This window comes from Clostridioides sp. ZZV14-6009, assembly GCF_020658095.1.
In the GTDB taxonomy this organism is placed as follows: Bacteria; Bacillota; Clostridia; order Peptostreptococcales; family Peptostreptococcaceae; genus Clostridioides.
On sequence record NZ_JAGWDG010000023.1, the window covers coordinates 1 to 41,237 of the forward strand.

Sequence of the window (41,237 nt, forward strand, 5' to 3'; positions counted from 1 at the left end):
GTTTCCCTATATGCTGACTATTTTAGCTACTAACTCATGACTAAAGTCACGAGTGTGCGTAGCTATTTTTTAATCAAAATCCAAAATAATATACTGTATAAAATAATAGAAATAACATTTTTAGTTGTGAATTTACTATGGTTTATTTTTTTAATCATATTATTCACCTTGTAGCACACCTAAATATGCCCTATCCCCTACATTTAATTTATTGCTATTATTCAGTCTATTAAGTTCAGTTACTTGATATTTTTTTCCATTATTTGATACTGTATATTCTAAAATTGGCCCTAAGAAATTCTTAGATTCTACTTTTATTTTTACAAAACCTCTTTGGTTGGTATTTTGCAATAATACCATTTCTTCAGGTCTTTTATAAATATAAGGCTTTGTCTCTTTTTCAATATTAAAATTAACATAATCTTCTTTTTCAATACAATTTGAAGTACCTACAAAGTTTGCTACAAAATCATTCAATGGGCTTTTGTAAACTTCCATTGGTACACCAATTTGAAGAACTTTACCCTTATCCATTACAGCTATTCTATCAGAAATAGCTAAGGCTTCTTGTTGATCATGAGTAATAAATAAAGTAGTAATACCTATCTTTTGCTGTATCTCTCTTATTTCTTCTCTCATCTTGATTCTTAAAGCTATATCTAGATTAGACATTGGCTCATCTAATAAAAGCATAGTAGGCTCAGTCGCTAATGCTCTTGCTACTGCTACCCTTTGTTGCTGTCCACCAGATAGTTCATCAATCTTTCTCTTTCTAAAATCTTTCATTCCTGCCAATTCTAAATAATTATCACATTTTTCCACTATAATTTTTTTAGATAACTTTTTTATTTTCAATCCATAAGATACATTTTCTTCTACTGTCATATTTGGAAACAGTGCATAGTTTTGAAAAACAGTTCCCATATTTCTATTTTCTGGTTCTAGGTTAGTAATATTTTTATCACCAACATAAATACTTCCAGAAGAAGGTTTTATAAATCCACCAATTATTCTTAAAATAGTCGTTTTTCCACATCCAGAAGAACCTAATAAAGTAAAAAACTCTCCTTCCTTAATGGATATATTAACATCATGTAATACTTTTTCTTTTCCATAATAATGATTAATTTCTTTTAATTCTATATTCTTCATATCGTCTCCACAAATTATCTAATATTTATAAATCTCCAAATATACACATGATGAATCATCATAGATTTTAAATCTAGGAAACTCTATTGCTATTTCATCATCCTTTTCTAGTTCCCTAACTTTTCTATATATATAATCTATACCTTTAATCTCTGCTATTTCCATCATTTTATCTTTATCAAAAATCTTATATCTAACTAATTTTCAGTCCCATTTTCATCTCCTTGTCCACATAAATTATACTTTTACTATAATTAAAAGTTTTGCATAGTAAAAAATTCACTTCACTTGAGTAACTACGTCTACGAATCACTTCATATCGTTAACTACTTCGTCAGTTGCTTAAAAGCTATTTTATTTAATATTGGTGTGTTAGTATCATTTAGTTGTGTGAGTTATACAAAAACCATGAGATATCATAGTTCCCTTATACGTAAAATAGCGAGGAAAATCCTCACTATTTTTGTATATAATATTAAATTATTTAATTAGACTATTTTATAGTTTTGTTGTTATCTATTATATCTGTTTCCCACTTTTCAATCCAGTTAGATTGATTTTTTCCAATTACAGACCAATCTACATCCATAGCTTTATATTCTTTTGACATCCACTTTGGTGAATCTTTAAGTGCAGAATCTAATGTTGGAATACGATTAAAATCATTTGCAACCATAGCTTGAACCTTAGCACTTCCAACAAAATCTATAAACTTAGCTGCTGCATTTGGATGTGGTGCATTTTTTAGAGCCGCTACACAGTCTGTGATTACGACAGAACCACTCTCTGCATCCACAACTTCTAATGGCATATTATTTTTTTCTTTATTATCTATTATATCACTTAATACTGCAATAGATATAGCAGCTTCTCCTTTACCTATTGCGGAATACATAACACTTCCGCTATTGTAGTAGTTCTTTATATTTTTATTTAAACCCTCAAGGTACTTCCAAGCTTCATCTTCACTCTTAGTAGTTGAGTAGTAATTGATTAAGTTACTAACAGTAGAACGCATAGATGATGATAATGAATCTCTAGAAACTATTAAGTCTTTATATTCTTCTTTTGTTAAATCGCTCCAATCTTTTGGTGCTTTATCAGCTGATAATAGTTTTGTGTTATAAAACATCATTACTGGTGTTTTTATAGTTCCATACCAATATCCGTCTGAATCTTTGTAAGACTTGTCTAATTCATTATTCCAGCTTGGTTCAGTCTTTTCATATAATCCTTCTTCTTTTAATTGCATGTATGTAGATGTATCTCCACCAAACATTATATCTGCTTGTGGATTCTCTTTTTCACTTCTAACACGATCTGCTAGTTCACCTTTTAAGTTTATGAATTCAACATTAACGCCTGTTTCCTTTGTAAATTCTTCAGAAATTGCTCCTAGCATATCCTCTCCATGTGTAGTATATACTACTAATGTATCCTCTAATTCATCACTTTTTGATGTGCTATCATTGCTACAAGCTACAAGTGATAATGACGTTGCTACAGTTAATAAGACAGCTGCTATTTTTCTCTTCATATTGATTCCTCCCCAATATTCTCCATGTTCATTTTAAATGTTATTATTCTTATAGTCAACGATTCAACAATAATCTATATAATTGTATTTTTCTATAACTACTGATTTTATTATTGTTTTTTTCTATGGCTATACTTATTTTTATACATATAATTTTTATATTCACATTAATCCATTTTTCAATCTAGGTATTTTATTTCTTTAAAACATATTTTAAATATTAATATTATCATTATTTTTATGCATAAAAAATGACCTATAAATAGGTCACCTAAACTAATACTTATATGGTATATGAGATACTTTCTTAAATCACTTATTATTTTTTTATCTAGACTAGCTTCAGTAAATAATGCATGTATGTGTGGTTTCCATTTTAAGTCTTAATTAAAAGTATGAACTACTGTAAAACTATACCTCATCCTCACATCTAAACTTTAAATTTTTATCTATTATTTATTAATTAACTGTATATTCATTAATTTTTATCATTTACAATACTCTTATTATCTTAAAATAATTATAATCTAACTTTAATCATACATTATATTATATATAAATATTTTTAACAAATTTAATAATTAAATAACTATATTTCATTAACCCTCTTATAAATATTTATAGACTATTCACTAGTCTTCTTCAATAAATTCAAACAAATTTTCTACTGTGGTATCGAATACTTTAGCAATATCCATCGCTAACTTTAAAGAAGGATTATATTTTCCATTTTCTAAGTGTACAATAGTCTCACGTCTTACCCCAACTGATTTAGCAAGTTCATTTTGCGTCATAAGGAGTTTTTCTCTATATTCTTTAATTTTTGTTTTCATCAATATTGCCACTTAGTTACATATCCCCCTTTTATCAAAGTATATATACAACACTAATTTAGATAAGGACTGTATAAATAAAACTGCAATGAGGATTATACCAGTATCCAAGTTTGATATATTTATATTCCTTGTATAAGGCGTTGCAAAGAAAATAGCTATTATAACTATAGAATATATCATTATTGTTATTGCAATCTGATTAACCTTTGATAGTATAAATTTAGATGATTCATCAACTAAATCATTATATTTTTTATTATAAATTAAATAACATCCAAAGACTATTAACCAACTCAGTCCTGGAAGAGATGCAGTACTTGGACCTTTAAAAATATACTTAGTCGCTAATACAGCTATAAAAAAATAAGTCATTACAAGTAATTCTAAGATTAGCTTTGATCTTACACCAGTTTCTGATTTATACATATAAAATCACTCCTTAAAAATTATATCTTAATTTTTGTTTCATTGATATTGCCACTTAGTTACATATCCCCCTTTTATCAAAATATATATACAAAATTAATTTAGATAAAGATTGTATAAATAAAACTGCTAAGAGAATTATACCTATATCCAAATTTGATATATCCAAACCTCTTGTATGATTGGCTGAAAAGAAAACAGCTATTACAAATATAGAGTATAACATTATTTTTGATGCAATTTGATTAACCTTTAATAACATAAGTTTTGATGCCTCATCAACTAAATCATTATATTTTTTATTATACATGAAGTCACATGCCCAAAAAGCGAATAAAATTATAAAAGTAATCCAAATATCTTCCCCTTTAAAAATAAACTTTTTTAATAATAAGTCTATAAAAAAATAGGATATCATAAGTAACTCTGAAACAAGATTTGCTTTAACACCAATCTCTGATCTAGACATATAAAATCACTCCTTAAAAGTTATATATTTATAACACTTCATGTTATAAATATATAACTTTTCCAAATAAATTGCAATAGAATATTGTAAATATTTAGTAATATATTTATAAATATAGTTTATAAAAGATTTCATAATAACCATCAAATAGTTACAAATAATATTATAAAACTACTTTTTTATTCGCTTTTGTAGAACTTTCTCTCTCTAAAAATTCTTATAATATATAAAATATATTTTTTAATAAATATTACAATACAATACTAAATTATTTTATTATATCTATTCTCTCAATCATATCATTTACTAACTATTATCCTAATGAACATGTAATATTGAAATGTATAATTATACAACCTAAATGCACCCCAATATACCCTCAAAAAAACCTCTTTTTCTGTCGTTGGAGTATGGTTGGTGGATTTCATCACCAAAATAAAAAATACTAGTCAATATTGACTAGTATTTCTAAGTATTTCATTATTCATTTTTATAAATTGGTGGAGACGAATCGCAGGAATAATACCCATGATTAATTCATTTCATATACAACTCTAAGTTTTTATTAAAAATATACATCACTTTACTATTCTATGATATAACACAACAAAAGAAACTACAATCTATGAGTGCTGGTTTCATATAGTCTTAGTTCTTACAGTAAGTAAGTAGGAAGGGGGGGTACTCTCTATGGAACTAATTATAAATTTTATTATAGGAACTATCGTTTCTATTTGTATTGGTATAAGTACCAATTACATATATGATAAAATAAAAAACCACTTATCTATTGGTGGTAGAGTGGTTTAGAATTTGAATTTAAAATTAAATTCAAATTCACTAAAAAGCAATCTATACTAGAAACCACTACTCTACCCACTAGATTGCAGTTTCTTTTTATTTTATCTAAAACTACATTATACTACATTACATTTAAAAATAAACCTTAAATTTCTTTATTACAATTCATTAGTTCGAAAAAATATTTAGAGTCATGAGTTTTATAAAGGTTTAACCAAGAACTTAATGCTTCTTCTTTAAAAACATCTAAAACTTTTAAAACTTGTATCGTAAATTCCAATGGTGCGATTCCCGAAGCAGTAATTAAATTTTCATCATTAACTGCAGATTCCATTTTATAATATTTTTCTCCAGTATAACTTGGTATCACCATTTTTAGAAATTCTAAATCATTACTTGTATGATCTCTAGACTCTAGTAAACCTGTTTTAGCTAGCCCTAAAGTAGCACCACAAATAGCTGCAACTATAGCCCCTTGTCCCAAAGCCTCTTTAGCTTTTTCTAATATTATCTCATGAGCTATAGATATCCAAGTATCTCCCCCTGGCAAAATTAATAAATCATTACTTTCCATATTAAACTCATCAACTGTAATCTCAGGTAAAACTTTTAACCCACCCATTGTTATAATAGGATTTTTATCAACTCCTACTGTAATTACTTTTAGTGGTTTTAATCCTTTTTTAAAATATCTTCCTGTATTTAATTCCGCAGTTAAATATCCAACTTCCCAATCTGACATAGTATCAAATACATACATATATACTTTTCTATTTTTCATCTTTTGCTCCTTATATGGTTAATTAATATACCTAATTGTAAAATAACTTAACTGACATACTCTGTCAGTTAAGTTATTAAATTTGATAATGATTAATTAATTTGAGTAAATTTTCAACTATTTTATCCCTAAGACTTAATGGTTCAATTATTTGTATCGATTTTCTATAAGGTATAAGTATATTTGGTATATATGTATATATTACCTCTTCTTGAAGTTTAAATATTGCTTTATTTGAAGTTCTTTCTTTCAAATAATATCCTAGAAGCCAATGCTGACATAAGTTATCTAATGCATTTATACTTCCTTCTATAACTAATGGTATAAGATTATCCTCATCTTTTGTTTCATCCATAATCCCTCTTATAAAAAATTCACTTGCTGAAAATTCCTTTGGTCTATTAAAAGTATTTGATGTTTCTATAACATTACTAATTCTATCTATCCTAAAACTACGAATCTCATTTCTCATTTGACAAAATGCTACTATGTACCAATTATTATTCCAACGAACAATTCCATATGGATTTATAATCCTACATTTTGATTTTTCTTCACGAGCTGTACGGTAGTTAATTTCTACAGATAATTCATTTGCTATACTATTTTTTAACTTTTTAAGTACAGATTCTATGGATATTTTTCCAGTGGGTTTTATTACTTCAAAACCTATTAAATGTTTTGTTAAAATTTCTTCTTGTTTTTGATTTGAATACATTTTTAACTTTGATGTTGCCTTATCTAATGTGTCATCTAAGAAACATCCCTCTTCTTTAGCAAATATAGCTGCATGAAGTAGAGCAGTTTGCTCCTCTGTATCGAAAAAAAGAGGTGCTTTAATGAAATTATTCAAAAGTGTATATCCACCATTATGACCTGTATCTGAAATTATAGGTACTCCACTAGCAGATAATGCATCAATGTATCTGTAGACAGTTCTTATATTTATTTCTAGTTTTTCAGATATTTGTTTTGCAGTAACTTTTTTATCTGAGTTTAACATCCATAATATAGACATCATATTGTCAATTTTAGCCATATAGTTTTACTCCTTCATATATGTTTTATAAATTAATTATATAGGTTATTAGATTAATTTTCACAAAAAAAATATTAGCAAATTGCTAATATTTTTCGTGAATTTTAATGGTGGAGACGAGGGGAGTCTATAAGTGGTTATTTGATTGTTTTGTTGGTTTTTGTAAATATAGGTATATGGCTATTTAGTTATGATGTTAGACTGATTTTTTTGGTTATTTTTTATTGTTTATTTTTGTAGTTGGGGTATTATTGGGGTATAATTTTCTATTTAGTATTTAAATATTAGTATAAAAATAGGTTTTATAACTAATTGTTATAAAACCTATTTTTATGATACCTTCAGCTTTAACTCTTATTATTGTATAGTATTTTAGAATATTTAAAATTTCTTTATAATTTGTCAAATAAATTTTGAGCTTTTATTATTTTATCAGCCATATTTTTACTCCTTTTATAATATCATTGCAATTTCTTCATCTAATATTTTTTTTCTTTCTTCCCAGTCAGGCATAAATATATAAAGAAAGTCATAAAATTCTTTATTATGTTCATTGTGAATCATATGAATTAACTCATGTAAGATAACATATTTTATGCAGTACTTTGGGGCTTTGATTAAATCTCGGTTTAATATTATTGTATTTTTACTAGCAATACATGATCCCCATCTTGTTTTCATTTTTCTTATATTAACTTTTATATGAGGAACATCATATTTACTTAACTGTGGGTAAATTTCATTATACAAATCATTAAATATAGTTTTACATTTATAATCGTACCAATTATTTAATAACTCTTCTTTTCTCTTGTAATTACCCTTATCTTTCACATTTAAATAAATATATCCTCTAAAATATTTTACAACTTCTTCTTCACTTTCTACTACTTTAAGTCTGTACTGTTTTCCTAAATATTTTAAAGTCTCTCCACTAACTAATTCTTTCTTATGTTCTTTTTCTGGTTCATGATTTTTGTAATATTTTAAATTTTTTTCAATCCAGTCAGCTTTCTTAGAAACAAACTCTTTTATATATTCTAGTGGAACTTCTTGATTAGCAGATACAACTACATCCCCACTAATTTTAATATTTAAGTTAATATTTTTAATATGTTTTCTCTCAAGCTTAAATTTAATTATACTTTCACCATGGATTATCTCATATGTGTTCATTTTGTCTCCTAATATCTCTTTAACGCTATATTTTTTACTTTTTCTATTATTTTATCTATATCATCAAAAGTAAGTTCTATTCCTGTTTTGTCCGTATAATCAAATATAATATCATCTATTTCTTGAGCTATCTGATTGTGTACATCAGTATTATTATGCCAATCAACTTTACACTTTTCCCTAATTACATTATCAATTTGTAAAGCTAACTTTGCCAAATCGTCCATTTCACAATATTCACTATCGCTATCACAGACCACTTCACTTACTACACCATAGAAAGCCTGTGCATTCTCATTATACTTAATAGGGTCTGGATACTCTGTTTCATCTTTCTTTTCTCTATATTTATTCTTTAGATCTTCCATTTTATTTAGATAATCAACTTCAGATATTCTTTTATTTTTATAATCTTCTAATACTTTTTCTATTCTCTCTGAGAACTTTTTATAGTAAGTAGGATTTTCATCCCATTTTTCACTTATACTTTTTCCTAGTCTTGTTCTAATTGTATCTGCTTTTGATCTAGGATTTTTGGTATTCTTTACTTCTTCTTCAAAAGCTTTTTCATCAAGTATATCTACTGGATTAGTTATATACATCATACCTTCAGCTGCAATGTAATTATCTATTAATTTTTGCATTCTAGCTTCATATTCTTTATTGTCTATACTATCTGAATATCTTCTTTTTACAGACTGTCTTAATTTCTGACAGAACTTGAAATATGATTTATGTTTTTCTATCTCTTCTTTTCCTAATTCATTATAAATTTTCTCAGATTCTAGAGTTATTGATAAATTCCTTCCATAGTTGCTTACTAACTCATAAAAATCTGTTCTTAATTTATTATCAGCTAGGTAAACTTCATATTCTTCTTCATCATCTTTATTTTTTACACTATCAAAGAAACTAATAAGTTCACTGTAATATTGCCTTAAAGAACCTATTATTACACTTACATTACAAATAGCACCTTTTAGATCTTTCCCTTCAAAGTTCTCAAGCCCAGATCCACTATATTGGCTCATAGCTTCATCCAGCTTTTTTATTAACCCTCTATAATCCACAATATAACCATAGTCTTTACCTTCATATAGACGATTAACTCTTGCAATAGCTTGAAGTAATGTATGTTCCTTCATTTCTTTATCTATATATAAAACAGTTGCTCTTGGTGCATCAAATCCTGTAAGAAGTTTTTCTACTACTATTAATAAATCTATTTCACCATGAATGAAGTTATCTTTTATCGTATCTTCATATGATGTAGAATTACTGTATTTCTTCATCATTTCATTCCAAAATTCAATAATCATATCCTTAGATACTTTATCTACTTCTTCATTGCCTTCCCTCATATCAGGAGGTGAAATTACAACTGCCACATTCATATCATTCAGCTCTTCAAAAGCTCTTAAATATTTTATAGCTTCTGATTTACTACTAGTTGCTAATATAGCTGTAAATGGTGAGTTACTACTTTTATAGTTATTCACAAAATGTTCATTTATATCAAAAGATATTAGCCTTATTCTTTGTTCACTAGATGCTACTCTCTCAAAACGACTCCATTTTTTCATTACTTCTTCTTTTTGAGCTTTATTAAGATTTCTCGTAATTATATCAAGTTGTAAATCAATAGCTCTCCTATTAACGCTTTGTTCTACCATTCTTCCCTCATATAAAAGCGGTAGTATTGCTTTGTCTTCTACTCCATTAGCTATAGTATATTTGTGTATTAGTTTACTCCCAAACTTTTTAACCGTACTTTTTTGCTTTTTCATTAGAGGGGTACCTGTAAATCCTATATAACATGCATTAGGAAATACATTTTTCATCTTTGTATTTAATTCTTTATACTGACTTCTATGAGACTCGTCTACTAACACAAATATATCTCTATTCTCCAACTTTGTTTCTTTATTTGCTGCTGTATCAAATTTATGAACTAAAGTAGTTATGATATCAGCCTCATCATCATTAATTAGCTTTATTAAATGATTACCAGTTGATGCCTTTGTTGCTTTTAATCTTGTATGGTTGAATGTCCTATTGATCTGTGTATCTAAATCAACTCTATCAGTAACCACTATAACTTTAGGGTTTAAAGTTGCAAGTTTAGATAAAATATATTTTGCCACCATTACCATTGTTAAAGATTTTCCAGAACCTTGAGTATGCCATACAACCCCAGATTGTCTATTTCCATTCTCATCATTTTCTTCTATAGTCTTCATTATTTCTTTTATTGCAAAGTATTGTTGGTATCTGCATATTTTCTTTACATCTTTATCAAATAATATAAAGTATTTGATAAATTCAATAACTCTTGATGGATGAAACAACGAGATTATGTTTTTGTCTTGATTAGTAGGTATTCTGTCATTTACTACTTTATCTAATTCATCCTCTAACCATTTATTATTTTCTTCTTTCCATACACTCCAAAACTTCTTAGGAGTACTGCATGTAGCATACTTAGTTTCATTCTTATTAGTCGCCATTGCAATCTGTATAAATTTAAATAACTGAGGAATATAGTCTTTTGATTGATTTCTAATCATTTGACTTATACCTTGTTCTATAGATAATGAGCTTTTTTTACATTCTATAACACCAAAAGGAATCCCATTTATAAATAATACTAAGTCAGGTCTAGCTGTATTTTTTCCATCTTCACTTTCAACTGAAAATTCTTCTACAATATAAAAGTCATTGTTACTAATATCTTCCCAATCTATAAACTTAATTGTAAAACTTCTTTTAGTCCCATCTTCTAAAATTTCAGTATAACTTCTTCCTAGGATTAAAGTGTTAAATATTTTTTCATTTGTTTTAACTAGCCCATCAGTTAATAATTCATCTAAATCATTCATTGCTGCTCTTATATTTTTTTCATTAAATTCACATTCTTTGCCCTTATATATGTAAGAATTCAATTCTTCTAATTTAGATTTTACTATTGATTTTAGTAATACATTATATAGATTTCCTCTCATACTTTCAGCTTCTTGTGTCCCTATATATGTGTATCCTAAGTTTTCCAATACTTCTATAGCAGGTTTTTGGCTTATATTTATTTCATCTAATTTTTTATTATCCATATAATCTCCCCCTATATTCTGTATTAAGAAACAGTTAACTTATAATATTAACTGTTTCTTTTTAGTCTTTAATTTATTTTATAGTTACTTATACTCTTACTATACCTGTTAAAAGTAACTGCATAATACCTTTCTTTTGATATTTTAGTAATTCTACTTCTTTTTCTAATAGATCTATTTCTCTAGAACTTATACCTAATATCTCACCTATTTTTTTCTGTTCATCTATATTCGGCAGTCTAACGTTTGTAGATAGTAAACCTTTTAAATCAAGATTTCTCCTTACAATACTAGCTCCTTGTTCAGAATTTAGACTGTATAAATTCATCATATATGAACTTTTTATAAAATATTTCATAAAGCTAATATCTACTAATTCTTCATTTAAATAAAATACCTTACATGCTGGTGATACTATCCCTATATCATATTTATTAAGTATGTCTATACTTCCCATCCATAGATTCATTGTACTAAAAACTAAATTATTTTTTCTTACAACTTTATATCCTATATTATCCTTACTTGCAATTTGTCTATTAAAATACTCACTTTGAAGATATATTCCTTCTTTTGTAACTGATAATATATTATGTTGGTTATTTTCTATACTTTTTTCTTTAGATTCTTCAATTAATTTATCTAATTTAATTCTATTCCACTTATCATTGAATCCTTTTAATCTAACTTTTCCAGTTAAAAGTCTTTCCATTAAACCTTTTTTATTCTTTTGTTTTTCTTTTATAAGCATTTCTTTTAATTCTATTAACTTGTCCCACGTATCTAAAATTTCTGATATTTTTTCTTGCTCATTTATAGTTGGTATAGTAAAAACATACGTAGATAAATCTTCCCTATTAATCTTAGGCATTCCTGTTCTCATTGATGACCTAACTGTAAACTTATAGAATTTATTATCCAATAGTATGTATTTTAAATATTTAGCTTTAAGATTATGTAATGTTTTAAGTGGATAAATATCTGCACTACATATACCTTCGAAATTAGCATATAATACTTTCCCTAATTCCGGCCTTATTTTTCCATAAAGTACTGTATCTTTATCAAAATAATATTTACTACTAGTTAAATCCTCTTCATTAGCTAAATTAGTATATAATAACCTCCCTGTTAATTTTTCAATATTGGCTAGTCCTATATGTATCATTTTACAATACGGATTAATATTAGGATTCACTTGTCCTTTTGTAATTTCAATACATTCATCAAACTTTTTTATTTGCCATTCTCTAGGTATTATTTTACTTTTTTCAGTTTTTTTATACCCTTCTGGAATTTTTCCTTTATTTATGAGATTAATCTTATTAACTATTTCACTCTTCATTACATTCACCTCCTATTTTAACTTCTTTTGTTCTTCCTTCTCGATTGTCCTTACGCTTCTCTCGGGTGTTGGCAAATTCTCAGGCATTGTTCCACCAAGCTCTTTTATAGTATTTCTGACTTTAGTACCAACCTCATAGTGAGTTCTATTAGCATTATCTTTTCTTTTGATATTATCTCTTCTTAGTTTTTCTTCTTTGTGTCGACCTGAATAGATTTGCAGCTAGTTCTGTCTTGCCCATGTGATCTAATATATTTCGGCTCTTCTTTAAGCCTTTTTTAGAGTGTATATCCTTAGCTTTCAATTCACTATAAAGACCCATATATCCATGATTTTAAAAAATAATATATTCAATATTAATTTTTACGTCTGCATCTTTTGCTGAATTCACTAATTTTTTATTAAGATCTTTAAGCTCATTTTTAATAGCTAACCTTTTTATATCTTCCGTTAATTGTCCAAAGTTTTCATCCAATTCTTGCTCTCTAGTTTTCTGTGCAAAATAAGTTTACCTAAAGCAACTATTTTTTTCTAGCATCAGCATTTTGTACAATAATATAACAAACATATCTTGAAAGCATAATATCATCTATGCTTTTTTCTGATCCAGACTTAACTATTTTGCAAACATCAACAAAATAATCTGATACATCATAATCACTGTTTTCACAAGCTACTTTGGACTTCTCTACTATCCTTTTAAAATTTCCCCACTTTAAGTATTCAAGAGTTTTTGCTAATTCTCTTCCATATAAAAATTCTTGATCATATGCATTTATACGCTTAATTTTTTCATTATATTGTTAAATTTCACTCATAGCATTCCTCCTTAGTTTAAACCTAATTCTTCTAAGTATTTAGCCATTTGAATTTCAACTTCTGATATCTCAGCTTTTAATTTAGATATATTTTCTGCTACAACTTCCATATCAACCATTTCTTCTTCTTCAAAAGTATCCACATATCTAGGTATATTTAAGTTATAATCATTTTCTTTTATTTCTTCCAAACTCGCCAAATAGCTATACTTATCTACAGTTTCATAACTTTCATATACTCCAACAATCTCTTGTAAATCTTCTTCCCTTAATTTATTTTGATTTTTACCCTTTTCATAATGATTGTCTCCTGAAGCATCTATAAACAACACATTATCTCTTTCTCTATTTTTCTTAAATATTAATACTACTGCAGGTATTCCTGTTCCGAAGAATAAATTTTCAGGTAATCCTATTACTGCATCTAAAAGATTTAACTCAAGTATTTGTTTTCTTATTTTTCCTTCACTCGCTCCTCTAAATAGTACTCCATGAGGTAATACAACTCCCATTCTTCCTTCTTCTGCTAGAGAATATAACATATGCTGAATAAATGCAAAGTCTCCCTTACTTGATGGTGGTACTCCCCAATCAAATCTTCTATGTATATCTAAACTAGCTTCCATCTTAAATTTTTTATCATCTACCTCAGCTCCTGAGAATCCCATCGCCCACTTATCTAAAGAGAAAGGTGGATTAGCTACAACAACTTGAAACTTCATTAATTTTCCATCTTCTAAATGAAGTGGATTTGATAGAGTATCTCCATTCTCAATCTTTGCATCATCAATACCATGTAAGAACATATTCATCTTACAAAGTGCTTGAGTTTGTCCATTTCTTTCTTGACCATAAATCTGAGCTTTTCCATTAGGTGCTTTTTTAAACGCTCTTATAAGAAGAGATCCTGAACCACAAGTTGGATCATATATTCTATCATTTGCTTCAGGTTTTACTAGTCTAGCAAGTAACTCTGAAACCATTGATGGAGTAAAAAACTCTCCTCCTTTTTTTCCTGCATCTGATGCAAATTGAGCTATCATATATTCATAAGAATCTCCAATTACATCATTTCCTGCTATATTACTTGGCTTTAAATCTAATGGTTTGAAATCATTTAATAAAGTTCTTAATATGGCATTTCTATCATTAGTTTTTCCTAATATAACTTCTGAATTAAAATCTATATTTCTAAACACACCTCTTAATTTTAATTTATTTGATTCCTCTATATGCTCCAATGCTTTATTTATAATATCCCCTATACTACTATCGTTTCTCTTCTCATATAAATAATCAAAAGTAGATTTTTCATCTAATATAAATCTTTCTCTGCTTAAAGCTCTTTTTATTCTAGCTTCATCATTATTATATTTTGCTGCATACTCTTCATAATGCTCTACATAAACATCACTTAAATATTTTATAAATAACATTACTAATATGTAGTCTTTATATAAAGATGAATCTATTTTACCTCTAAAAGTATCTGCTGCCCTCCATAGAGTTGAGTTAATTTCTTCTTGTGTAGTTTTTTTTATTTCCATATTTTTACCTCCATTTTATTTGAATATTTTACTCATTATTGTTTTATGGTATTTATTTTTTTCATCTATAAATTGTTCTAGTATTTTTTTCTCTTTAATTACTAACTTGTTCAATTCTATAATCGTATTTTGCTTTTCTAATGTATACTCTGGTATCTTTATATCTTTGAAGCTACTAGTTTTAACAATTGAAACTGCACTACCTATAGTATCTGCTGCTAATTTTCTTTTGCATTTTTCTGAGTTTAAATATACTTGAATAAACTGAGAATTCATAGTTTTTGACCTATTTCTTATTATAGCAAATAAAGATGGAATAACTATATTCTCCTGATCTTTAGTTATATATATCGCAGTATTTGGCGAACTTAATCTTACTATAATATCTCCTTCTTGTGTTAAATACTGACTTTTTATTTTTTCTTCACTTATAAAATCGTCTAGGTAATCATCTTCAATGTATCCATTTTCATTAAAACTTTTTAGGGTAAGGAGTTCATATGCAAACCCATTATTAGTTGATGATTTTTTTCTAGCTAATACTAATCCTGTGCTAATTTTTGCTATTTCATCTAGTTTCAAATTATCACCTCTTTACTTCATATAGTCTACTGCATATACTGTAGATTTTACATTTTTGGGTGTTACTAAAACTGGCCACCAAAATGGTGCTCCACTCCATCCATTTTCTAATTTACCTGTATTTTTTATTAATATTAATGAAGGATTATCAATAGCTATCTGCTTTGCTGGACGTCCATCCAAAATACCATTATCTGGTGAGTTCATCAATCTACCTGCTCCTGGAGTATATTTTTTAGTTTCCCTTCCTTCTCTAACTAATAAATACACTTCTCCACTAGATAAATAATTAATTAGAGACAACATAGTTTCTCTATCTACAGAATAATTATCATCTAAGTCAATAGTATCATATATAAAATCAATTATTTCACACGCTTTTTCTTTACTTATTGCAAATGGATTTTTTGATTCATTATAAGGGTTCTCATTTGAAATAATTTTATCTATTTTATTCACTATAGGTGTTATTTTACTTTTACACTTTGGTGTGAACCCAAGTGGTAACATTCTCCTATGCTCTTTTAATATATGAGTTTTACTTACCATTATTTTATTAGGTGAGCAAGGAATTATTTTGCCTAGTGAATCTCTTCTTATAAAAATAACTCCATCTTTATTCTTTTTTTCTTCAAAATCTTTTCTTAGTGCAGAGTCAAATTCATTTATTTTTACCATTTGATTATAAAGATGTTTAGTAGTATATAGTCTAGTAACTGCTAAGTCTTCTGGATTTCTATAACCAAACATTCTTGCATGTTGTAATACTGTATCTTGTTGCATCTTCTGAGGTCTTCTTCCATAAACAAAACCTATTAGATTTGAAATAGTTATTCCCCTATCTAATATTTGCCCACCTACAAATATATTTAATGGTGTTCTAAGTTCTAATTGTCCTCTTTCATCTAACATATCTTTTACTTCATTCTCTGAGTTGACAACAGATATAGTTATTCTTTCACTGATTGCTGTATATACTTCTGATTTCAATATTTCTTTATCTATAATCTCAAATCCATATGCTTCTATACTTCCACTTAAATCCGCTAATGATTCTAATATTAATTCATCTAGAGTCTCTTTAGCATTATTTATTAACTCTTTAAGTTTTTCAACTAGTGTAATAATAATATTCTCTTGTCTTGTATGAGAATTTTTTGCTATTTCAGTATGAATAATAAGACTATATCTATTATTTTCATCAAATTCATCTCCACCATTTTGAAGCAGTCTAATAGTTCCTGCCACTATAAAGTTCATAATAGCTTTTCTTATTCCACTTATTTTTTATGTGTAAGAACTTCTTCTTCTTTAAATACTCTTCTATCACTATTTTTTAGAATCTCAAACTCTTTTTGATCTATCTCTTCAAATAAGTATTGTGCTAACGGATTTTCTTCATGGTTAAAATAATAATCTCCACCTATATATCCTTTTCCTGATGGTACCAATACTGTGTGAGCAGGTTTTATTGGATAAATATCTACCCCTAGCTGAAAAGTTTCTGGCTGAAGGTATAGTGAGTACGGAGTTGCTGTCACTTGAATAAATCTACATTCATCTAATGTTCCCCTAATTTCATTTATATCTGCTGCAATCCTTCTAATATCAAAAGCTTCATTTTTCTTTTCAAATCCAACACTAGCAAAATCTGCTTCATCATCAATAATCATGCACTTTTTATTAGATTTTAGAGGATATGTTTCTATAAAATCTTTAAATCTTGTAAGATTGTTTTTTTCTTTTTTGATTATTATTATCATCTTTTGTTTTAATTCAAATAGCGATAGATTATTTGGCATTGACATTATATCAAATATTCTTACATGTTCCCCTTTAAACTCATATTTCATTCTTGACAGTGTTTGTTGAGATAATGCGTTAGTTCCTTTAGTCAATACTACTGCTAAATCATATCCATTATCAAATCCTAATGCAATTGTACCTATAAATGTTTTTGTTTTTCCACTTTGAATCTTACCAAGCATCATTAAAGGTTCATTTTTTAAACCTTCTAGTACTTGAATACTTTCTTCTATGCATTCCTTTTGCTCTAATGTGTATTCATTTGAATCTATTCTCTTTTTATAAAACTTCCCATTTAAATTCATAAGTCCCCCTATTTTTTGTACTATATTAAAAATAACTTATACTTGTATAGTAACCAAATTTTGTATTATTGTCAATCTTTTTTTGTACTATATCAAAAATGACATATTTATTTTTAATAAAATAATCTTTTTATAAAAACATTGATTATTTAATTAACAAATTTCTTTTGAATTTCAATAGTGAAGAATATAGAAATAGAATTGGGGTTTTGCTTATTTTATTGATTTATGTAAAGTTATCTATTTAGTCATTTTAATAATTTTGACAGTCTGATTTTCACAAGAATTTTTATTTTTATAGTTGAAAGTATAACATTCTGTTTATCTAAAAATAGACTAACACTATTTTATTACTTTTGTAATTTTTATTTATACTCAAACAATATAATATACCTGTTGATTAATACCTTTTACTTTGTTTTGATGATAAATATAGTGTCTCTTTCTATTACTCATATTTTTCTTAAATAAATACTTGCAAACTACTTTATTTATTTGCTCTGATATATATTTATTAAACACCCTTTTTTTCTCATTAGGTTCTAGATTAAGTATTGTCATATTATCTTCCTCGAGTTATTATTTTAAACTTTAATAAAATTATTGTATCATATGTTTATTATCAAAATATGTTATTCACCTAAACACACAAAACCTAAAATATAATTGATTGAATAAAAAATTATAGAGGACATATTTATGCCCTCCTTTACAAAATATATTTATTTTAAACAACATAATTAAAATCTATTTAATTTAAAATATCACAGTACGATTATTAATAAACTCAATTTGTGATTTAATTATTCTACTGGAATATACAAATTAATTACTTCAACAACTCAATTGTAAATTTTGCTCCTGCTTGAAATCCAAATTTATAACTAAGCTCTCTTTCAAATTCTATCAATGAATTAAATAAATCATTTAATTTTATTAATGCATGTATTCTATTTTCTTCTAATAATCCATTCTCTATTAATTCATTAATATCTCTAATTTCTTTCCAATTTTCAATATAATACTTATCTTTTTCTAAAATATCTTTGTATATATGTTCATTTATCCAATAATTAAAATATATTTCTATAATTTCATCATACATTTTAGTACCTCCTTGACTTTCATCTGGTACTTAATATATACTTAACTTGTGTAGGTTAGTGTACATTAAGTACCTAATTTATAAAGGTAGTTGTTATATTTATATGGCAACTACCTTTTTCTAATAAATTTTTCAATCTAAATACTATATATTTTAAATATTTATTGCATACAATTAAGGATTATATACTTTTCTTCTAACACTCCTTAAACAATAGTTTATATATCACTTAATAAATTATATTTTTTCATACCTTCTTACATTCCTTAAAAGAAAACAAACCTCCTATATACCAATAAGGTCTAAAACCTGATTCTCCATCTCTATTTTTAGCAACTATAATCTCACTTAAACTAGCTCCAAAACCTTTTTCTCTACGTCTTAATTCTTTTATATCCTCTATTCCCATTGTCTTACAATAATCAAGAGCCTCTTTCTCTGTAGGTCTATGAATATATATGACTGAATTAGAGTCCATATATATTTGTTTTGAACTTCTCATTACTCTATCACCTTTTGGTCTTTCATCCTTCAACTCATCATTCAATTGAGCCAACTGTATAATTGGAATATTAAAATCTAAAGTAATCTTTTTTATTTGCCTTGATAAATCAGCAAACTTAGCTTCTCCAACTTCTTTACCTTCGTAATCCAAAATCTGAAGATAATCAATTATAACAACATCTGGTTTAATACTTTTTATTTCCCTCTTAATTCCTGATATTGTATTCACTGAATCATTAATATAGAGATTATTCTCCTGATTTAAAGTACTTAAAGCATTTATGTATTTAATTATTTCTTCTTCATTTAGATTTCTATTCTTCATTTTTACAACTGATATTCCAGTTAAAGAAGCTATGTTTCTAAACAAAATTTGTATATCACTCATTTCACCACTTATAAAAAGTACTTTTTTACCTTGAAATACCACATTTCTCATTATCTGTAAGGCTAGTGCTGTTTTTCCTCTTCCACTTTTGGCCGCTATTGTAATTAATTCACCACTATATAGACCTCCAATAGTTTCATCTAAAAATTTTATTCCTATATTAATACCTTCTTCAATTTCATCATTTATGTATTCAAAGGCTCTTTCTGATATAGCTGTTATACTAGAATCCTTCTTAACCAATTTCTGATTGACTTCATTAATGTATTTTTCTAATTGATATATAAGTGTATTATCATCTATTTCACCTAATTTGAATTTATTAAATTTATCAATTATATTTCTATTTTTATATTTTTCAATAACTATATCAATATAATGAGATACATTACCTATAGTTGGAACTATTGTTGATAGTTTTGTCAAATAACTTATACCTCCAACATAATCTATAAGCCCCTTTTTATTCAAATCTTCTGTAAGAGTTATTATATCTATAGGCTCATCCCTTTTATGTATATCTTTCACTGAATTGAATATATGTTTGTGTTCTTGATGATAAAACATATCTTCACTTATTAATATTTCAATCTCTTCTATTTTCCTCGAATCTAGTAAAATACTACCTAATATAGATTGTTCTGCTTCTGTGTTCTTAACTAAATTACTCATATTATCCATAATATATACTCCCTACCACTTTAATTGTGAATCATCTGGACTATATGCCTCTGCATCTACTTTGACATTAATTGATTTATCTTGATAATTGCCTTCTAATATCTTAATAAAATTATTTGGGCTCATTATCCAATCAAAACTTGCCTTCCAACCTTTTTCATTGCTTCCATTTAAAAAGCTAGTTTTACTAACTATATGAATAATTTCTAATACAGTCTCTTTATCATATTCTTTTATCCTAGCATTAATTACTTTTTTTCTAGCTTCTGTAAGTTTCTTTACTTTTGATAGTTCTGTACAAGTAATATTGAATTTTTCTATAATTTCACTGTATATTTTACTTTTTTCATTATTTACATTCTTGTTAGTTGTTAGTTGCTTGTTAATTGCATGTTGATTAGTCTGTTGATTTTCTTCATTAGATTGATATAGCTCCCAGTTTTCAATAGTTATAAGCCTATTTTTGTTTGTTGATTCATTTGTTAGAAATCCATATCTTTCAAATTTCTTTAAAGCAGTTCTTACATTCTGAATACTTACATCTTTTGAACACATATTTGCTATACTTTCCAAAGATGTTATTAACTGTCCAGATTTAACTTCATATTCTTTACCTCCATAAACCCATTTATTAGGCTTATGATTAACTGACAGTAATAGGTTTATGAGTATATCTCTTTGTTTGGAATTACAATCTTTATATAGTGGGCTTTCTTTTATCTTTCTATGAAGCTTTATCCAACCTAGATTACTCAAGTACTATCACCCACTTAAACCTATAATTTTATGCCATTTGCATTTTCAATAAACCAATCATCTAGTTTATTTTTTATTATATACACTCTATTATCTATCCATATACAAGGAAATCCTTTATTTTTAGAATGACATAACTGTCTAAATTTTGATTCCCCTATGGGATAAATTTTAGAAGCTTCTTTACATGTGATAAGTTGAGCTTTATCTCTTCTATATGTCTGTATCTCTTTGTACCCTTTTGACCTTTCTTGTGCTTCTTGTTCTTGTTTGACAAGTATATTCAATGTAGCTTGTAGTGTTTTAAGAACTTCTAAATTATTTGTATCTGCCATACATCATTCCTCCTTATCAAAAAATAAATCTTCTACACTTGTATCTAGTTCTTGAGCCAATTTTAACATCAACATATTACTTGGATTCTTTGATTTACCTCTTTCTAAAGAGGATAAATAATATCTTGAGATGCCAACTTTTTCAGCCAATTCATATTGCTTTATACCTTTTTCAATTCTTTTTAATTTGAGTTTCATTGATTTCCTCCTTTCTTTCATACCCATTTTGTGTATTCTCATTTCTACAAAATATTCTAGCACCCATTTGGTGTATTGTCAATATATTTAAGTGTATCAATAAAACCATTTAGTGCTATAATGTATTTGAGGTGAAATTATGATAAATAATACAATTGGAAAAAAGATTAAACAATATAGAAAATCTATAAATATGTCAAGGGATGAGTTAGCTAATAAGCTTGGTTGCTCAGTTTATGCTGTAGCTAAATATGAGCAAGGCCAAAGAAAGCCTAGTTTAGATATGATAAAAAAAATATCTACTGCATTATCAATTCCTATAAATAGGCTTATTATTGATGAAAGTGATTTAGATACTTCAACAAATAATTATACTAATTTAAAAGAATTGGATTTAGTTGTAAAAACATTTGATAATTACTCAGCAAAACTCATCGGAAATAATATAAGCAAATTTAGAAATATAAATAATATATCTCTCAAAGAACTCTCAGAAAAAATAAATTGTTCTGAAAATGAAATTATAAATTATGAGAATGGAACAAAAATGCCTAGAATTGAAATATTAAAAAAAATAGCACTTGCTACTTATACTAAGATTGAAGACTTATTTGGATTTCCATTAGAAGAGATAAAAATAGATAACCAAACAATCCTCTATAGAAATCCCCAGACTGGATATATTATAGATAACTTTCTTATTGATTTTATAAATAAAGATATTAACATAGATAATACTCCAGTTTCTTATTATATAGATAAGTCAGAATTTGATTTAGTAATTCATATATTAAAAAATTATGGTTATGATGTAAAAACAGATTATAAGACAAAGTTTGAAATTGCAGATAATGCAGATACAATAAAACCAATTAGCTTAAACTTCTCTGACTTCAAAGACTTCTCCAAAAATCTAAATTGGGTGATAAATGGTCTTGTTGAAAATTTTATACAAGAAAACTCTAATGGCCTTATTGAAGATGAGGATGAAGAATATTAGTATTGCACATTTTTAAAATATGAATTTACCTATTAACTTTTATACATTCATAGTTAATAAATAAAAATTAGATATGAAAGGAGCTAAAATCATGAATAAATCATATATACCAAAATACACACATAAATTCCCTACTAATCTACCTCATGGAGATAAAAAATATACTTTAACATACATTAAAAGAATGATAAGTGAATTTGTATATGATATGGGTAACCTAGAAAATAACCCCTTCACATTCCCAGAAGTACAAACATTACTTGATGGTATAACAGTAGGTGGACATAAATTAAGCGACCAAAATCAAATATTAAATATAAAATCATCATGGGATTATGTAATAAAATTAAGTAACAAAGAAAACTTATCTTTAAATAAAGATACAATTTGCTCTATACATAAAATAGTTGCAAAAGATGAAGCTCTAATCGTTGGAGATTTTAGAAATGGTAATATAGGAATAGCTGGTACTACCCAATATGAGTGCATAGAAGCCACTCTATTAAATGATTTATTTGTAAGTGACATAAGTATCATAGATAAAATAACTAACCCCTTAGAAAAGGCTATAATAATAAATTTATGGTTGTCCTATTGTCAATTCTTCTATGATGGCAACAAAAGAACTGCTAGACTTACCTCAAACCTAATACTTATAAGTAATGATATAGGAGTTCTGTCAATACCAGCTAAACATAAACAAGAATACAACACATTAATGCTAAACTTCTATGAAACACTAGAAGCTGATGAAGTTATAAAATTCTTATTAGAGAAATGTATTACATTCTTTGATGGATATAACTATAAATCATATAAGGAGCTGTTTAAAAATGGCAACTAAAAGAGCTAATGGAGAAGGCTCTATCGGAAAATATAAAGATGGTTGGCGTTCTCGTATAATGATTGGCTATAATGAAGATGGAAAACCGATAAGAAAAGAATTTTATGGTAAGACTCAAAAGGAAGTTAAAGATAAACTTGATGCTTATAAAAAACAATATTATTTAAGCTCTGATATTTCAGATGATAAAATAACTTTAGAGCATTGGTTTTACAATTGGTTGTTTGAATATAGAATAAAAGATTTAAAACCCAAGTCATTTGAAAGATATGAAAGCATCTATCGTAATTATATTAAAGATACTGATTTAGGTAATGTTAAGTTAAAGGACTTAAGAGTATCTCACATACAAAAATATTACAATAGATTGCTTGATTCCAATAAAAGTATACCTACTATAAGACAAATAAACACTAAACTAAAAACCTGCTTATCAGAAGCTGAAAAACAAGGTCTTATACAACGTAACTATTGTACTATGGTAAATATACCAGTTGAGAAAAAGGAAAATAAGCTTGAAATATTGACTCTTGAACAACAAAAGAATTTTATAAAAGCTATAGATGGACATAAATTAGAAGTATTGTTTTTGGTTGCTCTTGGTACTGGACTTAGATTAGGAGAATTATTAGGACTTAAATGGTTTGATATTGATTTTAAAAAGTCTAATTTAAAAGTTAAAAGAACTCTTCAAAGAACATATTTTATAGATAAAACTGGAAATAGAGAGCTTAAAATATTAGAGCAAGAGCCAAAGACATCAAATTCTTACAGAACTGTACCTATTCCAAAAGATGTTTTAAATAAATTGAAAGAGCATAAAGTAAATCAAAATACAGATATATTAAAAGCTGGAGAATTATATAGAAATGATAATTATGTATTTTGCAATGAATTAGGTATTCCTATAGATGATAAAAGACCTTTAAGGAATTTAAAATCTATATTAAACAGCTTAGATATAGAACCTATAAAGTTTCATGGTCTTAGGAAAACTTATGCAACTAGACTTTTTGAAAATGATGTCCCTCCTAAAACTGTACAAGTTTTAATGGGTCATTATGATATATCAATAACTTTAAATATATATACTCAAGTTATGGAAGATAAAAAGATTGAAGCTGTAGAAAAGTTGGATAAAATATTTTCATTGTAAAAATCAAATACATATAAATATTATAATTTCATATAGTTAATTACAAAATCAAAATAAGGATACAAATTAATTTTATATTATCTTGTATCCTTAATTCGTATCTAGTTTTTTAACTATTTATCTTGGGTAGCCTTTATGGTACATTAATCCATTTTCTAACATTAATTCTTGAGCCAAGTATATATGACCCTTACAGTGCATATCTGATACACCCTCACTTATAAGTTTATATGTTTCAGAAGTATATAAATAATCCATACTTTCTTCCAAGCTCTTACCTGTTTGTTTGGAAAATTCTAATATGATTTTTTTATATAGTATTTGTAATAATGTTTTATTTGCTTCCATAATCACTATACCTCCTCTTCATACCTAAACTTTAAATATTTATCTATTACATTTTGATTGGTTATACATATTTGTTCATTTGGTTTATAGTATTTTAATCTTTTTAAAGCTTCATCTTTTTCAATAAGATTATCCTGGTACAGTTCTATTGTATTGTAAATCTTATCATCAGCAATACCACCTATTATAATGTCATATTTCATATATATATCACTCATATTTCTACATTCTATTATAAAATCAAGCCATTCTAAATTATAACTATTGAAAATTTTTACCTTGCAGTTTTCTTTTAATTTATCAATATCTAAAGAATAACTATTTAAATATGCTTTTTTACCTCTTTTTTTAAAACGCTCTGTCCAGTTAATTGCTTGTGTCTTTATACTGGTTACATAGAATCCTTTTCCAAAATCTAAAGAATCTCTTGAAAAGGTAATATTAGGCACTTTTACCACACAATATGAACCATGATATACAATCATTATATCACACCCTTTTCTTTAAGTACTTGCATTAAATCTTCCACTATGTAACCTTTACTTTGAGAATGTAGTACTTCATAGCAAGGTATTATATAGTCATCTAAAATATCAGTATCATGTTTAAGAAGTTTATAAACTCCTTCTGAATCTATATTCAATTTTTCTGCTAAAGCTTCAATGCAAAAAATAGAAAATTCTAGTTTTCTTTCATCCATTACAAATCTCAACTCCTATCAAACTTATATAATATATATTTTTACTAATTAACAACTTAAACTGTCTTACATTTATAAAAATATTATATCATAAAGTAGATATCAAAATTCTATGTTACCTATTATCATAATAAACAAATAAAGACTTTTTATACAACCTAAATGCACCCCAATATACCCTCAAAAAAACCTCTTTTTCTGTGGTTGGGGTACGGTTGGTGGATTTTATCTCCAAAATAAAAAATACCAGTCAATAAAGACTAGTATTTCCAAGTATTTCATCATTCTTTTTTCAAAATTGGTGGAGACGAGGGGAGTCGAACCCCTGTCCGCAAATCTTTTCCTCGCTGCATCTACATGTGTAGCCAACTTTACTAGTATCTCGCCTCACATAACGCCAAGTGGCAGGCTCTATGCTTAGCCAGTCCCAATTAATCTACCCTAAGTCGAGACACCCTCAAAGTAGTTCCCTGCATAATGACGTCCAGTCTTAGCCGGCAGGAGGGCTAAGAGGGACGAGCAGCAACTAGGCTGCTATCGCGAAATTATCGTCTGCGTTTATTTTAAAGTTCCCCAGTTTTTACGTGACCCAGAGTAACACGACACGCAGCCTCAAGTTCCAAACCCACGTCGAAACCTTTACGCCCCCTTGAGTAGTTTATAGTCCATTAGACTCTTCGCAAACTTTATCACCATTTTTATTAAATTTTTAATGTATATATAATATAATACTTTTAAGAATAAAAATCAATGTTATGTTCTAGATAATAAAGAATTTTATTCTAAAAAATACAATTTTAACTAGTTTAATATTTCCCTGTCATTTCTCTTTCTATACGTCTTTGGGCATCTTTCTTAGCCATATCTTGACGCTTATCATATAACTTCTTACCTTTCGCTAAAGCAATCTCTACTTTAACTTTACCATTTTTTAAATATAAACTAAGTGGTATAAGTGAATACCCCTTTATAGTAGTTGCTCCAATAAGCTTTCTTATCTCATGCTTGTGAAGCAATAATTTTCTCACTCTTAGAGGGTCAACATTAAATATATTTCCTTGCTCATATGGACTTATATGAACTTGTTTTAAAAATACTTCACTGTTATCTACAGATGCAAATCCATCACTTAGGTTAACTTTACCTTGTCTTATTGATTTTACTTCTGTTCCTTTTAATTCAATTCCACATTCATATGTTTCCTCTATAAAATATTCATGTCTTGCTCTTTTGTTTGTTGCTAATATTTTTTTACCAGCCATATAAATCTCACCTTCTTTGCTAGAAATTTCTTTAATACACACTAAGAATTTGCTAAATATTTCATATATATAAATCTTTTGACTACCCTGTATGATAACATATTAAAGACCTTTAGTCAATATGACAACACATACATTAAACTAATTGAACAAGATATGATAAATAATGTAACAATATATTGTAGGAAATTGCATCAACTATATTTAGTGCAAAATCAAAATCAATTACTAAAAATAATCTATCAAACTCAAAACAAAAATTTTAATACTCCAATACCTATTTTTCGCTTTTAGCTTTTAACACTCTCATAAAATATAATACCCACAAATTATAAATACTACTCAAAATACATACTCAAATAGTATACTTCAATTATAAATATTCTTAAAATTTCTTAATATCTATGTAAAACTTTGATGATAAAGTAGCCAATTTTCCAAAAAAAATGTAATATATAGTTATATCTTATAATATTTTAGAGATAAATTTTAATATAGTAGGGAGAAATTTGTATGGATTTAAGCAAAAAAGTAAAAATTTTAGAAAATACATCAGATGGTCGAAGTGAATTTGAAATATTAGAATTTGAAAAACTTGAAGGAGCTTCTAGCCCAATGATGGCAATGGGATTATATTTTGCTAGAGAGGCTGGCTTGAAAGCTAGACAAATTAAGATAAAATTAAATAACTCATCAATAAAAACAGAAGCTGGTGCATTGTACTATTATAAAGGAAAGATATCTTCTGAAACTAAAATTGGTGGTGTTGGAGGTCTTTTCAAGAAAGGAATATCAGGGGCACTTACTAATGAGTCAATGATGAAACCTACATATAAAGGTACTGGCGAAGTTTATTTAGAGCCTTCTTTTAGACATTATTTATTTATGAACCTTGATAATGATTCTATAATCGTCGATAAAGGTCTGTTCTATTGTTGCTCTGACACTATAGAAGTAAAGGCATTTACACAAAAAAACTTCTCTTCTGCTTTACTTGGTGGTGAAGGTTTCTTCCAAATAGAGTTAAGTGGTACTGGTGTAGTTGTTCTAGAATGTGTTGTACCTCAAAGTGAAATTATAGAGTATGAATTGAGTAATGGAGAAGAATTAAAAGTAGATGGTAACTTTGCAATAGCAAGAACATCTGGAGTTAATTTTTCTGTTACAAAGTCAGATAAATCTTTAATTGGTTCTGCTTTAAATGGTGAAGGTTTCTTAAATACATTTACTGGAAATGGTACAGTTTGGTTAGCTCCTACTCAAGTAATGTACGAAAAACTAAGCTTTGGAGCCATGCCTACTAATGATAATATGAATAATAAGGTTTCTAAGCAAAAATAGAAATTTTATGAAAATTTTATAAACCCATTCATATAAAGTTAATATAAAATATACTTTTGACATCTTTAGATAAAATTTAGTAAATAGATATATTTTATAATATAAAGATATCAGTGTAAATATAAAAAGGCTGTAGGTAAATTTGTTTCTACACAAATCTACTTACAGCCTCAAATCTACTAATAGCCTCTTTTATAAATATAAATTCATATTTAAAGATATATTTATTTTACCTAATGCACTAATTCAAATCTTATCTGCATTCAATTATCAATAAATCCATATTACATAAAATTATTGATAGCATATATTATAAATCTAATAACTTTTATTATAGTTCTAATTATTAACCTAAAAATGCCTATTATTAATCTATTTAGTTTTACTACAATAAACAATTTTTATATTAGTATACTTAGTTTACCTGCAATAAACAACTTTTATATTACTCTATTTAATTTGCCTACAGTAAACAATTTTAATCTAACTAACCAATCTTTCTTTTTATTGGCTTTATCAAAAGAGACACAATTATCAACACAATACTTCCACATATCAACCAATACTTTTCATCAAAGCTACCTCGACTCATAGACATTATAAAGAAATTTCCGACGTACTTATCTCTAGTCATCATATTTAAAATTAAATATCCTATAGATACCATATATCCTATAATAGTATTATTAAATAAGTTTGAAAATAACATACCTAAACTTCCGATAAACATAGCTGATGCAAAACTCCCCACAATATATTTAAATATAGGGAAATTGCCTCCAAGATGTTTTAAAACCAGAACAAATCCAGTAATTAACACAAGCATACTTATAATTGACATTATTATTCTTATTAATTGTATAACTACTTGAGATACTGATTTTGATGATACTATCTCATCAATTTCCTTTGATTGCTCTAAGTAAAATGTAGGAACTAGCATTATTATTCCCACTATTACAACATAGTTTTCAAGACATATAGCTGCTGAAACACTATCTAAATTTGCTACCCCTTGTATAAATGGAATCAAACATAACATCCCAATTGAACATATTAGATTAATTAGAGTGCTTAATTTGAAGTTTTCTTTTATTAAAACTAAATAATTTTGAAAACTTTGAACCAACATTAAGATTCCCCCTTCTTTTTTGTTCATATAAGAATGTAGTTAAAAAGACAATTATTAAAGCTCCTAATCCCATTAAAAGTCTATTACTCATAATAGAATTAAAGTTTTCTGCTATAATAGTTCCATTTAGTACATTATTATGTCTTATCATTAGTCCCATTGATGGATAATCTCCTTCAAGACCTATAGAGTTTATACTGTAAAACCACCAAATTAATTGAACAATAATTGCTACTGGTGTGTCTGTTAATACAGTCAGACTCACTCCTACAGCTGTAACTATCATAAGGGTTGGTAACAACCACCACAGTGTATATTTTACAAATGCTAAATTATCAATAGAAATACCTTCATCTTTAGCAAATGAAATTAAAGGAAGCAATTCTTTTATTCCTAAAATTAAAACTGGCAACATCATCATAAATACAAGAGCAAAATATCTTGATAAAATTATTTTAGATGTTGATGCTTGTTTTGAGTAGACAATTTCGATCATTCTTGAACGTCTATCTTTCATTGACATAAAGACTGCTACGAATACTGGAAATATACTTAAAATTATACCTATATAGTCACAAAAAATTCTTGCATAGCCGTTAGTTACTTTATCTTTTTGTATTGTATAGTTATAATCTTGCATAGCTTCTTCATAAGTAACTGGAATCATACCAAATCTTTGTAATTTATCAATAGAATACGCAGACCCACCACCTAAAATTTCATCTACACTTTGCATTACTTCTTGAAATCTTTCAAATGATAATTTAGAAGTATTTACTTCTATATTTTCCTCACTTTTCCAAATTGAGTTTACTTTGTCAATACTGTTACCAGTTATCTCCTCAATATACTTCTCTATAGTTTGGGTCTTACTTTCATTTAATTTTATATGCTTAATAATTCCCATTGGATATGTTGTATATGAATTTGCTTGATATTCTCTAATCAAACTTATAGTTGCACTTGGAATCACTTTATCAGACTTCAAAGATTCTTTTTGACCATATGGATACTGGTTGTTCTTTAGGTAGTATTCATCAATATTTTCTACCCTTTGAGGTGCAACCAATGGATTTCCATCATTAGGAATATTTTTGCTTGCGTCTTCTGAAACTGAACTTCCAAGTTGCGAAATATAGAAAACTACCAATACTACAATAAAAACATAATAAACTGTGCTTTTTAATATGTTTTTACACTCTTTTATAAATAGATTCATATCTTATCTCCTCCCATCATAAGCATATAGCCATCTTCAATAGTCGGATTACATTCTACTGCTGTTTCAAAAGGTTTGTCTTTTGATATGATTCTAAGTGTAGCTTTTCCACCTTGAGTCAACATACCTATAACTACAAATCTATTTTTTATATTTTCAATGTCTTTTTTATCTACTTCAACACTATATACTTTTCCATCAGCAAGTTTTGATAATGCCTCAGTTGTACCATTATATATGACTTTTCCATTATCTAATATAGCTATATTTTCACACGTTGCCTCTATATCCCCTACAATATGTGTTGATAATATAACTATTCTATCATTGGCAATCTCACATAATAAATTTCTAAATCGTATACGTTCTTCTGGGTCAAGTCCTGCTGTTGGTTCATCTACGATTAAAATTTTAGGATTGTGAATCAGCGCTTGTGCAATTCCAAGTCTTCTATTCATACCTCCAGATAAAGATTTTACTTTTACTCTTTGATAATTAGTTAGATTTACTTTGCTTAATAACTTATTGATAATTTTTCTTCTTTTTCCTGATGGTATATTTGATAAAACAGCTAGATAATCCATTGCTCCATACACTGTCATATTAGGATACATTGAAAAATCTTGAGGAAGGTAACCAACCATATTTCTAATTTCTTTCGTTTTTTCTATAGGAATCCCACACATATCTATTGAACCATCTGTCTTTGATAACAAAGTAGCTAGAATTCGCATAAATGTTGTTTTTCCTGCTCCATTTCTTCCCAAAAGTCCAAACATTCCACTATCAATTTCAATGCTTACATTTTCAAGAGCCATTTTTGAACCAAACCTCTTGCTGAGATTAGACACTGATATTTTCATTTCCATATATAAGTACACCCCCACAAATCATTTTATAGTATTTTATTTTTATGAATTTTTTATTATATTTCATTATATTTCCATAATAGATTCTAAAACTTAAGATATTATTTAGAAATTTCTAAATTTTTTCTAAAGATTTTAATTTCTCTTAATAAATAAAATAAATGTGCTTATATACTAATGACTTCTGTACTATAGTGATTTAAAAATAATTGAAGTGTCTAAAGATATTATCATCATCTCCCCCAAAATGACAACCAGTCAGAGTAAACTGAATTGCATGCCCATAATTACTTACCTCCTAAGTAGTATTTTTATAATTTCAACTCATAGCAAAGAGTATTGAAAAGAAAAGCTACTTATAAAAATATCATTACTTCTTAAAAATTAAAGTGTGTGTAAGGTAATATTTCTGATGTGTAACCAAAGAATTTTATTACGCACACATACACAAAGATTACATCAATTAGTTCTATCTTTTGTGTAAAATACATGTGTTGTAGTGTCAAAATTATATAAATTATATAAAATAAAAAATAAGTGTATCTCAAGTTCTGAATGATACACTTATTTCCTATTAAAAAATCTATTTTTTTAATATATACTTTTCGCTAAATATTGTAAACATCTACTTTTTATCAAAGATTCTACATTTAGTCATACTATAAACACTACAAATTCTCATGTCTACTTTTAAATATTTCTGTATTTTCTTATTTTAGGATATTAATTTTCCCTGTGTACTCTTACTGTCAAATATTAAACCTTATTCTTTATATTTTATTTATTCTTCAATCTTTTCAACTATCTCAAAGTCAATTTCTTTAAAATCTACATTTACACCTTCAACCTTTATCTTAACAAGGTCACCTATTTTATATGACTTCTTAGTTCTCTCACCTAACACACTATAAGAACTTTCATCATAGATATAATAGTCGTCATTCATATTTGCAAGTCTTATCAATCCTTCTATAGTATTACCTAGCTCAACAAATATTCCAAATGAAGTCACACTAGATACAACACCTTCAAACTCTTGACCAACTTTATCCTTCATGTAAAGAGCCTTATAGAAGTCATGTACATCTCTTTCAGCCAATTCTGCTTTTCTTTCTTTTTCAGATGATTGAACAGATGCATAATCCACTATAGTAGTAAGTTGCTCTTGTCTCTTTCCATTTATCTTATTATTTAAAGACTCTTTTATTATTCTATGAATTTGAAGGTCAGGATATCTTCTTATTGGTGACGTAAAATGACAATAGAATTTAGCTGCTAACCCAAAGTGACCACTACATTCTGGTGAATACTTAGCCTGTTTTAAAGAACGAAGCATTATGGTACTGATTGCTCCCTCTTCTGTTTTGCCTTTTATCTTCTCTATTATTCCTTGTAATGCCTTTGGATGTACTTCTTCCTTATCACCTTTTATTGTATATCCAAATGTAGATATAAACTTACTCAATTCTTCCATTTTTTCTAAAGATGGTGTTTCATGTATTCTATACACAAATGGTATACCCATCCAGTAAAAATGTTCAGCAATTGTTTCATTACTTATAAGCATAAACTCTTCTATTATTTTATTAGAAATTCTTCTTTCATATGGTTTTATATCTGCAACTTCTCCATTTCCATTTAGAATTATCTTTGCTTCTGGGAAGTTAAAGTCTATAGCCCCTCTTTTTTCTCTTCTTGACATAAGAATTCTAGCCAAAGTTTCAGAGTTCTTAAAATCATCTACAACATGTTCAAAAGTCTTTTTAAGCTTTTCATCATCTTTTTCTAATATATCAGATACTTCTGTATAAGTCATTCTAGCTTTTGAATTTATTATAGATTCACATATTTCATGCTTAACTACATTTCCCTTATGGTCTATTTCCATAAATATAGAAAGAGTTAATTTGTCTTCAAATGGATTTAAACTACACACTCCATTAGAAAGAGTCTTTGGCAACATTGGAATTACTTTATCTACTAAGTACACAGATGTAGCCCTTTTTAAAGCTTCTTTATCTAATTTATTTTTTTCTCTTACATAATGTGTAACATCAGCTATATGAACTCCTAATTTAAAGTTTCCATTAGATAATACCTCTATTGATATAGCATCATCTAAATCTTTTGCGTCATCTCCATCTATAGTAAATATGTTTAAATCTCTTAAATCTCTTCTTCTTTTTACCTCTTCTTCTGGAATTTCAACAGCTACAGCTTCTGCTTCTTGCAATACCTTCTTAGGAAATTCTTCTGGAAGACCATGTTCTCTTATTATAGAGTCTATTTCTACTCCTCTTTCGCCTTTTTGACCCAGTATTTCTATAATCTTTCCTTCTGGTTTTCTATCTTCTTGTGGCCATACTGTAATTTCACAAACTACCTTATCATTATCTACTGCTCCACTAAAATATCTTTTAGGTATATATATATCCTTAGTAAATTTTTTATTGTCTGGTGTTACAAACCCAAAAGTTTTACTTGATTGAAAAGTACCTACTATTTTAGTTATTTCCCTCTTTATAATTTTTATTATTCTTCCTTCTGCTCTTTTTTCTTCAGTTGCAGGTACAACTATCTCTGCCATAACTCTATCATTATGCATAGCTCCATTTATATTGTCACTTGAGATAAATAAATCTTGTGTGTATTCAACATCAGATTCTACAAATCCAAAGCCTTTTTTATGTGCTGTAAATTTACCAACAAAATATCCCATTTGATTTGGTGATATCATTTTACCTTTCTTAGTAAAACATATATAGCCATCTTCCTCTAATTCTTCTAAAAAATTATAGAACATCGGCATTTCTGATGAATGTATATCAAAAATTTCTGCTAATTCTTCCTTTTTTAGAGGATTATATGCACTTTCGTTTATTAATCCTAACAAACTCTCTTTAAGTCCTGGTATCATTTTTTCCTCCTATTTTACTCTCTTGTTATATTATTTTTTTAGTTTTCTATTATATTACCCTTTGTATATCTTCTATATTACCTTTCATATATCTTCACACACCGTCTTTTATATTCTTTTATTATTGTTTCAAGTTAAATCAATTATTATATATTTTTATATTAATTGAAATTATCTTAATAAAGCTTTAAAAAAGTTATGATAATTCTATAATAATAGTTTAAGTCATCATAAGCACAATTGTAATTTACTCAAAATATCCTTATTACATCTGCTTTATCACCTAATTATACACCATCATATAGAATTGGTAAAATATTCATTCCATCTAAGTATTACTATATAATAATTTATTATATTAGTATACGCAAATTAAGTTAAATTTATATAACTCAATTAATTTTTTAAATATAGCTTCTTATAATATAAAACTCATAATAAAAGTAAATTTATATGTTAAATTAGGTTGATTTTTTATTGTTTTTTATTTATTCTAATATTAAGGGCTTGCAAACGTTTTTTGACAAGTCTTTATTTTATCTAAATTAAATAAATTTTTTTATTATGAATAATGTATTAAATTTAAACTAATCTACTTATTGGAGGAGATATACTTGGAAGAAGTAATTGCAAAAATTATTACCATAGAAAATGGTTTTAAAGAAATTGAAAACATTGCTAAAAAAATTGTGAAAAATAATGACTCAAAGAAGTGTTATTATCTATCAATTTACTTATATAGATCAGAATACTATCAAGTAAGAGAATTAGCAGTGTTTATATTAGGCTTTATATCAATACATATTTCTGAAGCCTTATTATTTTTAAAAAACAATGTGAGTAAAGATGAAAACTGGAGAGTACAAGAAATATTAGCTAAATCATTTGATTATTATTGTAGTGAAGTTGGATATGATAAATCACTTCCTGTGATAAAAGAATGGTTAAGTTCTGACAATCCAAATATAAAGAGAGCTGTGACAGAGGGTCTTAGAGTTTGGACTATCCGAGACTATTTTAAAACCAACCCCACTGTAGCTATATCATTGCTTTCTAGTTTGAAAGATGATGACAGTGAATACTTAAGAAAATCTGTTGGAAATGCTCTCAGAGACATAAGCAAAAAACATCCAGATTTAGTAAAAAACGAATTAAACTCATGGGATGTTTCAAATAAAAAAGTTGAGCTTGTATATAATATTGCTTCAAAACGTATTTTTGCAAAATAAATTGGAGGTGACTATACTTGAAGCTTCGTGAAAAATATACATGTCCATTAGAACTAACACATGATATGATAAAAGGTAAATGGAAGTCTATTATATTATGGAGATTACGTATAGGTCCAACTTCTCTATCAAAACTAGAAAAAGAGATTAATGGAATCAACCAAAAAATGTTGCTTGAACAACTTAAAGAATTGATTGAATTTGGGCTGGTTGATAAAAAGACATATGAAGGATATCCACTTAAAGTTGAATATTCACTTACACCTATTCGTGGAAAGCAGATGTTAGATGCTTTAGCTATAATGCAAGATATAGGAATTAATTTTATGCTAGAGAATGGTATGGAAGATATTCTTGAGGAAAAAGGGATTTTATAATAAACTAATACACACAAAAAAGTAAGTAATTTACCATTATTTACAACTAGTATATAATAAACTTACAGAAAATTTTTATTAATTTATTATATATTTAGGAGGTAAATTATTGTGAAAGTAACTAGTACAGGTATAGTAAATGGTGTTATAGAAGATAAATATGGGAAAAGAGGAAATCAATTTAATAAAGGTGGTATGCCTACATATTCATTACCTCTAAAATTTGAAGATGCTCCAGAGCATACAGTATCCTTTGCTGTATTTTTAGAGGACAAAGATTCAGTTCCTGTATGTGGATTTGCATGGATACATTGGCTAGCTGCAAATATAACAAAAGATGAACTAAAGGAAAATGAAAGCATAACAGCTACTGATTTTATTCAAGGAACTACTAGTTGGCATAGTAAATTAGGTGATATTGGTAGATTAGAAGCTAGTGTTTATGGTGGTATGGCTCCTCCAGATAGACTACATGTTTATGAAATACATGTGTTTGCACTTGATACTACTCTTAATCTTGAAAAGGGATTTTATATGAATGAGCTTTTTGAAGCCATGGATGGACATATTTTAGATAGATTTACACTTAAAGGAAGTTATTCTAATTAATTAGATTTACTATAGCTAATCATTAATTTGTCTCACTTAATTAATGATTAGCTTAATTGTTATTAAATTATTTTTCTATTTTAATTAATTATTGATTCAATAGATTTAAATTATTTCTTATATTTTGTTTAACTACTAAATCAATGAATTTCAGATTATTTCTTATATTTTGTTTAACTATTAAATCAATGAATTTTAAATTATTTCTTATATTTTACTAAATCTTATTTTACAGCTTATTAAAAGAAAATATCAACATAGTTAATAAATCTATATAAAATTTCGAGGAGTTATTATGATAAAAAAAATAGACCATGTGGTCATTACTACTAATAATATAGAAAACTGTATCAGTTTTTATAAAAAACTTGGTTTTACATTAAAGAAAACAAATGAAAGATATGAACTTTACTCTGGAGATTTCAAAATAAATGTCCATTTAAAAGGGCATGAACTTTCACCTCACAGCAAAAACGTACAAACAGGTAGCGCTGATTTGTGTTTTGAAATAAATACTAATATTGACATGACAAAAACAAACTTAGAACAAAATGGGATTCAAATTGAGCAAGGAATTGTAGAACGTACAGGAGTCTTTGGTAAAATGAAGTCTATTTACTTAAGAGACCCTGATGGAAATTTAATCGAATTGTCAAGTTATGGAGAATAAACTTTGGAAAATTTAATTCTATCTATAAATGTCGTTCTTCCTTTGTTTCTCACAATGTCACTTGGGTATGCTCTGAAAAAATTAGGTTTATTTGATGAACATACCTTAAATAAAATGAATAATGTTTGTTTCAAATCTTTCCTGCCATTATTATTATTTTTTAATATATACAATACGGATTTAAATGGTTCTCTCAACCTCAAACTTATGGCTGTAGCTGTTATAAGTATTTTTTCAATCTTTTTACTCTTAGTTTTTATTATACCTAAAATTGAAAAAGATAATAAAACAAGAGGTGCATTAATACAAGGTATCTTTCGCAGTAACTTTGTTATATTTGGTATACCTGTAACAATCTCACTATTTGGTGATAAAAATATTGGGGTTACATCTTTATTAATTGCAGTTATTGTTCCTATGTTCAATGTATTATCAGTTGTAATACTTGAAATTTTTAGAGGAGGTAAAATAAATATAAAGCACATGATTAAAGGTGTTTTAACAAATCCTCTTATAATCGCTTCTGTAATAGGATTGATAATGCTTATTTTAAATATTAAAATCCCTGAATTTTTACATAAAACTATTGGTGATATTTCTAAAATTGCTACTCCTCTATCACTTATAATTCTAGGAGGCTCTTTCAGCTTTTCTACTCTAAAGGGACATATAAGACCAATTATACTGGGTGTGTGCGGAAAACTTATTCTTATACCTGCTATATTTTTACCAATTAGCATTTTCCTTGGATTTAGAAATGTAGAATTAGCCTCACTTATGATAATGTTATCTGCTCCAACTGCTATTTCTTCATTTACAATGGCTCAACAGATGAATTCTGATAGTGAGTTAGCTGGACAAATTGTAGTATTTACTTCTGCATTTTCCATAATTACGGTATTTATAATAATATTTATCTTAAAACAGAATAATCTTATTTAGTAATATCCTATAGTATAAGTTGGTATAATAAGAAATGTATATTTGTATTGTAATAAACATATATTGATAGCATAGTAAATATATATTGATATTGTGATAAATATATACAGAAAATAAGTACTACTCATAACTCAAAAAAATATAAAAAAGGAGGTGTCTCAAAATTAGCTTTGTACTGCACCCCAATCGTTAGATTTTTGGTCCAACAATTTGGGTGCAGTACAATTTTTATTTTGAAACAGCCCCTTTTCTATTGAAATTCATATTCTCTATTGAAACTTGTATTCTTTACTGAAACTTATAAAACTTCAAGTTTTTTTTAATAGGATATAACTTATTACTTATAAAAACTATATTAATATATCCTCTTTTTTTATATTATTTTTTAGCTTTATCAGTTGATAATTCACCTACAGTTGTATACTTAACATCCCCATCTTTAGGATTTCCCACTTGTACTGGTAGATTAGGTTGTGTTTGCCATTGCCACCATCCACCATCAAATAAAGTGATGTTTTTCCATCCATTTTCATAGCACATTAACCAAGGAATAGTTGCTCTCCATCCAGTTCCACAATAAAATGCTGTATTTGTATCTTTTGTTACATCAATATCTTTAAAATAACCTAATACTTTATCAAAATCTACATAACTTCCATCTTCATTCATATAATCTTGCATACTGCTTGCATCAGTACCTGCACGTCCCCATACAGCACCCTTTGGCTCTCCAGCTTTATCAATATAATTGTATCCACTCGTTTTTCCAGAGAACTCTTCTAAGCTTCTTATACTTACTAATCTAAAGTTAGGGTCATTTTTTAATTTATTTTCTACATCTTTTATGTCCATTACATATTCTGGATGTGCTGGAACTTTTACACCAAACTCTTTTTGAGGTTTTGGCTCTACTTCTCCTTTTTCTACATCATATTTTGCATTTTTCCATGCTTCAATACTTCCATCCATAACTTTAACATTTTTAACACCAGCCCAAAGACAAATGAATGCTATTCTATCTACTCCTGAATCAGAACCATATAGTATAACAGTTGTATCTGATGTAATTCCATTGCTAAGTAATACTTTTTCAACTACATCTGCTGGTTTGATATTGTAGTTATCAAAGTCTTTTACTCCTTCATCATTATCATATTCTAAAGAGTCTGTATCAATATGAATAGCTCCTGGTATATGCTGTTTCAAGTAGCCCTCATTTTGTTCAGTTGCTCCCCATGAGCCTTCTGCTATAACATAATTTTTAGACTCTGGTTGATTTCCATCAATAACACTTTTTACCCACTTAGCAGATACAAATACTTTTGTTGTATCAACTGGGTCAGCTGTAACCTTTTCTGCATTAGCATCTTTATTACTTGCTTCATTTGAATTGTTGTTTGAACACCCAACTAATAATGTCGCAATCATAGCTATACATAATAGTAAACTTAATAACCTTTTTTTCACGTTTTTCCCTCCATCTTATCTAGTTTTCACCTAAAAAGTATATCATATAGCTTTTTTCTATTCAATAATTCTACAGCTTATACATAATATTGGATATACAAATTTTCTATACTTCATCTTATCCTTTATACAAAATTTCTATACAACATTCTATTTATGTCTTACTATTAAATTCTATTGATTTATATTATAATATTTGAGTAGTAAACATTATAATATAAATCAATAGAATATTTTTAGTTTGTCTATAATTTAATATAATAAGGAGTTGTAATTAGAAAATAAAAATATATTTAAATATAATCAAATATAGTATAATATAATCACAGAAAGGTGTGATTATATGAGTAAACATTATAAACCTAAAGAATTTGCAGAATTATTAAATATGTCAGTTATAACTCTGCAAAGATGGGATAATGATGGTAAATTAAAGGCATTTAGAACGCCTACGAATAGAAGGTATTACACTCATGAACAATATCTAGAATATACAGGAATACATAAAGAAACAGATAATAGAAAAGTAGTTATTTATACAAGGGTTTCAACCTCTAATCAAAAAGATGATTTAAAAAATCAAGTTGAATTTCTTAGACAATATGCTAATTCTAAAGGAATAATAGTAGATGAAGTCATTGAGGATTATGGAAGTGGGTTAAATTATAATCGCAAAAAATGGAATAAACTTATTGATAGTTGTATGACTAATGAAGTAAATACAATTATCATAACTCATAAAGATAGATTTATTCGTTTCGGATATGATTGGTTTGAAAGATTTTTAACTAAATTCAATGTAGAGATTATAGTTGTAAATAATGAAAGTCTTTCACCTCAGGAAGAATTAGTTCAAGATATAATATCAATACTTCATATTTTTAGTTGTCGCATATATGGATTAAAAAAATACAAGAAAAAGATTAGAGAGGATGAAGATATTGAAAAGAGCATACAAGATAGAGATTAACCCCTCTGATGAACAAAAATCTAAAATACACAAAACTATTGGTGTATCAAGGTTTATATACAACTTCTATATTGCTCATAGTAAAGAGATTTATGAAAAAGAAGGAAAATTTGTGAGTGGTATGGACTTTTCTAAATGGATAAATAACGAGTATGTACCTAATAATCAAGATATGAAATGGATTAAAGAAGTATCTTCTAAAGCTACTAAACAAGCTATTATGAATGGGGATAAAGCCTTTAAAGACTTTTTTAAAGGTGCTAAAGGCTTTCCTAAGTTCAAGAAAAAGAAAAATCAAGATGTAAAAGCATATTTCCCTAAGAATAATAAGACTGATTGGACTATTGAAAGGCATAGAGTTAAAATACCTACTCTTGGGTGGGTAAGATTAAAAGAATTTGTATATATACCAATAAATTCAATAGTTAAAAGTGGTACAGTAAGTCAAAAATCTAATAGATACTATGTATCTATATTAGTTGAGGAAGATG

42 protein-coding genes and 1 other RNA gene are annotated in these 41,237 nt (G+C 27.2%); 11 read left to right on the top strand and 32 right to left on the bottom strand.

The features are described 5' to 3' along the window. Positions 1-159: 159 nt before the first annotated feature. The 22 genes from KGF36_RS18190 to KGF36_RS18290 form a co-directional block, all read right to left on the bottom strand. The gene (locus KGF36_RS18190) at positions 160-1,152 is read right to left on the bottom strand and encodes an ABC transporter ATP-binding protein (RefSeq protein WP_227854922.1); all 993 of its coding nucleotides are present in this window, start codon (positions 1,150-1,152) and stop codon (positions 160-162) included. Positions 1,153-1,170: 18 nt separating this feature from the next. Then, positions 1,171-1,317 (bottom strand): hypothetical protein, encoded by a 147-nt coding sequence (locus KGF36_RS18195; RefSeq protein WP_227854923.1) that lies wholly within the window; start codon positions 1,315-1,317, stop codon positions 1,171-1,173. Positions 1,318-1,645: 328 nt separating this feature from the next. Continuing rightward, positions 1,646-2,689 carry an extracellular solute-binding protein gene (locus KGF36_RS18200; RefSeq protein ID WP_227854924.1) on the bottom strand — a complete coding sequence of 348 codons (1,044 nt, stop codon included), beginning with the start codon at positions 2,687-2,689 and terminating at the stop codon, positions 1,646-1,648. A gap of 632 nt (positions 2,690-3,321) precedes the next feature. Beyond that, positions 3,322-3,534 carry a helix-turn-helix transcriptional regulator gene (locus KGF36_RS18205; RefSeq protein WP_227830247.1) on the bottom strand — a complete coding sequence of 71 codons (213 nt, stop codon included), beginning with the start codon at positions 3,532-3,534 and terminating at the stop codon, positions 3,322-3,324. Beyond that, positions 3,535-3,951 carry a hypothetical protein gene (locus KGF36_RS18210; RefSeq protein WP_227830248.1) on the bottom strand — a complete coding sequence of 139 codons (417 nt, stop codon included), beginning with the start codon at positions 3,949-3,951 and terminating at the stop codon, positions 3,535-3,537. Between the two features lie 55 nt (positions 3,952-4,006). Then, positions 4,007-4,420 carry a hypothetical protein gene (locus tag KGF36_RS18215; RefSeq protein ID WP_227830249.1) on the bottom strand — a complete coding sequence of 138 codons (414 nt, stop codon included), beginning with the start codon at positions 4,418-4,420 and terminating at the stop codon, positions 4,007-4,009. 946 nt (positions 4,421-5,366) lie between these two features. Continuing rightward, positions 5,367-6,002, bottom strand: a complete 636-nt coding sequence (locus tag KGF36_RS18220; RefSeq protein ID WP_227854925.1) for a type 1 glutamine amidotransferase family protein — start codon at positions 6,000-6,002, stop codon at positions 5,367-5,369. A gap of 76 nt (positions 6,003-6,078) precedes the next feature. Next, a complete protein-coding gene (locus KGF36_RS18225) occupies positions 6,079-7,041 on the bottom strand; it encodes a helix-turn-helix transcriptional regulator (RefSeq protein ID WP_227854926.1) in 963 nt (320 codons plus the stop codon). A 453-nt stretch (positions 7,042-7,494) separates the two neighbouring features. Beyond that, positions 7,495-8,217 (bottom strand): SprT family zinc-dependent metalloprotease, encoded by a 723-nt coding sequence (locus KGF36_RS18230; RefSeq protein WP_227854927.1) that lies wholly within the window; start codon positions 8,215-8,217, stop codon positions 7,495-7,497. A gap of 8 nt (positions 8,218-8,225) precedes the next feature. Next, entirely contained in the window at positions 8,226-11,324 is a 3,099-nt protein-coding gene (locus KGF36_RS18235; protein ID WP_227854928.1) for a type I restriction endonuclease subunit R, read from the bottom strand. 88 nt (positions 11,325-11,412) lie between these two features. Then, a complete protein-coding gene (locus KGF36_RS18240; RefSeq protein WP_227854929.1) occupies positions 11,413-12,669 on the bottom strand; it encodes a restriction endonuclease subunit S in 1,257 nt (418 codons plus the stop codon). Positions 12,670-13,003: 334 nt separating this feature from the next. After that, positions 13,004-13,144, bottom strand: a complete 141-nt coding sequence (locus KGF36_RS18245; protein ID WP_021424916.1) for a hypothetical protein — start codon at positions 13,142-13,144, stop codon at positions 13,004-13,006. A 46-nt stretch (positions 13,145-13,190) separates the two neighbouring features. Continuing rightward, positions 13,191-13,457, bottom strand: coding sequence for a hypothetical protein (locus tag KGF36_RS20535; protein ID WP_413926893.1), 267 nt, complete (start codon positions 13,455-13,457; stop codon positions 13,191-13,193). A 41-nt stretch (positions 13,458-13,498) separates the two neighbouring features. Next, a complete protein-coding gene (locus KGF36_RS18250; RefSeq protein ID WP_227854930.1) occupies positions 13,499-15,034 on the bottom strand; it encodes a type I restriction-modification system subunit M in 1,536 nt (511 codons plus the stop codon). A gap of 15 nt (positions 15,035-15,049) precedes the next feature. After that, positions 15,050-15,616, bottom strand: a complete 567-nt coding sequence (locus KGF36_RS18255) for a hypothetical protein (protein WP_227854931.1) — start codon at positions 15,614-15,616, stop codon at positions 15,050-15,052. Positions 15,617-15,628: 12 nt separating this feature from the next. Beyond that, a complete protein-coding gene (locus tag KGF36_RS18260) occupies positions 15,629-16,876 on the bottom strand; it encodes a Z1 domain-containing protein (RefSeq protein ID WP_227854932.1) in 1,248 nt (415 codons plus the stop codon). A 20-nt stretch (positions 16,877-16,896) separates the two neighbouring features. After that, positions 16,897-17,727 (bottom strand): hypothetical protein, encoded by an 831-nt coding sequence (locus tag KGF36_RS18265; RefSeq protein ID WP_227854933.1) that lies wholly within the window; start codon positions 17,725-17,727, stop codon positions 16,897-16,899. Positions 17,728-18,556: 829 nt separating this feature from the next. Further along, the gene (locus KGF36_RS18270; RefSeq protein ID WP_077717053.1) at positions 18,557-18,832 is read right to left on the bottom strand and encodes a hypothetical protein; all 276 of its coding nucleotides are present in this window, start codon (positions 18,830-18,832) and stop codon (positions 18,557-18,559) included. A gap of 247 nt (positions 18,833-19,079) precedes the next feature. Next, positions 19,080-20,405: a DnaB-like helicase C-terminal domain-containing protein gene (locus KGF36_RS18275; protein ID WP_227854934.1), complete on the bottom strand. Its 1,326-nt coding sequence runs from the start codon at positions 20,403-20,405 to the stop codon at positions 19,080-19,082. Positions 20,406-20,417: 12 nt separating this feature from the next. Then, the gene (locus tag KGF36_RS18280) at positions 20,418-21,161 is read right to left on the bottom strand and encodes a hypothetical protein (protein ID WP_054275114.1); all 744 of its coding nucleotides are present in this window, start codon (positions 21,159-21,161) and stop codon (positions 20,418-20,420) included. Between the two features lie 20 nt (positions 21,162-21,181). Next, complete coding sequence (locus KGF36_RS18285) at positions 21,182-21,496, bottom strand: hypothetical protein (RefSeq protein ID WP_054275115.1); 315 nt, start codon at positions 21,494-21,496, stop codon at positions 21,182-21,184. Positions 21,497-21,499: 3 nt separating this feature from the next. Next, entirely contained in the window at positions 21,500-21,694 is a 195-nt protein-coding gene (locus tag KGF36_RS18290) for a helix-turn-helix transcriptional regulator (RefSeq protein WP_054275116.1), read from the bottom strand. A gap of 139 nt (positions 21,695-21,833) precedes the next feature. On the opposite strand from KGF36_RS18290, the gene KGF36_RS18295 reads away from it, so the two are divergent. From KGF36_RS18295 to KGF36_RS18305, 3 genes are all read left to right on the top strand, one after another. Next, on the top strand, positions 21,834-22,694 hold the full coding sequence (locus tag KGF36_RS18295) for a helix-turn-helix domain-containing protein (protein ID WP_227854935.1): 861 nt from the start codon (positions 21,834-21,836) through the stop codon (positions 22,692-22,694). A gap of 91 nt (positions 22,695-22,785) precedes the next feature. Beyond that, positions 22,786-23,538 (top strand): Fic family protein, encoded by a 753-nt coding sequence (locus KGF36_RS18300; protein ID WP_227854936.1) that lies wholly within the window; start codon positions 22,786-22,788, stop codon positions 23,536-23,538. Beyond that, entirely contained in the window at positions 23,528-24,694 is a 1,167-nt protein-coding gene (locus tag KGF36_RS18305) for a site-specific integrase (protein WP_227854937.1), read from the top strand. The genes KGF36_RS18300 and KGF36_RS18305 overlap by 11 nt, the downstream gene beginning before the upstream one ends. A gap of 117 nt (positions 24,695-24,811) precedes the next feature. On the opposite strand, the gene KGF36_RS18310 is transcribed toward KGF36_RS18305, so the two are convergent. From KGF36_RS18310 to smpB, 5 genes are all read right to left on the bottom strand, one after another. Next, complete coding sequence (locus tag KGF36_RS18310) at positions 24,812-25,042, bottom strand: hypothetical protein (RefSeq protein ID WP_021362065.1); 231 nt, start codon at positions 25,040-25,042, stop codon at positions 24,812-24,814. Positions 25,043-25,047: 5 nt separating this feature from the next. Continuing rightward, the gene (locus tag KGF36_RS18315) at positions 25,048-25,527 is read right to left on the bottom strand and encodes a DUF3990 domain-containing protein (RefSeq protein WP_227854938.1); all 480 of its coding nucleotides are present in this window, start codon (positions 25,525-25,527) and stop codon (positions 25,048-25,050) included. After that, a complete protein-coding gene (locus tag KGF36_RS18320; protein WP_227854939.1) occupies positions 25,527-25,742 on the bottom strand; it encodes a DUF3791 domain-containing protein in 216 nt (71 codons plus the stop codon). Before KGF36_RS18320 ends, KGF36_RS18315 begins: the two co-directional genes overlap by 1 nt. A 299-nt stretch (positions 25,743-26,041) precedes the next feature. Further along, positions 26,042-26,391: a transfer-messenger RNA gene (ssrA, locus tag KGF36_RS18325) on the bottom strand. A gap of 157 nt (positions 26,392-26,548) precedes the next feature. After that, positions 26,549-27,004 (bottom strand): SsrA-binding protein SmpB, encoded by a 456-nt coding sequence (gene smpB, locus KGF36_RS18330; protein WP_054275121.1) that lies wholly within the window; start codon positions 27,002-27,004, stop codon positions 26,549-26,551. Positions 27,005-27,517: 513 nt separating this feature from the next. On the opposite strand from smpB, the gene KGF36_RS18335 reads away from it, so the two are divergent. Further along, a complete protein-coding gene (locus tag KGF36_RS18335) occupies positions 27,518-28,345 on the top strand; it encodes an AIM24 family protein (RefSeq protein ID WP_227830259.1) in 828 nt (275 codons plus the stop codon). 487 nt (positions 28,346-28,832) lie between these two features. Here the strand turns inward: KGF36_RS18335 and KGF36_RS18340 are convergent, their stop codons facing one another. The 4 genes from KGF36_RS18340 to rnr form a co-directional block, all read right to left on the bottom strand. Beyond that, positions 28,833-29,477, bottom strand: a complete 645-nt coding sequence (locus KGF36_RS18340; protein ID WP_227830260.1) for an ABC transporter permease — start codon at positions 29,475-29,477, stop codon at positions 28,833-28,835. Continuing rightward, positions 29,407-30,696 (bottom strand): ABC transporter permease, encoded by a 1,290-nt coding sequence (locus KGF36_RS18345; protein ID WP_227854940.1) that lies wholly within the window; start codon positions 30,694-30,696, stop codon positions 29,407-29,409. The genes KGF36_RS18340 and KGF36_RS18345 overlap by 71 nt, the downstream gene beginning before the upstream one ends. Continuing rightward, on the bottom strand, positions 30,693-31,565 hold the full coding sequence (locus KGF36_RS18350) for an ABC transporter ATP-binding protein (RefSeq protein WP_227854941.1): 873 nt from the start codon (positions 31,563-31,565) through the stop codon (positions 30,693-30,695). Before KGF36_RS18350 ends, KGF36_RS18345 begins: the two co-directional genes overlap by 4 nt. Before the next feature lie 781 nt (positions 31,566-32,346). Next, on the bottom strand, positions 32,347-34,482 hold the full coding sequence (gene rnr, locus KGF36_RS18355; RefSeq protein ID WP_227854942.1) for a ribonuclease R: 2,136 nt from the start codon (positions 34,480-34,482) through the stop codon (positions 32,347-32,349). 614 nt (positions 34,483-35,096) lie between these two features. Here rnr and KGF36_RS18360 point away from each other — a divergent pair. From KGF36_RS18360 to KGF36_RS18380, 5 genes are all read left to right on the top strand, one after another. Continuing rightward, positions 35,097-35,711, top strand: coding sequence for a DNA alkylation repair protein (locus KGF36_RS18360; RefSeq protein WP_227830263.1), 615 nt, complete (start codon positions 35,097-35,099; stop codon positions 35,709-35,711). Positions 35,712-35,728: 17 nt separating this feature from the next. Continuing rightward, the gene (locus KGF36_RS18365) at positions 35,729-36,088 is read left to right on the top strand and encodes a winged helix-turn-helix transcriptional regulator (RefSeq protein ID WP_227830264.1); all 360 of its coding nucleotides are present in this window, start codon (positions 35,729-35,731) and stop codon (positions 36,086-36,088) included. 111 nt (positions 36,089-36,199) lie between these two features. Then, positions 36,200-36,697: a YbhB/YbcL family Raf kinase inhibitor-like protein gene (locus tag KGF36_RS18370; RefSeq protein ID WP_227830265.1), complete on the top strand. Its 498-nt coding sequence runs from the start codon at positions 36,200-36,202 to the stop codon at positions 36,695-36,697. A gap of 295 nt (positions 36,698-36,992) precedes the next feature. Continuing rightward, a complete protein-coding gene (locus KGF36_RS18375) occupies positions 36,993-37,367 on the top strand; it encodes a VOC family protein (RefSeq protein WP_227854943.1) in 375 nt (124 codons plus the stop codon). 3 nt (positions 37,368-37,370) lie between these two features. Further along, positions 37,371-38,309, top strand: coding sequence for an AEC family transporter (locus KGF36_RS18380; protein ID WP_227830267.1), 939 nt, complete (start codon positions 37,371-37,373; stop codon positions 38,307-38,309). Positions 38,310-38,687: 378 nt separating this feature from the next. Here KGF36_RS18380 and KGF36_RS18385 read toward each other — a convergent pair whose 3' ends face one another. Further along, positions 38,688-39,776: a rhodanese-like domain-containing protein gene (locus KGF36_RS18385; RefSeq protein WP_227830268.1), complete on the bottom strand. Its 1,089-nt coding sequence runs from the start codon at positions 39,774-39,776 to the stop codon at positions 38,688-38,690. Positions 39,777-40,119: 343 nt separating this feature from the next. Here KGF36_RS18385 and KGF36_RS18390 point away from each other — a divergent pair, with 343 nt between their 5' ends. Both KGF36_RS18390 and KGF36_RS18395 read left to right on the top strand, forming a co-directional pair. Beyond that, the gene (locus KGF36_RS18390) at positions 40,120-40,746 is read left to right on the top strand and encodes an IS607 family transposase (RefSeq protein ID WP_227830269.1); all 627 of its coding nucleotides are present in this window, start codon (positions 40,120-40,122) and stop codon (positions 40,744-40,746) included. Then, a partial coding sequence (locus KGF36_RS18395) for an RNA-guided endonuclease InsQ/TnpB family protein (RefSeq protein ID WP_413926892.1) occupies positions 40,709-41,237 on the top strand: 529 nt, incomplete at its 3' end. The genes KGF36_RS18390 and KGF36_RS18395, both read left to right, overlap by 38 nt.

Bases quoted from the DNA above. Each gene is read 5' to 3' on its own strand.
- KGF36_RS18210 (WP_227830248.1), bottom strand. From the start codon at position 3,951: ATGTATAAATCAGAAACTGGTGTAAGATCAAAGCTAATCTTAGAATTA.
- KGF36_RS18235 (WP_227854928.1), bottom strand. From the start codon at position 11,324: ATGGATAATAAAAAATTAGATGAAATAAATATAAGCCAAAAACCTGCT.
- KGF36_RS18305 (WP_227854937.1), top strand. From the start codon at position 23,528: ATGGCAACTAAAAGAGCTAATGGAGAAGGCTCTATCGGAAAATATAAA.
- KGF36_RS18220 (WP_227854925.1), bottom strand. From the start codon at position 6,002: ATGAAAAATAGAAAAGTATATATGTATGTATTTGATACTATGTCAGAT.
- KGF36_RS18375 (WP_227854943.1), top strand. From the start codon at position 36,993: ATGATAAAAAAAATAGACCATGTGGTCATTACTACTAATAATATAGAA.
- KGF36_RS18250 (WP_227854930.1), bottom strand. From the start codon at position 15,034: ATGGAAATAAAAAAAACTACACAAGAAGAAATTAACTCAACTCTATGG.
- KGF36_RS18270 (WP_077717053.1), bottom strand. From the start codon at position 18,832: ATGTATGATGAAATTATAGAAATATATTTTAATTATTGGATAAATGAA.
- KGF36_RS18275 (WP_227854934.1), bottom strand. From the start codon at position 20,405: ATGGATAATATGAGTAATTTAGTTAAGAACACAGAAGCAGAACAATCT.
- KGF36_RS18335 (WP_227830259.1), top strand. From the start codon at position 27,518: ATGGATTTAAGCAAAAAAGTAAAAATTTTAGAAAATACATCAGATGGT.
- smpB (WP_054275121.1), bottom strand. From the start codon at position 27,004: ATGGCTGGTAAAAAAATATTAGCAACAAACAAAAGAGCAAGACATGAA.
- rnr (WP_227854942.1), bottom strand. From the start codon at position 34,482: ATGATACCAGGACTTAAAGAGAGTTTGTTAGGATTAATAAACGAAAGT.
- KGF36_RS18340 (WP_227830260.1), bottom strand. From the start codon at position 29,477: ATGTTGGTTCAAAGTTTTCAAAATTATTTAGTTTTAATAAAAGAAAAC.
- KGF36_RS18260 (WP_227854932.1), bottom strand. From the start codon at position 16,876: ATGAACTTTATAGTGGCAGGAACTATTAGACTGCTTCAAAATGGTGGA.
- KGF36_RS18225 (WP_227854926.1), bottom strand. From the start codon at position 7,041: ATGGCTAAAATTGACAATATGATGTCTATATTATGGATGTTAAACTCA.
- KGF36_RS18310 (WP_021362065.1), bottom strand. From the start codon at position 25,042: ATGGAAGCAAATAAAACATTATTACAAATACTATATAAAAAAATCATA.
- KGF36_RS18390 (WP_227830269.1), top strand. From the start codon at position 40,120: ATGAGTAAACATTATAAACCTAAAGAATTTGCAGAATTATTAAATATG.
- KGF36_RS18190 (WP_227854922.1), bottom strand. From the start codon at position 1,152: ATGAAGAATATAGAATTAAAAGAAATTAATCATTATTATGGAAAAGAA.
- KGF36_RS18230 (WP_227854927.1), bottom strand. From the start codon at position 8,217: ATGAACACATATGAGATAATCCATGGTGAAAGTATAATTAAATTTAAG.
- KGF36_RS18315 (WP_227854938.1), bottom strand. From the start codon at position 25,527: ATGATTGTATATCATGGTTCATATTGTGTGGTAAAAGTGCCTAATATT.
- KGF36_RS18200 (WP_227854924.1), bottom strand. From the start codon at position 2,689: ATGAAGAGAAAAATAGCAGCTGTCTTATTAACTGTAGCAACGTCATTA.
- KGF36_RS18345 (WP_227854940.1), bottom strand. From the start codon at position 30,696: ATGAATCTATTTATAAAAGAGTGTAAAAACATATTAAAAAGCACAGTT.
- KGF36_RS18300 (WP_227854936.1), top strand. From the start codon at position 22,786: ATGAATAAATCATATATACCAAAATACACACATAAATTCCCTACTAAT.
- KGF36_RS18215 (WP_227830249.1), bottom strand. From the start codon at position 4,420: ATGTCTAGATCAGAGATTGGTGTTAAAGCAAATCTTGTTTCAGAGTTA.
- KGF36_RS18265 (WP_227854933.1), bottom strand. From the start codon at position 17,727: ATGAATTTAAATGGGAAGTTTTATAAAAAGAGAATAGATTCAAATGAA.
- KGF36_RS18195 (WP_227854923.1), bottom strand. From the start codon at position 1,317: ATGGAAATAGCAGAGATTAAAGGTATAGATTATATATATAGAAAAGTT.
- KGF36_RS18295 (WP_227854935.1), top strand. From the start codon at position 21,834: ATGATAAATAATACAATTGGAAAAAAGATTAAACAATATAGAAAATCT.
- KGF36_RS18285 (WP_054275115.1), bottom strand. From the start codon at position 21,496: ATGGCAGATACAAATAATTTAGAAGTTCTTAAAACACTACAAGCTACA.
- KGF36_RS18350 (WP_227854941.1), bottom strand. From the start codon at position 31,565: ATGGAAATGAAAATATCAGTGTCTAATCTCAGCAAGAGGTTTGGTTCA.
- KGF36_RS18320 (WP_227854939.1), bottom strand. From the start codon at position 25,742: ATGGATGAAAGAAAACTAGAATTTTCTATTTTTTGCATTGAAGCTTTA.
- KGF36_RS18290 (WP_054275116.1), bottom strand. From the start codon at position 21,694: ATGAAACTCAAATTAAAAAGAATTGAAAAAGGTATAAAGCAATATGAA.
- KGF36_RS18240 (WP_227854929.1), bottom strand. From the start codon at position 12,669: ATGAAGAGTGAAATAGTTAATAAGATTAATCTCATAAATAAAGGAAAA.